Genomic DNA, 57,671 nt, shown 5'->3' on the forward strand with positions numbered 1-57,671 from the left:
TAGCAGCCGTTTGTTTTCAAATTTCGTCCGGGAGCGGACATGCCGGGCTGGAAAGTGTGCTGGCAGCGAGGCTTGGACAAGGAATTGGAGATCCATCGGGTGCCGGTTGGCATCTAAACGCCGGAATGAAGGCAGCCAGCCGGGGAACTTTGTTTTTTCAGGTCTGGCTGCAGCGGTCAGGGATGGCGCTGATGCTGTGGCTGGCAGGTATGACGCCGGTCGCATGTCTGGCTGCGTGGGGGGCTTGTCTCGTCTTAGGTCTGGAGCAGGCATGGCTGCTGGCAGGATTTACTGGCTGGGGCGGTTTTTGGGGACTGCCTGTATTTGTGGCGACGTTATTTCCACAGGTGGTGTTTTATATTCCTGTGTTCTGGCTGCTTCTTTCCTGGGCGCTTGCAAAGGAGAGGCGGATACGGACGGCTGGATTTTTAATCCTTTTATTGGTGCTGGGGATGGGAACTGCGCTGGAAGTGTGGCTGAATCCTGGTTTTGTATCATTACTGGTCTCACACTGCCTATTTTAATGGGGCTGTCCGAATAAAAATATAATTCAAAATTTACAACATATGGGGGTAAAAAAAGTGGACGCACCATATGTTGTATTTTTATGTAAATCAGTCGAAAAATGTAGGAAAAGTGGGGAAAATTATGTTTGATTTTATGGGAAAATGTAGATATAATGATACCTGCGGACGATAAAAGCCCTGTTTGTGGAGAAGAAGGTAAGTTGCAGATAGGGTGAGAAAACCTCAGGAGAATGGATGGTTCAGATGGAGAAATCGATAGGATTACCGCGGAACGATATCTGCCCTGCAGGCTGGGGGTTTGGCAGAAAATGCCGTGAATAAAAGAATGGCGGAAATGGTTACGAGAATAGATTGGGGAAGTATGAGAGGGGAAGTAGACAGATTTGAACAGTACCTGCGGGAGGTAAAACAGGCATCGGAAAATACCGTACAGTCATATCGGAGAGATCTGATGCAGATGATTACTTATCTGGAGGAGAAAGAGATCCGGGAGGCGGCGAAGGTGACAAAGACCAGCCTGCATGGATATATTCTTCATATGGAAGAGCAGGGAAAGGCGGCTACCACCATTTCACGGATGATGGCGGCGATGAAAGCGTTTTTTAATTATGAATGTATGCAGGCATGCATCCGGCGGAACCCGGCGGAAAGTCTGCATGCGCCGAAAGTGGAGAAAAAGGCGCCGGTGGTCCTGAGTGTCGATCAGGTATCAGCGCTTCTGGCACAGCCATCCGGGCAGACACCGAAGGAGATTCGGGACAAGGCGATGCTGGCTCTTTTATATGCGACCGGAATCCGGGTGTCAGAGCTTATAGGGATCCAGATGGAAGATATCAATATGAACATTGGATTTCTGGTCTGTCGCGACGGGGAGAGGGAGCGGACGATCCCATTTGGACGTTCGGCGAAAGCAGCGCTGGAGGAGTATTTGGAACATGCGAGAAACGAGCTGCTGCGTGGAAAGGGATCGGACTATTTCTTTGTCAACTGTACGGGCGGCGCGATGAGCCGGCAGGGATTCTGGAAGATTATCAAATATTACGGCGAGAAAGCCGGGATTGAGGAAGATATCACGCCGCACACGCTGCGCCATTCCTTTGCGGCGCACCTGATTGCGAGAGGTGCAGACATGCGGGCGGTTCAGACGATTCTTGGACATTCGGATATGGCGACGACGCAGATGTATGCGGCGTACCGGGAAGATTGAAAAATATCATATAAATTATAAAAATAAAGCACCTGTTTTGTGAAAGACTTGACAAAACAGGTGCTTTATTATATACTTTAGTGGTTTAAAGCGCAAACGTTTAACGCGGATGAGAAAATGTGAAGGAGAAAGACAATGGAGCAAGTACATTTAAAGTACGGAACGTCGGCGGTCGATTTTGAGATTGACGGTGCGAAGAGTGTAAAATACCTGTATGAAAATAAGATGCGGGTCATTGAAGATATAAAAGCAGAATTTCTGCATTGTGTGACGGATGGTGTGATTGGCACGAAGCCGTTAAAGGAATTGATTGCACCGACCGATCCGGTTACGATCGTGATCAGTGATATGACGCGTTTCTGGATGCGTCAGGACGTGATCTGCGAGCTTCTGGTAAAATATCTGCACGATGAGATGGGCGTGGGATATGACCAGATTGCGGTTGTGGTTGCACTGGGAACACACCGCAAGAATACGGCGGAGGATCGCAGAAAACTTGCAAGCGAGTTTGTCTATGACCATGTAGCGAGCGTGACTGACCATGACTGCGATGCGCCGGATCTGGTATATATCGGTACGACGTCCTTCGGAACGCGTGTATCGGTCAATCCGCTGGCAGTCGGCAGAAAGGTCATCTGCATCGGCGGTACGGTGCACCATCTGATGGCAGGCTACGGCGGCGGAAGAAAGAGCATCGTTCCAGGTATTGCTTCCCGTGAGACGATCCGCATGAACCATGAGCGTGCGTTGGATCCGGAGAAACCGATGACGGATGTGCGTGTCGGCAGCGGTTTGGTGGAGAACAACCCGATCAATCTGGATATGCGCGAGGCAGGTGCCATGGTGCATGTTACGTTCGGTATCAATATCGTGGTAGATACGTCTTCCCGCCACAGCGGTTTATTCTGTGGTGAGTTTGACAAGGCATGGCAGGCAAGCTGCAGTTATGTACAGAAGGGATACGGACTACCGATTGACTATCAGGCAGATGTCGTAATTGCAAGCTGCGGCGGTTTCCCGAAGGATCTGAATTTTTATCAGTCCACCAAGACGCTGTTTAACGCATCGAGAGCGGTCAAAGAGGGCGGTACACTCATTATGCTGGCGGAATGCCCGGAGGGAAGCGGTTCCAAGGATTTCTTCGACTGGATTAAGCCTCTCTCTAAGGGATGCCTGGATGAGGCACTGCGTGCGTCTTTCACCATCGGTGGCTATATTTTCTACGCAGCCTGCGAGTCCATTCGTCGTTCGAAGACGCTGCTTCTGTCTTCCATGGAGCCGGAGCTGGTTCGGGATATGGGCGTAAGATCGTTTAAAGATATGAAGGATCTGCTGGCAGAGGTAGACTTTAACGGAAAAGATGTATATGTAATTCCGTACGGCGGAAGCGTGCTCCCGCAGACAAAGGAAGCCTACGAGCGTATTTGCCGCGAGGCAGAGGAAAATGGAGGCGCGAAGTAATGAATATTCCGCTGCTAATTGTTATTTTATATGTGCTTCTGCTGTTTGGCATCAGTATCTATGTGTCTTACAGCCAGAAAAAGGATTCAGAGAACTTCCTTTTATATAAAGGGAAAAATAATGCGTTTGTCGTGGCAGCTAGTATCGCGGGTCTGGCGATCGGCGGCGCTTCGACGATCGGTATCGCGGAGAACGCTTTTACCGTGGGGCTGTCGGCAGGCTGGTATGATACAGCATGGGCGATCGGCGCGGTTGTTTCTTCTATGCTGGCAGTCCGTTACCTGCGTAGAAGCCAGTACACGACCATCAGCGGTCTTGTAAGGGACCTCTATGGCACAAAGACGAAAATAGAAGAGCCAAAAATAGAAGAGTTTAAAGTAAAAAAGAACGTCAAACCCAAGCGAAAAACTTAGAATTTGACGTTCTTTTTGCATATTTATATTCGATTCGATGCTACTCAACCGTCCCGGCGTCTTTGATATAGGAAATGAAACTCTTCTTGATCGAGGTCACGATTTCTTTGCATTGTGTATATTCTTCGCTGTCGCTGGCATACTGCTCGTCGTAGTGCGGATCCAGAATGAAGATCTTGTTGCCGCAGAAGCCTAAGATGGTGCAGCCGTTTAAATCGCGGTAATGCGTGTCCTCAAATGCGAGAATGCGGAAGAGAAGTCCGCCTCCGTTGGCTTCATAGGCTGTTTTTTCATATACCTCGTAGGAATCCCCGCTCGGAACCATGATGAGTCTCGAAAATGCCTGGGATGGAAGTTTGAATGAAAAATCGTCGGTAATTACTTTGGAGCCGGTCAGCTCGATGGAGAGGTTGTCCGGGTCCTCCTGAGAAAAACTCACAACCTGTGCGGAATAATCAGCTGCATAAGACGGCGTCACGTAGAGAGCCGCAGCCAGAGCCGCGCAGAGGAATAATTTTGATTTCATCCTGAGATCTCCTTTTAGTCTGTCTTTTTGTTCCCCTATATAGAAGATAGGCTATGGAATCCATAGCCTATCTTAAACTCCATATAAATTTATTATATCACAGACGTCTTTAAAAGTCAGCTGGAAATTTTATCCAAAATCATCCAATTCTCGAATCTTTTTTCCCTTCTGACAGGTTCTTCTGTGCGGTGGAAAGCATCAGTTTGATACGATTCAACTGATTGACTTCACTGGCACCCGGATCGTAGTCTACGGCGATGATATTCGCCTCTGGATGGCTGGCGCGCAGTTCCTTGATGACGCCTTTTCCGACGATGTGGTTCGGCAGGCAGCCGAACGGCTGGGTGCAGATGATGTTCGTCGTGCCGCTGTGAATCAGTTCCAGCATCTCGCCGGTCAGGAACCATCCCTCGCCGGTCTGATTGCCGAGGGAAACGTAATGCTTCGCCATCGACGCCAGATCCTGAATCCGTGCAGGCGGAAGGAAATGTGTGCTGCGTTCCAGTTCGCGGCGGCAGGTGCGGCGGAAATACTCCAGCAGGGAGATTCCCATGTTGCACAGGTGTGCGGTGGAACGTTTGCCGCCCAGATTGTCGGCTTTGAAGTTGCTGTTGTAGAAGCAGTAAAGCAGGAAATCAAGCAGATCCGGCATTACAGCCTCGGCACCCTCGGCTTCCAGAAGCTCTACCACGTGGTTGTTTGCTAACGGGGAGAATTTTACCAGGATCTCGCCGACAATGCCAACCCTCGGTTTTTGGACATTGCGTCTTGGAAGTTCGTCGAAGTCATGAACAATACCGCGGATGTTGCGGTTAAACTCTGCCATGGATAAAGAACGTTTCTGCAGTGATTTGATGCAGATTGCTTTCCATTTCTCATGCAGGGCGTTGGCGGAGCCGGCTTTTGCTTCGTATGGGCGGGTCGCATAGAGAACACGCATGAAGAGGTCGCCGTAGACAACCGCCTGCATTGCTTTGGTAAGAAGCGGCAGGGTGATTTTAAAGCCCGGATTCGTCTCCATGCCGTTGGCATTTAACGAGATAACCGGAATCTGCGGCATACCGGCGCGCTCTAAGGCACGGCGGATAAAGCCGATATAGTTGGAAGCACGGCAGCCGCCGCCGGTCTGGCTCATGATAACGGCTGTGTGCTCTAAGTCGTATTTGCCGGAGAGCAGCGCATCCATGATCTGACCAACCACGATCAGGGACGGGTAGCAGGCGTCGTTGTTGACGTACTTAAGTCCTGTGTCGACAGCGGTACGGTCGGAGTTCTGCAGTACCTCCAGGTTGTAACCACAGCTTCGGACTGCCGGTTCGATGAGGTCGAAATGGATCGGCGACATCTGCGGGCAGAGGATTGTGTAGTTTTTCTTCATTTCCTTCGTGAAATAAACACGGCTGTATGCGCTGGAAACGATCGGTTTATGGTAGTGGCGCATCTCGCGCACACGGATTGCGGCGATCAGGGAGCGCACACGGATACGTGCGGCGCCGAGGTTGTTGACCTCGTCGATCTTGAGCAGCGTATAAATTTTGCCGGAGCGGGTCAGAATATCATTGACCTGATCAGTAGTAACTGCGTCCAGACCGCATCCGAAGGAGTTGAGCTGGATCAGATCCAGGTTTGGCTGTGTCTTCACATAGGAAGCTGCCTCGTAGAGGCGGGAGTGGTACATCCACTGGTCGGTGACGATCAGCGGACGGTCAACGCGTCCTAAATGGGAGACGGAGTCCTCGGTCAGCACGGCAAAACCGTAGGAAGTGATGAGTTCCGGAATGCCATGGTTGATCTCCGGATCTACATGGTACGGTCTGCCTGCCAGCACGATGCCGTGGTGTCCGGTTTCTTTTAACCAGGCGATGACTTCCTCGCCCTTCTTTTCCATATCCTGACGGGAGGCGATGAGTTCCTGCCATGCCTTGTGAGCGGCGGCGCGGATCTCTTTCTCCGGGATCGACTGATCCTTGGTAAATTCTTCGACCAGACGTTTTGTCAGGATTTCCTCATTTGTAAATGCCATAAACGGATTCCGGAAATGTACCTTGTGATCCGTCAGGGATTCTACGTTGTTTTTGATGTTTTCCGCGTAGGATGTGACCATCGGGCAGTTGTAGTGATTTCCCGCTTCCGGGGTTTCGTTGCGCTCGTAAGGAACGCACGGATAGAAAATGTAGGTCAGTCCCTGGCGGATCAGCCATTCGATATGACCGTGCGCGAGTTTTGCCGGGTAGCACTCGGATTCGCTCGGGATTGATTCAATACCAAGTTCGTAGATCTGTCTCGTCGATTTCGGGGACAGAACGGTGCGGTACCCCAGTTCCCTGAAGAAGACTGCCCAGAACGGGTAGTTTTCATACATATTCAGGACACGTGGGATGCCGACGGTACCGCGCGGCGCCAGATCGGCGGTCAGCGGTTCATAATCGAACATACGGTGGTATTTATAGTCGAATAAGTTCGGAATGTCTTTTTTCTGTTTGTTGCCGCCCAGTCCGCGCTCACAGCGGTTTCCGGTCACGAACTGACGTCCGCCATCGAAACGGTTGATCGTCAGGACGCAGTGGTTTGTACAACCCTGGCAGCGTGCCATCGTCGTCTTGTAGGTCAGGCTTAAGATCTTGTCGATCGGCAGCATCGTGGTCGTCTTGGAAGCATCGTAGCGCTCACGGGCAATCAGAGCCGCGCCGTAGGCACCCATGATACCGGCAATGTCCGGGCGGACTGCCTCACAGCCGGAGATCTTCTCAAAACTGCGGAGAACCGCATCGTTATAGAAGGTACCGCCCTGTACGACCACGTGTTTTCCGAGATCGGAGGCGTTGGTAATCTTGATAACCTTAAACAGGGCGTTTTTGATGACGGAGTAAGCCAGTCCGGCAGAAATATCTGCGACGGAAGCGCCCTCTTTCTGCGCCTGTTTGACGTTAGAGTTCATGAAAACAGTACAGCGGGTACCGAGGTCGGTCGGATTTTTGGCAAAGAGTGCCTCCTTGGCAAAATCCTGTACGCTGTAATTTAAGGATTTAGCAAATGTCTCGATAAAGGAGCCGCAGCCGGACGAACAAGCTTCGTTGAGCTGTACGCTGTCTACGGTGCCGTCCTTGATCTTGATGCATTTCATATCCTGACCGCCGATATCAAGGATGCAGTCTACATCCGGCTCAAATGCCGCCGCTGCGTAGTAGTGGGAGATCGTCTCGACCTCGCCCTCATCCAGCATCAGGGCAGATTTTAAGAGCGCTTCACCGTAACCGGTGGAGCAGGAATAAGCGATCTGTGCTTTCTCAGGAAGCTGGTCGTGGATCTCCTGCATCGCGCGGATCGCCGTCGCCAGCGGGCTGCCGTTGTTGTTGCTGTAGAAGCGGTATAGAAGAGAGCCGTCCTCGCCGACAAGCGCCACCTTGGTTGTGGTGGAACCGGCGTCAATGCCGAGGTAGCAGTTGCCTTCGTAGGTCGCTAAATCACCTTTTTTGACGTCATGACTTGCATGGCGGGTTCTGAATTTTTCATAGTCAGCTTCATCAGTAAAGAGGGGTTCCATCCGCTTTACCTCGAAATCCATCTTGATGCCGTGGGACAGCCGTTCGATTAGATCGTGCAGGCTGGCAGTCGTCTTCGGATCAGAGTTCATCGCCGCGCCGATCGCCGCAAACAGATGCGAGTGATCCGGGGCAATGATCTGGTCCGTCCCCAGATTCAGGGTGCGGATAAATGCCGCGCGCAGCTCCGAGAGGAAATGAAGCGGTCCACCGAGAAACGCAACATTGCCGCGGATCGGCTTGCCGCATGCCAGACCGCTGATGGTCTGGTTGACAACCGCCTGGAAAATGGAGGCGGACAGATCCTCTTTGGTTGCGCCCTCATTGATGAGGGGCTGGATATCCGTCTTGGCGAAAACGCCGCAACGCGCCGCGATCGGATAGATTGCCTTGTAATTTTTCGCATACTCATTAAGACCGGATGCGTCCGTCTGAAGCAGCGAAGCCATCTGGTCAATAAAAGAGCCGGTACCTCCGGCGCAGATTCCGTTCATACGCTGGTCAATGCCGCCGGTAAAATAAATAATTTTCGCATCCTCGCCGCCAAGCTCGATGGCAACGTCGGTCTGCGGGGCATAATCCTTCAGGGATGTGGCAACCGCTACAACCTCCTGGACAAATGGAATGCCCAGATGCTTAGAAAGTGTTAAACCGCCGGAACCAGTGATGACCGGCTCGACGGTCAGTGCGCCAAGTTTCTCTTCACCCTCACGGAGCAGGTCCGCGAGCGTCTCCTGTATGTTTGCAAAATGACGTTTATAATCGGCGAAAAGAAGCTTACCGCCGTCTTCAATAATAGATACTTTAACCGTTGTGGAACCGATGTCGATTCCTAATTTTTTATAGGAATTCATGTACAATCGGGGCAGTGCCCCTTCCCTCCTTTGTATTACACATGTATTCGGCTATACTTTAACATAGAATAAGGAAGAAAACAATCGGTAGGGTGCGTTAAAAAGATGCTAAAAATGTGCAAAATTTGTTAATATCGCGCATAATGGGAGAAGGGCGTTCCTGTACAAGGAAAGGCATTTTCTGCGTGGAAAATACCGCTTTTTCTGAGTTGGAATGCAGCCATTACAGAGCGCAGGCGGGTACTTTTGGAACCGAATGTGTCGTAAGATAACGTGGTGGAAGCGACAATATAATTTGACAAAGAATCCGCCGCTCTCTATAATGAAAGGAAAACGGCAAAGGATGTGAATTATGAATTTTTTTAGAAAATTAGAGCGCAAATTCGGTCGGTTTGCGATCCCGAATCTGATGTACTATATCATCATGATGTATGCGGCTGGATTTGTGATGAGCCTGTTTAATCCGTATTTTTACGTGCAGTATCTGGCGCTTGATGCAGCGGCGATCCTGCGGGGACAGGTATGGAGAATCGTGACCTTTCTCGTATGCCCGCCTCAGTCGGGCGTCCTCTTTGCGCTGCTCGCGATGTATCTCTATTATTCGATTGGATCGACGCTGGAACGCGTGTGGGGAACCTTCCGATTTAATATGTTTTTCTTTATGGGCGTGCTGGGACACATCATTGCGGCATTCCTGGTGTACGGTGTGACCGGCTTTTCGGTGCCGATGTCCCCGTATTACTTAAATGAATCGCTGTTTCTGGCGTTTGCCTGCACCTTCCCGGAGATGCAGTTCCTTCTGATTTTCATTCCGATCCGGGCGAAATACCTTGGAATGATGTACGGAGCGCTTCTGGTCTACAGTTTCTTAACGGGTGGCATTATCGCGAAAATTGAGATTGTTGTTTCGATGCTCAATTTTATCATTTTCTTCCTGATGACGCGTAACTACCGGAAGATCAGCCCGAAAGAGGCGGTTCGCAAGCAGAAGTTCAAAAACGAGATGCAGAAAGCGCAGATCCAGAAAATTTCCCTGACCCGCCACAAATGCGCGGTCTGCGGACGTACCGAGAAGGACGATCCGAACCTGGAGTTCCGCTATTGTTCGAAGTGTGCGGGAAATCTGGAATATTGCATGGATCATCTGTATACGCACAAACACGTGACCGAAGAAGAATTGAAAGATTCTAAATAGAATCAGGCGGTGGATTGTTTTTTAGCAGGGGAGTAACTGTTCAGCAGGTCTGCGCATTTACTGAACAGTTACGCAGGGGATTTAAATAGGCTGGATAAAGCATACAAAAGAGCCTATAAATGATTCGCTGATGGGAAAATTCTTAAAAAAATGACAGAATATGAGGAGGAATAACGGCATGAAAAAGACAAAGATTGTCTGCACAATGGGACCAAACACCGATAACCGGGAGATTATGAAGGAGTTGGCGTTAAATGGCATGGATGTCGCACGTTTTAACTTTTCGCATGGCGATCATGCGGAGCATAAACATCGTCTGGAGATTCTGGAGAGTGTGCGCGAGGAGCTGGGGATTCCGATCGCATCGCTTCTGGATACCAAGGGACCGGAAATCCGTACCGGCAAATTAAAAGATGGAAAGAAAGTGACGCTGAAAGAGGGCGATCTGTATACGCTGACGACCGAGGAGATCGTGGGTGATGAGACACGCGGCTACATCAACTATGCGGGGCTGGCGGAGGATGTAAAGCCGGGTGACCGCATTCTGATTGACGATGGTCTGATCGAGCTGCACGTGCGTGAGGTCAATGGAACAGATATCGTCTGCCGGATTGAAAATGGCGGCGAGCTGGGCGAGAAGAAGGGTGTCAATGTACCGGGGGTACGTGTCAAGCTTCCGGCGCTGACCGATAAAGATAAGGAAGACATTCGTTTCGGCGTGGATGCAGGCTTTGATTTTGTGGCGGCTTCGTTCGTCCGCAATGCCGATGCGATCCGCGAGATCCGGGCGATTCTGGATGAAAAAGGTTCTGCTATGCAGATTATCGCGAAAATCGAGAATGAAGAAGGAATTGAAAATATTGATTCCATCATTGAGGCGAGCGACGGCATCATGGTAGCCCGGGGCGATATGGGCGTGGAGATACCGGCAGAGAAGGTTCCGCACATTCAGAAGATGATCATCCGCAAGTGTAACTTAGCGTGCAAGGTTGTTATCACGGCGACCCAGATGCTCGATTCAATGATCCGCAACCCGCGTCCGACGCGTGCCGAGGTATCGGATGTGGCGAATGCAGTGTACGAGGGAACCGATGCGGTTATGCTGTCCGGCGAGACTGCGATGGGAAGTTATCCGATCGAGGCAGTCCGCATGATGAGCCAGATCGCCGAGGAGTCGGAGAAATATCTGGATTATATGTTCTACCAGAGAAGAAAGGTATCGGCAGAAAATCTTCGAAATATATCTAATACGGTATGCTATTCATCCGTAGCGACCGCCTCCGATCTGGAAGCGCCGGTCATTGTGGCTCCGAGTGTCAGCGGATTTACGACGAGAATGCTTTCGAAATGGCGTCCGAAAGCATTGATCGCGGGACTTTCCCCGAGCATGACGGCTGTCCGCCAGATGCAGCTCTACTGGGGTGTTAAGCCGTTCCATGCAAAACGCGCTGAATCGACGGATGCACTCTTATTTGCATCGGTGGAACTGCTGAAAGAGAAAGGTATCGTCAAAGAGGGTGAAATTGTGGTTGCAACTGCGGGTGTGGTGACACGTGCCAACCGTCATGAACCGGTAGCCGATACGAATATCATGCGTGTAATTGTGGTAGAGTAGAAACTGGATTCTGCGCCTGAATCTGTGCCCGGTTCATAGATGTATCTGGAAAATGATTCAATTTGTCCGGAGTTTGTGCCCAGGCGGAGAAAACGAGAAAAAATACCGTTACTGTTCACGCATACGTGCCCAGTAACGGAATTTGCCGTGGCTTCGCATTTAAATACGGCAAATTCCTGCTGCCACCACGTTTTCTTACGGCACTTTCGGTTCCAAAAGTGCCTACCCGTGAACAGTAACAAAATACCGTCCAATTGTGGACGTTTTTTTGGAAATCAGTTGATAAAACACGGGTTTTGGTGTATAAATAGTAGCAGGACAAAGAAGTCTGGGCGTGCCGGGAGTAGTGTATGTTCCCGGTAGTCCAGACTTTTAAGTTTTATATGTAGATTTTAGTTCGGAGGATGTAAAAGTGGAGAAGAAACCATTTGTAACACGGGAGCAGCTGGAGGAGATCAAGAAAACATACCCGACACCGTTCCACCTGTATGATGAAAAGGGAATCCGCGAGAATGGCGAGCGCCTGATGCGTGCATTTTCCTGGAACAAGGGATTCAGAGAGTATTTTGCTGTAAAGGCAACACCGAACCCATTTGTAATTGATATTTTAAAGAAACTTGGATGCGGCGTGGACTGCTCTTCGCTGACAGAGCTTATGATGGCAAAGGCGATGAAGTACGATGGCGAGAAGATCATGTTCTCCTCCAACGATACACCGCCGGAGGAATTCAAGATGGCTGCCGAACTGGGCGCGATCATCAACCTTGATGATTTTACGCACATTGATTTCCTGGAGAAGACGATCGGTTATATTCCGGAGACGATCAGCTGCCGTTACAATCCGGGCGGACTGTTCAAGATCAGCAATGATATCATGGACAACCCAGGCGATGCGAAATACGGTATGACAACCGAGCAGCTATTTGAGGCATTCAAGGTGTTGAAAGCAAAAGGTGCGAAACATTTTGGTATCCATGCCTTCCTTGCAAGCAATACGGTTACAAATGAGTATTATCCGATGCTTGCGAAGGTATTGTTTGAGGTGGCGGTCAAGCTGAAAGAAGAGACCGGCGCAGATATTAAATTTATCAACCTGTCTGGCGGCGTTGGCATTCCTTACCGCCCGGATCAGGAGCCGAACGATATCTTTGCAATCGGCGAGGGCGTCCGCAAGGTTTATGAGGAAGTTCTGGTTCCGGCTGGCATGGGCGATGTAGCGCTTTATACAGAGATGGGACGTTTCATGCTGGCACCGTATGGCTGCCTTGTGACAACGGCAATCCATGAGAAACACACCTATAAAGAGTATATTGGTGTGGACGCGTGTGCAGTCAACCTGATGCGCCCGGCGATGTACGGCGCATACCATCACATCACGGTCATGGGAAAAGAGAACGAGCCGTGTGACCACAAATACGATGTAACTGGTTCCCTGTGCGAGAACAATGATAAATTTGCGATTGACCGGATGCTTCCGAAGATCGATATGGGCGATATCCTTGTCATCCATGATACCGGCGCACATGGTTTTTCGATGGGCTACAACTACAACGGAAAGCTGCGCTCGGCTGAACTGCTCCTGAAAGAGGATGGTTCCGTGGAGATGATCCGACGGGCAGAGACACCGAAGGATTATTTTGCGACCTTTGATTTCTGTGATCTGTTTAAGGATGTGAAGTAAAAAAGAGCGTTAAATTAATATAATGCAGGAAAGACGATTTTTATTGCATCGAAATGGTAAATCTTAAGAATTTCTTCATAATTTATTTAAAGAGAATACAAACATTTTGGAGATAGGCATGATATACTATAACCATAATAAATGCATGATACAAAAGATTTAATCCTTTAACCTTTTTGAAATCCGAATTCCTAACGAAAAAAAGTCCGGCGGAGCTTTTCCACCGGACTTTTTTTCTGCATATTTCTAATTTTGTAACTGTTCAGTACAGATACCTGTTTTTTATAATCCTTCAGCCATTTCATACAGCAGACGCTCGGAATCCTCCCATCCCAGACACGGGTCGGTGATGGATTTTCCGTAGATGTGTTCGCCAACTTTCTGGCTGCCTGGTTCGATGTAGCTTTCGATCATGACGCCTTTGACGAAGTTACGGATATCGTCGGAGTGACGACGGCTGTGGAGTACTTCCTTGACGATACGGATCTGCTCCCTGTATTTTTTGTTGGAGTTGGAGTGGTTTGCATCGATGATGCAGGCCGGATTCTTCAGATCACGCTCGTTGTAGAGGTCTAAGAGCAGCTTCAGGTCTTCGTAGTGGTAGTTCGGCAGGCACTGGTCATGCTTGTTGACAGCACCACGCAGGATGGTGTGGGTCAGCGGGTTGCCCTGTGTCTTTACTTCCCAGCTGCGGTAGATGAACTCATGACCGTGCTGTGCTGCGTGTACGGCGTTCAGCATGACGGAGAGTGCGCCACTGGTCGGATTCTTCATGCCGACCGGTACGTCGATGCCGCTGGCAACGAGGCGGTGCTGCTGGTTCTCAACGGAACGTGCGCCGACTGCAACATAGGACATAACGTCGGAAAGGTAGGTCAGGTTCTCCGGGTATAGCATCTCGTCTGCGGTCGAGAAGCCGGTTTCTTCGATCACACGCATATGAAGTTTGCGGATCGCGATCAGACCCTGGTATAAGTTTGGCTTACCTTCCGGATTTGGCTGGTGTAAAAGTCCCTTATAGCCGTCACCGGTTGTTCTAGGTTTGTTGGTGTAGATTCTAGGAACCAGAATCAGTTTGTCCTTCACTTTCTCCTGTACCTTGGCAAGGCGGTTTACATAATCAATAACCGCATCTTCCCGGTCAGCAGAGCACGGACCAATGATGACAAGAAACTTGTCGCTGTCGCCTGTAAAGACGTCACGGATAGCAGCGTCCTTTCGAGCTTTTTCTGCGGCCAGCTCCGGTGCCAGTGGAAACTGTGCACGAATCTCGTCCGGGGTCGGCAGCTTGCTGACATATTCAAATCCCATGAGTTTTATCCTCCTGTATTGTCTAAAAGATTTTCGCACTTTAAAGCGTATGATGTTTATTATAGTATAGAAAAATCAAATCATCAATAGGTTGAGGGAAAAGAATTTTATTTCTTTTATGCTATTTTTACGCAGCTTTTATTAAATAGACCGTAGTCTATAAAAATGGTTGACGTATTTATTAAAAAAGTGTAAAATATATTCCATATCAGCAATATTTAATTTTAGTTTGATATTGTTCCATATGAAAACGGAACCGTTCATGCCTCGATTGACTGAGAGCAAGGGCGCGGCGGTCACTGTTTTTGTACGAATCCCGCACAAGCGGGAGCAGCGTTTGTTTGTTTGGTGCTGCATATGTTTGCGTGTTTTCCGAGAAAAACAGAACATTTAGCAGAAATCTGGCACTTCATTCGTCCCTATTATCTGGGGGCGTTTTTTTATGCCTTAGGAAATTGCGTCCTATGACACAAAAACGTTCAGATGAATGCGTACAGCCGACAGAAATGTGGAAAAATGAGATACTTATTTTAGGAGGAGAGCGCAGTATGAAAGGATATAAAAAGCTGATGGATATTGTGGCGATGGTTGAGAAAACCGTGCTGGTAGTCACGATGCTCCTGATCCTTGTACTGACGGTGGGAAATGTATTTTCCCGTAAGGTGATTCACCAGTCCTGGTCCTTTACAGAGGAGCTGGTTGTTGCCATTTTCGTATTAATTACGCTGCTTGGCGCGGCGCTGTCTGCGCGTGAGGGCGGATTGGTAGGCTTAAATCTGGTAACAGAGCGTCTGCCTAAATCAGCAAAGAAGCCGGTCGTGATTCTGATTACGATCTTTTCGGTTCTCTTTATGGGAATCTTATTTTACTATGGCATGGACAAGGTACTGGCGCAGCTTGCGAACCAGAAACGTACCTTTGTGCTGAACTGGCCGGAGTGGATCTTCTGGTCCTTTGTACCGATCGGTTCGGCGTGCATGATTCTTCATTTTATCGAGTTCTGTCTCGATGAGTGTACGAAAAAGGAGGACAAATAAATGGTTAGCGCAGTTCTTTTTATTACCTTTTTCGTATTATTGGTGCTGAATGTGCCGATCTCCGTCTGTCTGGGACTTTCTTCCGCAGCGGCGATCCTGTATTCCGGTACTTCTTTAACGATTGTCGCGACGAATATTTACTCCGGCATCAGTAAATTCCTGCTGCTGGCGATTCCGTTTTTCGTATTATCCGGAAATATCATGGCGAAGGCGGGGATTTCCACGCGCCTGATCCGTTTCGTTGACACATGTGTCGGTCACAGAAAAGGCGGCATTGCGAATGTGTGTATCATCGTAGCCTGCTTCTTCGGCGCGATCTCCGGTTCCGGTCCGGCGACGGTAGCGGCTCTGGGTGCGGTCCTGATTCCGGCGATGGTAGAGCGGGGCGGTTTCTCCGCAGCCTTCTCGACGGCATTGATGGCAACTTCCAGTTCCATCGCGATCGTCATCCCGCCGAGTATCGCGTTTGTCGTATACGCGTCGATCACAGGGGTTTCCATCGGAGATATGTTTATGGCAGGCATCATCCCGGGTATCCTGATGGGTCTGGCTCTGGTAGTTGTCGTTATGCTGGAGGTACGCCGCAATCATGTCGTGCCGTCCACCGTAGAGAAAGCATCCGCAAAAGAGCGCTGGAACGCATTTAAGGATGCATTCTGGGGATTTTTGATGCCGGTCATCATTCTGGGCGGTATCTACGGAGGCATCTTTACACCGACCGAGGCGGCAGCCGTATCCGTTGTGTACGGTCTGTTTGTCGGTATGATTATTTATAAGGAAGTAAAATTTAAAGACCTGTGGGAAATTCTGATTGATTCGGCAAAGACCACCGGCGGCATCATGCTGATCGTAGCGTGTGCGTCGCTGTTCTCCTTTGTCTGCACCCGTTTCGGTATTTCGACGGCTGCTTCCGAACTGTTAGCAAGAGTGGCAGGCAACCAGTTTACTTTCTTGCTGATTTGTAACATTATTTTCCTGATCGCGGGCTGCTTTATTGATGCAAATTCTGCGATGTACATTTTCATCCCGATCATGCTGCCGGTCTGCAAGGCACTGGGCTACAACGTGATCGCATTTGGTATCATGGCAACGGTCAACCTGGCAATTGGTCAGGTAACACCTCCGGTCGGTGTCAACCTGTTTGTCGCGATCGGCATCAAATTAAGAGATGGTATCCGCGTAACGCTGCAGGAGATTTCCAGGGCAGTCGTTCCGATGGTAGCCGCTTCCATTGTTGTTTTACTGATAATTACTTATATTCCGCAGATTTCAACCTGTCTGCCGGCGGCACTGGGAAGTGCGGCAGCCATTGAAAATGGCGAGACAGCCGGAGGCGACAGCGGAACCACCCAGACAGACAATGACGATTTCAACACGATCGGCGATTACAGCGATCTGGATTGGGCGGATATGATCTGGAACTTTACGTGTTCCACAACCGAGACAAGCACCTGGGCACAGGCGGGACGCAAGTTTGGCGAGCTCATGGAGCAGGCGACCGGCGGCAAGGTCAAAGTAGATGTTTACGCAGCCGATCAGCTGACCGGTGGAAACCAGTCTGAGGGCATCCAGGCACTGAGGAACGGCGATCCGGTGCAGATTTCGATGCACAGCAACCTGATTTATTCGGCATTTGACCCGCGGTTCAATGTTGTATCACTGCCGTATCTGTTTGATTCTGTTGAGACAGCGGATGCAGTCTTAGATGGTCCGGCGGGCGACAAGCTGGTTGAGATCCTGGAAAGCTATGGCCTGCATTGTATGGGGATGGCGGAGAATGGTTTCCGTCAGCTGACCAACAGCGAACATCCGGTTCGTTCCGTGGAAGATATGAAGAACCTGAAGCTGCGTGTGGCTGGTTCGAACCTTCTGATGAAGTGCTATGAGCTGTGGGGCGCAGATGCGACCAATATGAACTGGTCCGAGACGTATACGGCGCTGCAGCAGGGCACGGTAGACGGGCAGGAGAACCCGCTTCCGGCGATTGATGCGGCGAGTGTACAGGAAGTACAGAAATATTTTTCCCTGTGGAACGCAAACTATGACTGCCTGTTCTTCTGCATCAATCAGAAGCTGTATGACAGCCTGACACCGGAGCAGCAGGCGGTTGTTGATGAGGCAGGCCGTAAGGCAGTTGCTTACGAGCGTGAGATCAACCGTGCAGGCGATGAGGAGATTCTGGATCGCTGGCAGACTAAGAACGGTGTGGAGGTGCTGAAATATGAGGATCTCGACATCGAATCCTTTAAGAAAGCAGCTGAGCCGGTAACGGAATGGTTTATCGGCGAACTGAAAACCCAGGGCTTTGATGATGCAGAGGATCTGGTAAACACCTTTACTGAAAATGCGGCTAGTGCAGCTAAGACGGCGGGCATTGAAAATTCTTCGACCTATCAGGTGGAAGATCATAGTGACCTAAACTGGCCGGAAATGACCTGGAACTTTACGTGTTCCACGACAGAAACCAGTACCTGGGCACAGGCAGGACGCAAGTTTGGCGAGCTCATGGATCAGGCAACGGGCGGCAAGGTCAAAGTAGATGTTTACGCAGCGGATCAGCTGACTGGTGGAAACCAGTCCGAGTGCATCCAGGCGCTGATGAACGGAGATCCGGTGCAGATTTCGATGCACAGCAACCTGATTTATTCGGCATTTGACCCGCGTTTCAACGTGGTATCGCTGCCGTATCTGTTTGATTCCGTGGAGGACGCCGACGCGAAGCTGGACGGCGAGGCAGGTCAGAAGATGGATGAGATTCTTTCTTCCTATGACCTGCATTGTATGGGTATGGCGGAAAATGGTTTCCGTCAGCTCACTAACGGCGTGCGCCCGGTTCGTTCCGTGGAAGATATGAAGAACCTGAAAGTGCGTGTGGCTGGTTCAAACCTTCTGATGAAGTGCTACGAGCTGTGGGGCGCAGATGCGACCAACATGAACTGGTCCGAGACTTACACGGCATTGCAGCAGGGGACGGTAGACGGACAGGAGAACCCGCTTCCGGCGAATGATGCGGCAAGCGTACAGGAAGTACAGAAATACGTTTCCATGTGGAATGCAAACTATGACTGCCTGTTCTTCTGCATCAACCAGGATATTTACGACAGCCTGACACCGGAGCAGCAGGAGGTAGTCGATGAGTGCGGCAAACTTGCCGTTCAGTACGAGCGCGAGATCAACCGTGCAGGCGACGATGAGATCCTCTCCAGATGGCAGTCCAAGAATGGCGTCGAGGTCATCCCGTATGAGGATCTGGATATCGATTCCTTCAAGGCGATTGTAGAACCGGTAACCGAGTGGTATATCGGGGAACTGAAAAAACAGGGTTATAAGGATGCGGAAGAGCTGGTTGCGGCATTCAAATAGAAAAATTAGAAGTTTGAAGTTAGAAGTTTGGTAAAATTGAATCATTGAGTTTGGTTTTCTGGCGGTTCTGGTCCTTGGGATCAGACCGCCAGATTGCGTATATGGGGAAATATTTCAATGTAAATTTTCAATCGGGCAAATATTGTGGTTGGCAGTTTGATATGATAAGATAGTTGGTATCGGTGCGCTGAAAAGCGAGATAAAAAGAAAGAAAAGGAAAAATATATGGGATGTGTACATCTGTACTGCGGCGACGGAAAAGGAAAGACGACGGCGGCGATCGGTTTGGCGGTCCGGGCGGCAGGAACGGGAAAACAGGTAGTTGCTGCCCGCTTTTTAAAAACGGACCAGTCTGGGGAGGTGGAGATTTTAAAGCGGCTCCCGGAGGTGACGTTGATTCCCTGTGAAAAAACATTTGGATTCACGTGGAAAATGACCGATGAGGTGAGGCAGGAGGCAGCGGATTATTATAAAAGTATGTTTGAGACAGCGTGCCGTGAGGCAGTGAAGCGGTGTGGGAAAACGGAGGATTCAAGAAGCAGGAAAATACAGAATAATGAAACCTGCGATGTTCTGCTAGTGTTGGACGAGGTCTGCGCTTCTCTTTCTTCGGGACTTTTGGAGCTGGTGGATATAGTGGATTTTCTGGATCACAGACCGGCGAATCTGGAAGTTGTGATGACGGGGCGGAAACCGCCGGAGGAGCTGCTTTTGCGGGCTGATTACGTGACAGAGATGGAAAAAATCAAGCATCCGTTTGACCGGAAAATCCTGGCGCGGCGGGGAATTGAATATTAGAGAGGGGACTCTGAATGGGATTTATAAAGAGAAAGCATCGTCCGGAGTACGCTACAGTGCAGCGGGAATGGGCAATGTGGGGAAAACAGATGGAAAAAACACTTCCGGGTTACGGGGAGCAGAATGAGACATTGCACTGGATGGTACGGATTCTGACGGGGGTGCGGGTTCTGTACTGCCTGTTTTATCTGATTATGACATTTGTCTATGGAATGGAGAAAACAAATGCGGTCATGACGCTTTTGGGACCGTTTATTTTTTATGGCTGGTATATGCTTATGCTGCGGGAGAGCCCGGTGCTTACGGTGTTGATGCTGATCGGGCGTGGGGCGAGTATCGTGTGGGGCGGCGTATCACTGCTTCAGATGAGCTGGTGGCTGCCATTTCCGCTGGTTTTTATGCTGGTGATGGCGGCGGCAATCGAATTTATCGAGGCGGTATTCTGCATCTATATGCTGTTTAACCCGCTGGCACGGCACACAATCCGCTTAAACCGGGCATTTGCACGTGGAATGCGCGTACAGGTGCCAGATGAGGTGCGGGAATAGATGGCGGCGTATCGGAATGAAGCGGCGATACTGTACACGGGTAGGCACTTTTGGAACCGAAAGTGCCGTAAGAAAACGTGGCGGCAGCAGGAATTTGCCGTATTTAAATGCGAAGCCACGGCGAATTCCGTTACTGGGCACGTATGCGTGAACAGTAACGAGGCGGCAGATGAAGAGGACAATGAGGAAGTCAAGTCTTGATTTTTACAGAATACTCTGATACAGTGGAGTCAAGACAGGATTCCGCCAACGGATCTTGTGGGACGTAGAAAAGGCATAGAAAAGAAAGAGGTAAAATATGGCAGATAATAAGAATATGACGCAGGAAGAGATTGACAACGGCGAGGAGATGACCGTGACTCTGACACTGGATGACGGCAGAGAGATTGAGTGTGTTGTTCTGACGATTTTCCCGGCAGGCGGTAAGGATTATATTGCCCTTCTTCCGATGGATGACATCGAGGCAGAGGACGGCGAGGTATATCTGTACCGTTACAGCGAGGATGAGAACGGACAGCCGAACCTGGAAAACATCGAGGACGACGATGAGTATGAGATCGTGGCAGATGCGTTTGACGAGCTTCTGGACGAGCAGGAATATGATGAGCTGGTCGGCGAGGACGAGCTGGATCAGTAATTAGGCAGGCAAAAGACAGGACGCCCAGGTACTTCGCAGGCAGAAACGGCGAGGCATCTGGGCGTTTTACATATTTTCAGGGGTGGTACGATGGAACTGAAACAGGAGTTAAAGCTCAAACAGACCTTGTCCCAGAAAATGATACAATCCGCAAATATTCTTCAGATGGGGCAGATAGAGCTGAAAGAGTACATAGAAGAGATGGCGCTGGAAAATCCAGTGGTGGATCTGGAAGAGCGGGAGCCGGAGAACGGACGGCTGGAAGAAAATGGAGAGCTGAACGAGAAAATCCGCAGACTTGAAGAACTTGCCAGCCTTGACCGCCAGAACCAGACTTATTATCAGGATGAGGAAGAAGAGGCGGGGCGATTAGAGCCGGGACGAAGCCAGGAGGGGCTTTTGGAATCACTTCTGGAACAGGCGTGTATGCTGCATCTGACGAAAAGAGAAGAAAAAATATTCCGCTATATGATCAAAAATCTGGATGCAAGCGGATATCTCAGCGTGAATTTTGGAGAACTCTGCGCTGGGCTGGGAATTGAGGAGACAGAAGGAGAACGGATCTGGAAAAATTTTGGCAGGCTGGAACCGTGTGGGATCGGGGCACGGTCGCTGAAGGAGTGTCTGTTGATGCAGCTGTCTTACCTGGCAGAAGACGGCGGCGCGGTGATTGATATTGTTCAGAATGGAACGATGCGAACCGAAATTCTGGCGGCACGCATCATTTCCAACCATCTGGATCTGCTGGGAAAAAACCAGATGAAGCAGCTTGCCCGTGCATGCTCCTGCAAGCTGGAGGAAGTGCTTCTGGCAGCAGCGCGGATCCGGGAGCTGAATCCCAAACCGGGAAGCGGATATGGGGATGAGAGCTATGATAAATATATTGTACCAGATATAATTATCTCACAGACGGAACACGGATTTGAAATGCAGCTTTCCGATGAGACACTGCCGCAGATTGCCATCAATCCGTATTATCTGTCATTGATGAAGCAGAAAGATACCGAGACGGAGGCGAAGGACTACATCGAGGGAAAAATCCGACAGGCTGAATGGGTCTGCCAGTGCATTGGGCAGCGCAATCAGACATTGTCGCGGCTGGCAGAAGAGATTTTGTGCGTACAGGGGGAGTTTTTTGCAAAAGGAAGTGGAAAACTGGCTCCGTGGACGCAGAAACAGGCGGCTAAATCGCTCGGGGTCAGCGAGCCGACGCTGAGCCGGACAGTGCGTGAAAAATATCTGCAATGCCGCTGGGGGATCTTTCCGCTGTCATATTTCTTTTCAAGACACCTGGCTGCGGGGGGATTCGGGATGACGGATAAGGGAAGAATGGCAGATCGGGAAGAGGCGGCGAATCAGGAAGAAACGGCGGTTCAGGCAGAAGTGGTGAATCGGATGGAAACAGGCAAAGATCCGCGGGAGGCAATCCGCCATCTGATCAAAACGGAAAATCCGAGAAAGCCGTTCAGCGACCGCGTGTTGTCAGAAAAACTGGCGGAAGCGGGGATCACGCTGTCGCGGCGGACCGTGGCGAAATACCGGGAAGAAATGGGAATCCGGGATGCATCCGGGCGGAAGTGCTTTGGTATCTGACAGAAAACATAGACAGAAAGACAGAGGGAAAACTATGTCATTGCAATTTATAATCGGTGGTTCCGGTTCGGGAAAGACACGGACATTGTATGAAAATCTGATCCGTCAGTCGATGGAAGAGCCGGACGGACGTTTTTTTGCTCTGGTGCCGGAACAGTTTACGATGCAGACGCAGAAAGAGATCGTGATGCTGCATCCGAACCATGGCGTGATGAATATCGATATTGTCAGTTTTGAGCGTCTGGCATACCGGGTGTTTGAGGAGCTGGCGATTGAAAATCTGGCGGTGCTGGATGATATGGGAAAATCGATGGTTCTGCGGCGCGTCTCATCGGGCGTCCGGGGAAATCTGCACCTGTTTGGAGGGCATCTGGACAAGGCGGGCTTTATCAGCGAGATCAAATCGATGCTGTCTGAGTTTTTCCAGTACGGCATCACGGAGGAAAAGCTGGAGACGCTGATCGGGGAGACGAAAAGCCCATTGCTGCGCCAGAAGCTTTTGGATATGCAGGTTTTATACCGGGCATTCCAGGCGTATACCGAGGAAAAAGTGATCGTAAAAGAAGAAATTTTAAGCCTTCTCTGCCGGGTGCTGCCGCAGTCACAGCTCATCCGCGACAGCGTTGTGACGCTGGATGGCTATACAGGCTTTACGCCGATCCAGTATGAGCTTCTGGAACTCTTATTCCGGTGCTGCCGGAAGGTGATCGTGACGGTCACGATGGATCCGGAGGACAACCCGTACCGCGAGAGCGTGCAGCAGAAGCTCTTTTACATGAGCCGTCATACCGTCTGCCGTCTGATTGACCGTGCTGCAGCTGCCGGATGCAGCCGGGATGAGGATATTTTGTTGAAAGAAAAACCAATGTGGAGATTTAAGGACAGCCCGGAACTGGGATTTATTGAAAATGAATTGTTCCGATATAGAGGAAAGGTGTATCATTCTGGGAGCGGGAACGAAAGCGGGGCTGCGGCTGAACACGGTCGGGAAAGCCTGCGTCTAATTGAAGCAGCAACCCCGCAGGTGGAAATCTCTTTCTTATGCGGAGAAATCCGGCGTTTGGTGGCATCGGAGGGCATCCGTTACCGGGAGATCGCGGTGATTACCGGCGACTTGGAGACATATTCGCGGGAGATTCTGAGGCAGTTTGAGAAGAATCAGATCCCGTGTTTTATTGATTATAAGAAAAATATTTTAAGTAACCCGATGGTGGAACTAATCCGGGCGGCGCTGGAGGTGCTGCAATCGGGCTTTTCCTATGAATCGGTGTTTCGATTCCTGAAAACAGGGCTGGTGATGCCGCTTGCGGGGCTTTCACCGGAAGTGATCTATCAGGCGGAAAATTATGTGATTGCGCTTGGAATCCGCGGGTTTAAGCGGTGGAACAGCACATGGGAGCGCGTGTACCGGGGGGCTGAGCTTATCAATCTGGATGAGTTAAATCAGTTCCGCGAGGCGGTTGTCACACCATTTCTGCCGCTTCGGGAGGTGTTTTCCAACCGCAAAGCAACGGTGCGCGAGCGGACGGAGGCGCTGGTCCATTTTCTCGAAGCACTTGAGATGGAGCAGAAGCTGGCGGCGATGGCGCAGCAGTTTGAAGAAGTAGGCGATATGAGTCTTGCCAAGGAGTACGGGCAGGTGTATGGGCTGGTGATGGATCTGTTTGACCGGATCGTGGCGCTTCTCGGCGAGGAGGTCATGGGACAGCGGGAGTATGCAGAGATTCTGGACGCCGGTTTTGCGGAGATCAAGGTAGGACTGATCCCCGCGGTCGTGGACCGGATAGTGGTCGGCGATATCACGCGAACCCGTCTTTCCAATATAAAAGTGTTGTTTTTTGCCGGAGTCAATGACGGGATAGTGCCGTCTGTTTCGGGACACGGCGGGATCCTTTCGGAGGCGGATCGCCGGGCGCTGCGGGAAATGCAGGTAGAATTGGCGCCGACCGCGCGGGAGGAAAGCTTTTTGCAGCGATTTTATCTCTATCTGGCGCTGACAAAGCCGTCGGACTATCTCTATCTGTCGTGTGCGGCGTCCTCTGCCGAGGGAAAAGCGATGCGTCCTTCGAGTCTGATGCTGCAGCTGCTTAAATTATTTCCGGAGAAACGTCTGGAACAGCCGGAGGAAGAGAAGGAAGCGCTCTGGTCGCCGGAGCTTGGCATGAGCTGGGTGCTTCGGGGACTGCAGGATGAAAAAAGCGGGGAAAATGACCAGTTTATATCGCTGTACCGATACTTTATTCAGGCAGAATCGTACCGGGATGAAATGCAGGCTCTCTCGGATGCTGCATTTTATACCTATCAGGATACGGGCATCGGGAAGGCGGCGGCGCGGGCGCTCTATAGCCCGATTCTGCGGGGCAGTGTGACGCGTATGGAGCTGTATGCGTCGTGTGCGTATGCACATTTTCTTTCGTATGGGCTGGAATTGTCGGAACGGCAGATGTACGAGATTGCCCCGTCGGATATCGGAAATCTGTTCCATGCGGCGATCGACATGTATTTCACGCGGATGAAAGAGGAAAATCGTCTGTTTTCCGGCATTTCGGAGGAAGACCGCCAGAAAATGGTGGCGGAGTGTGTGGCGTCGGTCACGGAGGAATACGGCAATGCGATTCTGGGAAGCTCGTACCGGAACCAGTATCTGGAACGGAAAGTATACCGGATCACGGATCGGACGATCTGGGCACTGACGGAACAGCTAAAAAAAGGTGATTTTGAGCCAGCCGGGTTTGAGGTCAGTTTTTCACCGATGGATCACCTGAGAGCGATGCGGATTCCGCTTTCAAGCGAGGAGGCGATCCATCTGCGCGGGCGGATTGACCGAATCGATCTCTGCGAGGATGGCGACCGGCTGTACCTTAAGATCATTGATTACAAGACGGGAAAAACGAAATTTGACCTGACGGATATTTATTATGGATTGCAGCTGCAGCTGGTTGTCTACATGGATGCGGCGATGGAGAAGATCGGGCGGGAATACCCGGATAAAACGGTGGTTCCAGCGGGACTTTTCTATTATCATATCGAGGATCCGATGGTGGAGCGCAAGCCGGTGGAGTCGGAGGAGGAGACGAATGCCGATATTTTGAAGGCACTGCGGATGAACGGGCTGGTAAACGGCGATCGGGAGGCACTGGCACATCTGGATAACCGGCTGGGCGAGGAGGCGACGGCGGATTCGGATGTTGTGCCGGTTTCGATTAAAAATGAGGCGATCGTTGAGCGGCGTTCGCAGGCGGCAGGGGAAGAAAAATTCCGTGTGCTGGGCGCGTATGTGAACCGGAAAATGAAGCATATGGGGCGGGAGATTCTGGATGGAAACATTGCGGCGTCGCCGTACAAAAACGGCCAGAAAACGGCGTGCGATTATTGCCCGTACCACAGTGTGTGCGGATTTGATTTGAAAACGGACGGCTACCAGTTCCGGCGTTTTGATAAGCTGAGCCCGGAGGAGATCTGGGAGAAGATGGAAGAAAAGGATAAGGAAACGGAACGGTAGATTTGTGTTTGGCTGTGACTGTGGGAATGAAAGAAGAACCAGTCATGAAAAAGGAAAGGGCGAGAAATGGCAGTAAATTGGACCAGGGAACAGAAGCAGGTAATTGAGGGGCGGGAGAAAAGCCTCCTGGTGTCGGCAGCGGCCGGAAGCGGCAAGACCGCGGTGTTGGTTGAGCGGATTATCCGGATGATCACGGAGGGGGAGAACCCGAAGGACATAGACCGCCTGCTTGTCATGACTTTTACCCGGGCGGCAGCGGCGGAGATGCGGGAGCGGATCCAGGCGGCGATTGAGAAAAAACTGGAATCGGAGCCGGAAAATGAACATCTCCAGCAGCAGGCAGTTCTGGTTCAGTTTGCCCAGATCACGACGATCGACAGCTTCTGCCTGCATATCATGCGGGAACATTTTGACCGGCTGGACATCGATCCGGCATTCCGGGTTGGCGATGAGGGCGAAATGCTTCTGATGCGCGCTGATGTGATGGATGGGCTGCTGGAAGATTATTACCGCGACGGCGGGAAAAGGTATGAGGAGTTTGTGGACGCGTATGCGACGGGCAAGGCGGACGGTGGAATTGCCGAGTATGTGACGCAGGTCTACAATTTCGCCCAGAGTAACCCGTGGCCGGATGCGTGGTATGAAAAATGCCGTGAGGAGCTGCTCTTGACCGAACAGGGAGAGCTGGAGCAGACGGAGTGGATGCAGTTCCTTTTGCGAGATATTGCATTGCAGGCGCAGGAGTGGAAAATACAGCTTCGGGAGGCGTGGGAGATCTGCCAGGAGACGGGGGGACCGATGCCGTACCTGCCGATGATCGAGGAAGATCTGCGCCATGCGGAGGCAGTCTGTGGGGCAGCCGGTTCGTTTGAAACGATCTCGGAGGCATTGGAACAATTTACGTTTTCGCGTCTGGCGGCGATCCGCGGCAAAAACGGGGAGGTCGATCCGGAGAAAAAGGCGCTTGTTTCCGACTGCCGCAGCCGGGTCAAAAAAGCAGTTGAAAAGTTAAAAGGAGAGTACCTGTTTGCCTCCCCGGAGCAGATGCTTACGGATATGGAAGCTGGAAAAGAGCGGATTTTGGAACTTTTGGAGCTGGCGCAGGAATTTGGACGGCGGTTTAGGGCGAAGAAGAAAGAGAAAAATGTGGTGGATTTTCATGATCTGGAACATTTTGCGCTGGAGATCCTGACAGAACCGGAAGCAGAATGTTCTGAGGCGGAGGAAACTTCAAGTGCAGAAGAAACCGATCAGATGCAAGGGAAAAATGCCTGGACAGTGCGCGTACCAGGCACAGTCGCGGATGAGCTCGCCGTGCAGTACGACGAAATTCTGGTGGACGAGTACCAGGACAGCAACCTGGTTCAGGAGACGCTGATCCAGTGCATCAGCGGTGAACGCTTTGACCGCCCGAATGTGTTTATGGTGGGCGATGTCAAGCAGAGTATCTATAAATTCCGCCTGGCGAGACCGGAATTATTTCTGGAAAAATACAGCACATACACGTCGGAGGAGAGCGCGCATCAGAAGATCGAGCTTCACCAGAACTTTCGAAGCCGGGATCACATACTGGAATCGATCAATGCGATTTTTTACCGTATCATGACGGAAAAGCTGGGAAATATATCCTATACGGAAGATGCGGCACTGCATCCGGGCGCAGCCTTTGAAGAGCGGGATGGCCTGGATGAGTTAAAGACGGAGCTATTGCTGGTGGATTTGTCGGCGCAGCCGCAGAAAGAGACGGAATCCCCCGAGTTAGATGATGAGGCAGCCGATTACACCGCCAGAGAGCTGGAAGCGCGCATGATCGCCGGAAAGATCCGTGAGATGACGGATAAAGAACGGGGGATCACGATCTGGGATAAGGAGCTTGGCGCTTACCGTCGGGCGCAGTACGGGGATATTGTGATTCTGCTTCGAAGCGTCAGCGGATGGGCGGAAGAATTTATCGAGGTGCTGGCGACGCAGGGGATTCCGGCGGTCGCAGAGTCTCGGACGGGATATTTTAATACGCTGGAAGTCGAGACGGTGCTGAATCTTTTGGCAGTCATCGACAATCCGATGCAGGACATTCCCCTGGCGTCGGTGCTCAAATCGCCATTTGGCGGCGTTTCTGATGAGGAGATGGCGTGGATTGTGGCGGAACATAAGGCGGGCGTTGACCGGTCGCGGGATGCAGGGCTTTACCGGGCGGTTGTGGAGTATATGAACGAGGATGGACCGGTGAAGTCGAATGACGAAAGTGACGAGTCGTCGATCGCGGATGTGTTTCGTTTTCAAAAAAATAAATTAATTCAAAAGAATAACCTGCGCCGAAAACTCCAAAAACTCTTTACTCTTCTGGATACATTCCGCCAGGAAGCTGTTTACCTGCCGATGCACGAGCTCCTCTACCGGATTTACGACAAAACGGGCTATTACCGCTATGTGTCGGCGCTTCCGGGCGGGGCGGGACGGCGCGGCAACCTGGATATGCTGGTGGAGAAAGCGGCTGCTTACGAGGCGACGAGCTACCGGGGCGTGTTCCATTTTATCCGGTATATTGAAAAATTGAAAAAATATAACACAGATTTTGGCGAGGCGCCGGTGGCGGATTCCGAGGGAACGGTGGTGCGGATCATGAGCATCCACAAGAGCAAGGGGCTGGAATTTCCGATCGTGTTTGTGGCTGGAATGGGAAAAAATTTTAACAAGCAGGATACGCGGGGGAAACTTCTGATTGACGCGGATCTGGGAATCGGAACCGACTATCTGGACAGTGAGAAGCGCATCAAGGGACCGACGCTCAAGAAAAATGTGATGAAACGCCGGATGGAACTGGAGGCGCTGGGCGAGGAACTGCGCGTTCTTTACGTGGCGCTGACGCGTGCGAAGGAAAAATTGATTCTGACGGCGTCCTCCCGGAAATTGGAGGATCGGATTGCGAAGTGGAGCGCAGTGGCAGCCGAACACGGGGCGATTCCGTATACGATTCTGACGTTGGCTTCCTCGTATCTGGATTGGATTTTGATGAGTATTCCGGAAAAAAATCCGTGGATTTCATATCAGATGGAAACGCTTTCCGACCAGATCGACCGTGAGATTGGCACGCAGATACGCCAGACGTTATCGAGAGAGTGGCTGCGGTGGCTGGCGGGGGAGGACAGCCATTTGTCGAATGACGAGAATCATTCAAACACGCAAAATCGGATCGAAAATATCAGGGAAATAGAATCGATCATCAGCAACAATTACCATTTCCAGTACCCATACCCAGACGATCTGAGTCTCAACACCAAGATGTCCGTTTCTGAACTTAAGAAAAAGGGCATGGAGGAAGAAGAGGAGGAGATGGTATTTCTGCCGACGCTGCCAGTGTTTATGGAGAAGGAGCAGGAAGAAAAAGGCGGCGCGACGCGCGGTACAGCGTACCACCGTGTGTTGCAGTTGTTGCCGTTTGAGCGGGCAATGTCGAGACAGGAGTTAAATGCATTTCCGGCGAAGCTGGCGGCTGAGGGGCGGATGGATGCCGAGGCGGCGGCGTTGGTGCGCGGCTCAGATCTGGCAAAACTGACAGCCAGTTCATTGGGAAAACGCATGCAGAGAGCGGCAGCAGCCGGGAAACTGTACCGGGAAAAACAGTTCGTCATCGGTATTCCGGCGCGCGAAATGGGCGACTGGGATTCGGATGAGCGGATTCTGATACAGGGTATCATCGACGCCTTTTTTGAGGAGGATGGCAAGCTGGTTCTGGTGGATTATAAGACAGATTATGTGGAAAATTCAGACATTCTGATCCGCCGCTATGAGGCACAGGTGCGCTACTATACCCGCGCACTAGAACAGATGACAGGAAAAAGGGTGGCGGAGCGCTACCTGTATTCGTTCCGGTTTGGGGCGATTGAAGTGTAAGGCAGTGATTCTGGATACAGATAGGCACGTTCGGAGCCGATCGTATTTCCAGTCAATACGCCGGGATATGCGGCGCAGGAGGATCTGACGGAGTACCGGAGTTTTACGGATTATACGGATCAGGGCTTTGTTTATGTCCATGCGGGCTGCCGCGGCCGATAACTTTATAGAGTGGGTCAATGCGTGCTGCGCCCAGAGGAATTAAAATAATAAAATTAGAGAAATAAGTTTTGGTTAAAGGGTATCATCCGCCATCAGAACCGCTACCTGCGTCAGAAAATTCTCAGGATTTTTGTGCTGGGGCGGTCCCTCCAGATAGAGGTGGCGGGCGGTGCCCTTTAATGGAATCTGATATTTGTTTGCATACGCACAAAGATGCTTCACAATTACAGGAAGACCTTCATAGGCACCGTGATAAAAGATACAGAGCGCTTTCTGGCAGGGCAGGGTGACGAGATGTTCACCCCGGCTTTCCGGCGGGACGGCGATGCAGCAGGTAAAATCGCCCGGATTCGAAAGGTTGTATTCGGTGAAAAACATATGCTGGGTGGTGTCAGAACCATATTGACGGATCGCCTTGATGAAGACGCCACGTAATTGCTCTTTCTTGTCTTCAAGTTCTGTCGAATGCAGATCCTGGCAGTAAACGGTCTGGGCGGGAAGTTCTATCTGTCGGATTTCAAAGTCATTGTGCCCTTTTGAATGTTCTTTTAATTTCTCAATATTCCGGCTGATCTCGTCACGCAGATCTTCCAGACGAGTGATCAGCGGCTCCAGATCCGTCGTGCCGTGATAATAGGCATAGATATCATCCAGCGACAGACCGAGATTCTGCAGAATGCGGATGCTCCGGATGCGCGAGACGGTGTCTGCTGTATAGTAACGGTTTCCATTGATACCGTCTCTCTGATCCGGCAGAATAAGACCCTTGTCTTCATAATTTAAAATCATGCGCCGGGTCACTTCCAACGCTTTGGCTGCCTCGCCGATCGAGAGCAGCCGTTTTTTATCGTGCGTCATAAAACCTCCTGTTAGATATCCATAAGATGTGCAATCATGTATATTTGTCATGTAGGATTCTGGTGCAATTTTTTACACTCATAGTTGTGTATAATTACATGAAAAATAAGTAAAAATTATATAAATTAGCTAAAAAGGGATTGTATCGTACATCAATGTACGGTATATAATCATTTTATTGAAAGCGGGATGCCGTGTCAAGTATTCCGCCGATGCAAAACACCACACAATTTGTCATACTATGCACGTTGAAAAGGAGTATCCGGGCAGGCAGGAGCGTCAGACATTGGGGAGAATGAGTATTTTATATACAGAAAGATTTGATGGCTCATCTGCAAACATCTGCCCGGAGAAACATTTCAACCAAAACGCCTTTATTGTATACCTATGATGCTGCGTTTTATCTGGAAAAATCAAGAAAGAATTGACATTTGAACGCCTTCCATATATGCTTGAACCAATATGATTTTCGATTTGACAGATGGGAAAATCAATGGAAAATCTAAGCAGATATGGGAGGCTTTTATGGATCAGGAAAATCAGACACCACACAAACGGCGTGTCAGATATAAAGGAAAATATCCAAAAAAATTTGAAGAAAAATATAAAGAGCTGCAGCCGGAGAAGTATCAGGACACGATCCAGCACGTGATTCAGAAGGGAAATACACCAGCGGGCATGCATATTTCCATTATGGTGCAGGAGATTCTGGACTTTTTGCAGATCCAGCCGGGGCAGGTCGGATTTGATGCGACGCTAGGATACGGCGGACATACGAAGGCGATGCTGGCCTGCCTGAAAGGGCAGGGACATATGTATGCGACCGATGTTGATCCGGAGGAATCCGCCAAGACGCGGAAACGCCTGGAAGAAGCGGGCTATGGCGAGGACATGCTTTCAATCCGTCTCCAGAACTTCTGTACAATCGATGAGATTGCCAAAGAAGCGGGTGGTTTTGATTTTATTTTAGCCGATCTGGGCGTGTCTTCGATGCAGATTGACAATCCGAAGCGAGGCTTTTCGTTCAAGGTAGATGGACCGCTGGACCTGCGCCTGAATCAGGAAAAAGGCATCAGCGCCGCCGAGCGCCTTGACACGATCGAGCGTGAGGAGCTGGCGGGCATGCTGTACGAAAATTCAGACGAACCGTACTGCGAGGAGCTGGCAAAAGCGATCACGGATGAGATCCGCCGTGGAAACCGGATCGATACGACCACGAAACTCCGTGAAATCATTGAAAAAACATTGGATTTCCTTCCGGAAAAGGAGAAAAAGGAGACAGTCAAGAAGACCTGTCAGCGTGTTTTCCAGGCGCTCCGGATCGATGTAAACCAGGAATTTGAAGTGCTCTATGAGTTTATGGAGAAGCTTCCGAATGCGCTTCGACCGGGCGGACGGGCAGCGATCCTGACCTTCCATTCCGGAGAGGATAAACTGGTGAAAGCGGCGCTCAAAGAGGGATATCGCGCCGGTATCTATAAAGAATATTCCAAAGATGTGGTGCGCCCGTCCGCGCAGGAGTGCGTACAGAACCCGCGTGCCCGCTCGACGAAGATGCGCTGGGCGATCCGGGCGGAGGAGTAAAAAAGAATATAAAAGAAAATATATGAAAAAACAGGGCAGCTGTTCCGAGCAATATGGGAGCGGCTGTCCTGTTTTTATTGTGAAGATCAAAGAGAGTCCATGTGAAAAAATTTCGGGCGCAGTGATGTCCGGTTCTGCAAAAATCCGATTAAAAGAGCAAAAATGTTTTTTTAGCGAGATTTCTGTTTCCGGTGCGTATACTATAAGATTACTTTTCAGAAAATAGAAAAGTAGTCACAGTTGTGAAAGAAAAAACAGCTGCGAAAAAAACAAATACGCGAGAAAGTTTCGTGAGAAAGAGAGGAAACGCATTGAAACAGGAAACACAAAATGAATTGGAACGATTTAGGGATTATTTGAGAGAACAGGAAAAAAGCAGCCATACGATCGAAAAATACTGCCGGGATGTGAGAAAGTTTTTGATGTTTGCGGGTGAAGAATGGGATAAAAACACAATTATATCGTTTAAGGAATATCTGCAAGCCCATTATAAAACATCCAGCGCCAATTCGATGCTGGCATCTCTGAACAGCTACTTTCATTTTATCGGAAGACAGGAATACTGTGTCCGCACGTTCCGGGTGCAGAAGCGGATTTTCTGCGATGAGAGACGGGAAATGACGCGCAGCGATTACCAGAAGTTAGTTAAGGCGGCACGGGGACGCGGCGATGAACGTCTCTGTGCGATATTGCAGACGATCGCGAGCACGGGCATACGAATCAGCGAGCTTTCATATATTACAGCGGAATCGCTGGCACAGGGGGAAGTAGTGATCGACTGTAAGGGAAAACAGCGGGTGATCCTGCTGCCGCAGTCGCTGATGCTGTATCTGACGCAGTACTGCCAGAAGCAGCGGATTGTGAGAGGCAGTATCTTTGTCACAAGAAGCGGGCAGGCAGTCCGCAGACAGAATGTGTGGGCGGACATGAAATCCGTCTGCGCCGAAGCAGGTGTTCTTCCGAGCAAGGTATATCCGCACAATCTGCGCCATCTGTTTGCCAAGATATTTTACGAGCGCGATCACGATCTGGTCCGTCTGGCAGACTATCTGGGTCACAGCAGCGTGGAAACGACACGCCGTTATACGATCATCAGCAGCCGTGAAGCGTGCCGCAGACAGCTGGAATTAGGTTTGTTGATTGATAGGGAAAATTGACGAAAAACATAATGGGAATTATGTCATGAAATGAAAAAAATCTGCATACATATCTAAATATATGATTTTATTATCAAGTTTATCACTTCTGAGAAAAAATTTCAACCTACAAAGACGTTAAAAAACAGTACTTGAAAGTACAGATATTTTATCCAAAATCCGACAAAAACCTTGCAAATTAAAGAAAAAACAAAACAGGTGGATATGACATAATTCCCATTATGTCAGCCGGGGAGGTGGAGTATGTGAGAGAAGATCTGACGGGGCGCCGGTATGGACGCCTGACCGTCTGCCGGGAGATAAAACAGGCAGAAAAAAGCCGCCGCCATTACTGGCTGTGCCGGTGTGACTGCGGGAAAGAAAAAACCGTGGAGGAGTCCCATCTGAAAACAGGGCATACGAAAAGCTGCGGGTGCTATCGGAAGGAACTTCCGTCCAGTCGGCGGATCGATCTGACAGGTCGTCAGTTCGGACGTTTGAAAGTGCTTGAAGAGGCGGATAATTCCAACCGGACAGGTGAATATTGGAAATGTGTCTGTAGCTGCGGACGCCTGATTGAGGCATCCAAAGAAAGCCTGTGCGCGGGAAAAACCAAGAGCTGTGGGTGCCTGCAGGCGGAGACACGAAAGAAAAACATGAAAAAAGCGATTCATTTTGTAGGCGGAACCTGCCTGGAACGAATCGCCAACCAGAAAAATACGGCAAACAATACAAGCGGCTACCGAGGCGTCTACCAGCGGGAAAATTCCCGGTGGCGGGCAGCGATCGGCTTTCAGGGAAAAGTGTACAACCTTGGAACCTTCGTAAACCTTGAGGATGCGGTGGCAGCGCGGAAAAAAGCAGAAGAGGAATTGTACGAGCCATTTTTGCGGGAACATGGCGTGAAAGCGGTACAGAATGGAGGTATTTAAATCCGCATAAGGGGACCTGTGTTGATGATAAGACGGGAGGCAAAAAGAATGAAAAAAACGAAGAAAAAGGGGAAAAGTTACAGTCAAGGCTGGTTTGGGCGTCAGTCAAGGCGTTTCATGTCAGTGCTTTTGTGCAGCAGTATGTTGAGCACAAGCGTGGCAAATACAGCCGCATTTGCAGCTGCCACATCCGAAGGAGGGGATGAAAGACAGGAATTTTCATTGGAAAAAGAAGTCCTCAGGCAGGCAATCCGGGATGCTGCTAAAAAAGGAAAGACAGTAAAAGAGGATGCATTTACGTTTTCCGGCGATGAGGCAGAAACCTACGAGGGACTGTTTGAAGAAGGAAATCTATATGAACTGCATCCAGATTTCGAGAAGAAAAACGACCGGCTTACTTTGAAAATGTATGCCCGCTTAGAGGATGAAGAGGACATGGATCAGTATACGATCAGCGGAAATGAAGAAATTATTTTCCTGATGACCAATTCTTCTTCAAAAGAGCGCACCGGACGGATTCTGGTGGATGGAAGAGCCAGCGCATGGATGACGGTTGCGCCATTTGGTGAAGTAAAAAAGCAGGTTGAGCTGGAGACAGAGGAAGCGGTTCCGGTCGAGATAGAAAATGAGGTAAAAGAACCGGAAAGTGCAGTTCCGGCAGGAAGTGAAGATATCACAGAAGAGGATACGGCTCTGGAGGACGATGTAAAAGAGCAGGAAAATGCTTCAGATGCAGGTAACAATCAAATAAAAGAAGAATCGGAAGCAGCGGATGACAAGAAAGATTTATCGGAGCCGGATTCTGAGAACGAGAATGAAAAAGCAGGCATGGATGCGTCCGAAACAGATACATCGGATTCAGAAAATGACAGCGCCCAGGACGAAGATTCAGTTCAGGTATCACGTTCGGCTCATTTTTCGATGTTTTTGACTTCAGCTGCAATGGCATCTCCGTCTGATGCAAAAGAAGAAGAGAACGAGAACGATGAAAACGAAAAAAATAAGGCGATTGTAGGCGACGAAGCAGAAGAAGACAATTTCGAACGCATTCTGGGGGATTCATATGAAACGGTAGGCATTAAGAATGCATCCGCAGCCGCATTTGTAACTTCCGCGATGGAGCTTGGTCTGACAGACGTAGCTGTTTTGTCGGCAGTGGAAGTGGAAGAAATTCCACACTGGCAGATTTCGAAGTCTAAAAAAGCTACCAATCTGGACGAAAACTTTGAATCCCAGGTAACACTTTCCCTTCCGTCAGCGGAGGAAAAACTGGAAAATGACATTGTGTTTGTGCTGGATAAATCTACCAGCGTGCAGCTGGAAAATGAGGCGTTAGAGATGCTTAAGGAGCTGCAGGCGCAAGCAAAGGAAAATGGCGCAAAAGTAAAGGTTGGAGTCGTTATTTTCAATAAAGAAGCGCACAAGTCTGACTTTATGGATTTGGAAACCCAGTATGATGCGATTGCGGCAGCGATCCGTGAGAATATTAGCAGCGGAACGAATCTTTCGGCTGGAATCCTTGCAGGCAAGAAAATGCTGGATGAGGATACGCAGGTGGCAGCAGGAAGAAAGAGCCTGGTGCTTTTAAGCGATGGCATTACCTATATTTTTGGGAAAAAACCGACGGCGGTTGCCTGGGGATTTGAGAATGATGGTTCAGAACATTCCTGGGCGGGACCGGATAACTGGATTCTTAAATATGGGAATAATAAAGCATTATCGGAGGATGAGTGGAACGAGCGCCTGGGTACAATCAAAGCGCAGATGGATGCACAGGGCGATGAATTTGACCATCCATATGAGCAAGGAGATTTAACGCCATGTACCCCACCTGGTGAAGGAAAAGAACGTGCCAATAGCGTTGATAAAGCACTCTATCTTTCCTATGAGGCATATCTGGAAGCGGCGAAGGAACAGTATCACTGCTATGCGATGCCGATTGGTTCATCTGCTGGTGAAAGCTATCCATGGGGACCGAGCTTTGTGAAATATCTGGCAGACGGAAAAACGGTAAGTTTTGAAGATATCAAAAATGACATCCTTTATGCCGTCGATCGGGACTCGACTGTGGAAGATTATATGGGTTGGGTCAAGGATGACTACAATTTTGACTTAAAGAGCATCGACCGTCTGACCGTTGGCGGCAGGGAGCTTTCTAAATGGAAAGATGGAAATACCGTTTATTTTGGAAATGAAGACGTGAATGCAGCTCAGTATCGTTTTAAGGTGGAATACGATCCGTCGGATAAGGAAGGCGGAGAACATTTCATCTGGACGATGAATGAGGCGGTAAAAAATAATGAACCGGTGCAGCTGACCTATACGGTAAAACTGGTAAATCCGAAGAACAATCCAGGAGAATCGTATGGACGGTACGATGAAGACGGAAGCGAAGAGTATGATGGACTTTATACGAACCAGAAAGCAGTGCTGCATCCGGTTGGAAGCGATCAGGAAAAAGGAAAAACGGAAGTATTTTCGAAACCGACTGTATCATATACGATTCCGGGAGGAGAACTTCCGACGATTCCAGAGGGAGGAACTTCTAAATCGAAGACAGCAGAACAGCTGGATGAAAATTTTAAGTCTCAAGTGGCTTTGTCCTTGCCGTCAGCGGAGGAGCAGCTGGTAAGTGATGTGGTGCTTGTCTTAGATAAATCAACCAGCACGGGACTGAAAGAGCAGGCATTGGAAATGCTTCAGAACCTCAAGAAAGAAGTGCAGGAAAAGGGAGCAAAGGTCAAAGTGGGAGTAGTGCTCTTTAACAAGGAAGCGCATACGGATGGATTTATGGATTTGGAGACCCAATATGAGGCGATTGAAGCAGCCATTTGTCAGGAGATTAAGAGTGGAACCAATCTTCACGCAGGTATTTTAGCGGGTAAATCGATGTTAGACCAGGATACAGGAGTGGCAGATGAACGCAAGACACTGGTAGTTGTCAGTGATGGTATTACCTATATGTTTAATGAGAATCCGACGGCGGTTGCCTGGGGATTTATGGCAGATTCTCCGAAACATTTTGCAGGACCGGATAACTGGAAATCCAAGTATGGAAATAATCAGGCACCGACGGACTGGAATGCATGGCTGACCGGCATAGGAGCCAGACTTTCAGAGCAGAAGGATACACACGACTATCCATATGGAACGGAACCGGATGCATCGCTTATTACACCGGTGGAGGAAGCAGGAAATTATGTGAATTCGATCGATAAGGCATTATATCTTTCATACGAGGCGTACGCACAGGCAGCTTCGGAAGGATATCACTGCTATGCGATGCCGATTACGCCGCCCGGAACGGCAAGTAACTATGAGTGGGGAATGAGTTTCATGCGGTACCTCGCGAATGGAAAGCAGGTTTCATTTGACAGTATAGAAAATGATATTTTGTATGCCGTTGATAAAGGTTCTGTTGTGAAAGATTATATGGGCTATGTGAAAGAGGATTATAACTTTGATTTCGATCACTTAGACCAGCTGACAGTAGGGGGAAAAGCGCTTTCTATGTATCAGGAGGGCAACACCTGGTATTTTGGAGACGGAGAACCGGGACCGCAGAATTATCGTTTTAAAGTGGTATATGACGCGGGAAATAAGGCAGAGACAGAGATGTTTACCTGGTATATAAATGAACCAGTTTCAAACTTTGCACCGGTGCAGCTGACCTATACCGTAAAACTGATAAACCCAAAGACGGCGGATGGAACCTATGGAAAATATGACCGGGACGGCAGCCAGCACTATGAAGGGCTCTATACCAATCAGGAGGCGGTCCTGTATCCGGTAGACAGCCGTGGAAATGAGTATCGGCCAGAAGAATTCCCGAAGCCGACCGTATCATATGTGGTAGAACATGGAAGCCAGGAACCGGGATCTGATCCTACCCCGACCCCGAATCCAGGCAATAACGGAGGCGGAAGCCACGGCGGTCACGGAGGCGGAAGTAGTTCTGGCAGTAAAAAGTCTTCGACTACAACCGCGTCGGGACCGGCAGCCCAGCCGACGGAACCGGTTACGCCGGTTGTACCAGAACCTCAGCCGGTTGTACCGGCAGAAGGACTTCCGAAGACCGGGGATACGGATCGGATGGATGTGCCGATGGCTCTGCTGGCAATTGGAATGATGGCAGCAGCTTATGTATTAATGACGGGCAGAAAAAAGACGGAAGAGTAAGACAAGATATAGAAAAATAAAAATTGCCCGGTTATAAGAGCAGGTTTTTAGGGCGGCGCCAGAAAAAATGGCGCTGTCCTAAAACTATGCTGTTATCTGTTTCGTTTTGTATGCAAATTAATACATCATTTATAAAAATATATAATTTGCTTAATAAATAAAGGCGCAGAACGTTTCACGGGCAAAGATGGAGGGATCGATGCAAAAGTGGACACGGAAAGCAGCGGCTGTGATAGCTGTCATCTGTTTGGCGTTTGGTACAGCGGGGGTGGCAATGCATAAATGGGATGAAATGCGTCAGGAGAAGGCGCAGGAAGAGTTGACTGCCCAGGTTGTGGGAATGTCAGAAGCAGGGACGACGGGAGAAACAATGCCGGAGAAAAAAGTGCCAGAAGTGGAAAATGAGATAGGTGAGACAAATGCAATAAAGGAGACAGAATATGTGTCAGCAATTGATTTTTCAGCGCTGGATTTCCAGAATCCGGACGTCGTTGCCTGGATTCAGATTCCGGGAACTCAGATCAATTATCCGGTGGTTCAGGGGAAGGACAATGATTATTACCTGCACCGTGACCTGAACGGACAGAAGAGCACGGCGGGCACGATTTTTCTGGACTATGCCGATCAGGCAGATTTTTCGTCCCTGCATAACGTGCTGTACGGCCATCACATGAAGAATGGAAGTATGTTTAAGGACATTTCCAGATACAAGGATCAGGGCTATTTCGATCAGCATTCAGAAATCATTCTTTATACGCCGGAGCGGGAGATTCATTTAAAAGCCCTGGCGGCTGTCTGCACATCGCCGGATGCGATCCGCCGGAAAACGGAGTTTGCATCGGGAGAAGAATTTGCGTCATATATTCAGCAGATGACAGCGGGCGCGAGCGCGTCCGCGCCGATCGAGGGGACGATCGTGCGTTTGTATTCATTTGTGACATGCAGCTATGAATTTAACAATGCCCGGACAATTCTATATGCGTATGAGGCGGCAGAATAGAATGGGAAATAGATCTATAACAGGAGGTAAGAATATGAAGAAGTTAGAGACAAAGGGGAGGAGCCGGGAACAGAGGCATCATTTGTTTCATAAAGAAATGAAGCAGATGAAGCGTCTTTTGTCTGTCTGTTTGTGCACCAGTATGATCAGTACCAGTATTGGAAGTACGACGGCGCTGGCAGCAACGGCTCCGCTGTTGGAAAAGAATGAGGCGGAAGAAGAAAATCAGAATTTTGTCCTGGATCGGGAAGAGCTGAGTGAGGCACTATTAAAAGCGGTGAAAGGAAAACCGGTCAAGGAAGATGCCCTAACCTTTGAGGGAGAAGAATCAGAAGCGTATGAGACACTGTTTCAGGAAGATGGTTCCCTCTTTGAATTGCATCCGGATGTGAAAGCACCGGACGGAAAGGTAAATTTAAAGGTCTATGCGAGACTGGATGAAAAAGAGGATCTGGATCATTATACGATCACGGGCGAGGAAGAAATTTTATTTCTGCTGTTAAATCGTTCTTCTGAGAAAGAATATGGGCAGATAGAGGTAGATGGAAAACGAAGCGGAAAAGTTTCGATTCTCTCATCTAAAGAGTTAAAGAAGCAGATCCAGGATGAAGAAATGGAAGCAAGCGAAGAAACGGGAGTTTCCATTTCGAATGGTGCGGAAGAAAAATCAAATAAAACGGCTGGAGAGTCTGAGAAGAAAGAAAATGTAAAAGAGACAGATTCGCAGGAACCAGAAAAAGAGAATCCGGTGGAAACTCCGGAAAAGGTGGACAAGTCAGAGAACCCGGCAAGTGAACCGGAAAAAGGTTCAGAGGCGGAAAATCCGGCGAATAAAGCAGAAAACGGGGCAGAAGCAGAGAACCCGGCAAACGAGCCGGAAAAGAGCCAGGAAGCAGGCTCGGGTGCGGGTGATGCGGGAAAAACAGGTATCCCAGAAGAAAAGGACAGTCAGCCGGATGCAGATTCGGGCTCAGAAAATGAAAAGAATGATTCTGCAGGCAGCGAAGCAGGGGACGTGGCGCAGGTATCGCGATCGGATCATTTTAAGATGTTTCTGACAGCGGCACCGGCGACGGCGAGCGAGATAAAGACGGAAGATGAGACATCGGAGAAAGAAACGAATACAGCCGACCAGCCGGATGCGGAGACGGAAGTCGAGATAGAAGACGGAGCAGAGCGGCTAGAGGGCGAGACATATGAGAGCGTTCTTCTTAAAAATACGGCAGCTGCTGCATTCGTGACGACCGCTGCAGAGCTGGGACTTTCCGGCAGTGTGGATGATGCGGTCTACACGGTCAATACAGATTCCGCTGTACTTACCCTGACGGTACCGGCGGGTGCGTTTGAAGAAAAAGTAAAGCTGAAAGCAGAAGAGATCAAGGACGGAAGCGAAGAACATCAGACATTGAGCGATCAGATCCATGAAGAAGGATACCGCGCGGATTCCTTTACAGCCTTTGATGTGAAATTTGTAAACGAGGCAGGAGAGGAAGTCGAGCCATCCGAAGAAGTCAAGGTCAGCATTCAGTTTAAAAAGAATGCAGTTGAAAGTGAGACAGGAGAAAATCTGGAAGAGACAAAAATCCTGCATATTCATGAGGATGTCATCACAGAACTTTCTGAGGTTGAAATCCAGGATAGCACAGAGGACAGTGAAAAGACAGCAAAACTGACCTTTGGCGTCAACGAATTTTCTATTCTGCTGGCTTTAAACGAGGCAGCTGCCGGTGTGGCAGAGGTAAATGGGACAGTGTATGATACGCTGGAAGCTGCATTCGCGGCAGCAGACGATGGGGATACGGTGAAGGTGCTGAAAAACTGTGGACTGTCAAAAGCCGTTTCAGTTGATAAAGCTCTTACACTTGATTTGAATGGAAAAGTAGTAAAAGTAAAAGTAGTTCCGGAAGCAAAAGCAAAACAGACAATCAGTGCATTTGCGGTTGCGGAATCGGTAACCTTTACGGTTTTGAATGGTCTGCTTGGCGGAAGCGGCAAGGGTGCAGATAACCGTGCGATCGAGGCAAACGGCGGAACAGTCATTCTGAGGAATACGATTCTGGCAGGTTTTCAGGCGTTATCTGGAAACGGCGGCGCTGTTTTGATGAATGGAGGTACGCTGGAAGCAGAGAAATGTAATTTCGGTTATTTTACAAGAGAAGATAATAATTACAAAGAATATAGTGGACAGGGAAATTTCGCCCAGAGCGGAGGTGCTGTCTATACTTCTCAGGCAGCGGTTAAAATGGAGAAGTGTAATTTGTTTTATAACAGCGCGATTGATATGACAGGAACGACTGGACAGTATTGGTTTGGCGGCGGTGCGCTTTTTGCAGATCGCGGAACGGTGACACTGAATGAAAATTATTTCTTCTCTAATACATCTAAGGATTATGGTGGAGCAATCCATCTGGATGCGGTGCAGACGGCAGAATTGACAGGCAACCGGATTCGAAATTCACATGCTTATAACCATCGGATTACAGAGATGGCAGCCAGAGGCGGCGATGGCGGTGCGATTTACAGCCGTATATCGAAAACAGTTACATTGAAGAACAATGTCATTACAGAAAATAGCAGCATGGGAAATGGCGCCGGGCTGTGGGTACTTGGAGCGGCTGATTGTGTTCTGACATTGGAAGGAAATACCATTGCTAAGAATGAAGCGGGTCAGCGTGGCGGCGGTATGAAGCTGAATATGGATAAGAACAGCCAGGTGAATTTAATCAGTGGTTTGATCAGTGAAAATAGATCGTCTGGCTTTGGCGGCGGAATTGATTACACGAATCACGAGAATCCAACGCTTCATCTTACGAATGTTCTGATAACAGGAAATCGGGCATCGCGTGGTGCAGGAATCTGGGCGTGCCCGACCTCTGAGACAGAGGTTTATTCAACTTTGGGCGGCGCTTTTTATGGAAATAAGGCAACTGGGAAGACAGGCGGCATTTCCTATTCTTATGAAGCATCAGGAGATGAGATCCGCTATGAAGGAACCGATACACCGGATAAGTTCTCGATTCAGAGCAACCCGCCGAGCGCAACTACCCACATTTCTGTTTCCGGTCGTTCTCTGGGCGGCGGTGTGATCAGATGGTATTCTGATGAGGCGGAAAATCGCTATCAGGCTGGAAATCCAGAAGCGGATCCGGCTATTTATACCAATACAAATAAGTCATTTGGTTTACATGGAGAGTTGAGTGAGGAGCACCAGAAATTGGCGTCTTCGGAGGCGCAGCTTGTTATCAGTGACAATGTTTCCAAGCGTGGCGGCGGTATTGCAACGAACAGTCCAGTCGTGATTGGTATGGAATATGCAGATGTGGCGGTAGAAGTAACCAAAAAATGGACCGAAGAAACTCATCCAGACCACGTGTACGTGGATCTCTACCGCGTAGGCGATACGAGCGGTGAAAAAGTGAAGCTCGACAGCCACGCAGAACTAAATGCGGAGAATAACTGGTCGGCGTCGTTTGAGGATCTTCCGTCAAAATGCGTTTCGAATGGAGAGGTGGAAGATTGTCACTATATTGTGGAAGAAGAAACGCTGGAAGGATGGAAGGGAAGTTCCAGTACAGAATATGACAAGGAAAACAAAACCTATCACATTACACTGACCAATGCACCAATCCGGTACGGCAGCCTGACGGTTTCCAAAGAGGTCACCGGAAGCGGAGACAAGGAAAAAGCGTTCACGTTTAAAGTAACCTTGCAGGGCGGCACTGCATTGAACGGAAATTATGGCGATATAGAATTTGTCGATAATGTAGCAACATTTACATTAAAGCACGGCGAGAGCAAGTCAGCAGCCGGTCTTCCGGAGGGAACTGCTTACACGGTGGAAGAGAGCGGAAATGAAGGCTATACCGTGACGAAAACAGGAGATGTAGGAACAATCGCTGGTGGAGAAACAGCAGCTGTAAAATTTGTCAATGCCATGAGCGGAGGCGATAATCCAACTCCAACACCAGATCCGACCCCGGATCATAATGGCGGTGGAGGTCATGGTGGTCACGGCGGTGGAAGTGGTTCTGGCAGTAAAAAGTCTTCGACCACAACCGCGTCTGGTCCGGCAGCAGAACCGACCGAACCGGTTACACCGGTTGAACCAGAACCTCAGCCGGTCGTACCGGAAGAGGGACTTCCGAAGACTGGAGAGGATCAGATGAATGTGCCGATGACTGCACTTACAGTTGGAATGATGGCAGCAGCCTATGTATTAATGACAGGTAGAAAAAAGACAGAGGAATAGAACGGGACATAGAAAAATAAAGACTGCACGGTCATAAAAGCAGGTTGATAGGGCGGCACCGGTAAAATGGTGCCGCCCTAAAACTATGCTGGAATGTGGCTAGCTTTAGATAAAATACTCCGCCTCACTTCTGCGTGTATAGTTCTGCTCCAGCATCGCAACGTGGGACAGAAAAGCCTCGTTGTCGAAGTATTTGGCGCCAGCCGGGCAGATCTTGATGCACGCCTGACATTTAATGCAGATACCGGTACAGGTGTCCGGTGCATCCGCCGGGATAGAGCCCATCGGACAGACGGTTGCACAGATGCCGCATCCGGTACATTTTTTTGGATCAGTAACTGGTTTGGCTTTCAGGAAGACAGCCGGTTTTCCGTCGGTGCCGAGCGGTGTGTAATATGGTCCGACCGGATCATCGCCGCGCACGGCAATCGGAGCCGGGATTTCGGTCAGGGAAGTGATCTTTTCAGCTGCTTTGATGCCGAATGCATGGATCTGTGCGAGATCATCTGCATCTGGACGTCCGGTTGCCAGCTTGTCGCTGAATACGTGCTCGGTCGGGATACCGGCACCTGCGATGGTGTGGAAGCCGTGCGCCTCTAATTCATTGCGAAGCTCGATGAGCCCATTGTCGAAGTTACGGTTTCCGAAGACAGCCACCGGAATGGCGAGCGCGCCATTTCCCTCAAAATGGGTCTGTACAAATGGGAGCATCTTGTTCGGGATGCGTCCCGCGTAGACCGGGGTGCCGATGACGAGCAGATCGTCTGCCCCGTATGTATGAACTTTTTCGCGGCTTTCCGGCAGCGTGAAATCATAGGAATCCATCGGGACGCCGAGTGTGTCAGCGATCGCCTGCGCCAGCGTGGTAACAACCTTTTTCGCGTTGCCGGTCGGGCTGAAATAGACTGCGTGTACGTGATTGATTTTCATGAAAATACCTTCTCTTCGTATGCTTAAATTTAATTCGGCGAAATACCTTATTATAGTAGGTATTTTAATGGATTTATGGTGGGCTGTCAATGAAACATGAGTTTTTGCAGAATTACCAAAATATCATTACATATGTCTTGTCACATGAAATAATATGTGCTATACTGATGCGGATGCACAAATAAAGTTTTGGATTGAAAGAGAACTCTGTTTGCGATAGGAGCATAGAGTGGCAGATAGTATTTTGCGATTTGAAGGCTGAACTATCTGCAGGATAAAAAGATAAGTGCAAACGTATGGTATAGAAAGGAAGGCAACAAAATGGTCCGGGAGGAAAATTATGATGTGGTCATCGTCGGGTGTGGCGTAGGCGGTCTGTACACCGCTTTAAACCTGCCGTCGGAAGACCGGATCTTAATGATTTGCAAGGAAGATATAGAGAGCTGTGATTCCATGCTGGCGCAGGGAGGTATCTGCGTGCTGCGGGATGAGACAGATTATGATGCGTATTTTGAGGACACGATGCGCGCGGGACACTACGAGAACCGCAAGGAGAGTGTGGATATCATGATCCGCTCCAGCCGGGATGTGATAAATAATCTGCTGAAATTAGGCGTAGGGTTTGACAAAAATCCAGATGGCAGTTTAAAATATACAAAGGAGGGCGCGCATTCGCAGCCGCGTATCTGTTTCCATGAGGACATCACGGGAAAAGAGATCACGACGACCCTGCAGACGCGTGTAAAAGAACTTCCGAATGTAGAAATCCGGGAATATACTGTTATGACGGATATTTTGGTAGAAAAGGGCATCTGCACCGGTATTCTGGCAAAGAATGCAGACGGCGATATTTTAAAGATTCATGCGAAAGACACGGTTCTGGCGACCGGCGGTATCGGTGGGCTTTACAAGCATTCGACGAACTTCCCGAGCCTGACAGGTGATGGGCTGGATGTGGCAAAGAAACACGGCGTGCGTCTGGAACATCTCGATTATGTCCAGATTCATCCGACCAGCCTGTACAGCAAGAAGCCGGGACGCAGCTTCCTGATTTCAGAATCGACCCGCGGCGAGGGAGCAGTTCTGTTAAATGGAAAGGGCGAGCGCTTTGTCGATGAGCTTCTGCCGCGTGATGTGGTGACGCAGGCGATCGAGAAGGAGATGGAAAAAGAGGGCAGCGATCATGTATGGCTGTCGTTTAAGGCAGTTCCGGAGGAGACGATCCGGAACCATTTTCCGCACATTTATGAGGAGTGCTTAAAAGAGGGCTACGATATCACGAAGGAACCGGCTCCGGTCGTACCGGCGCAGCATTATTTTATGGGCGGTATCTATGTCGATCATTTCTCCGAGACGACGATGGACCACCTGTATGCGGTTGGTGAGACGAGCTGCAACGGCGTACACGGAAAGAACCGGCTTGCCAGCAACAGTCTGCTGGAAAGCCTTGTATTTGCAGAGAGAGCGGCAGGCAAGATCGCCGGACGGGAGGACGAAGAGTATGAATCCAATTACGATGCAGCTTGTTGCGGATGAGTATATCCGCATGGCGTTAAAGGAAGATATCAACAGTGAGGACGTTTCGACGAACGCGGTCATGCCGGAATACCGCAAGGGCGAGGTACAGCTCTTAGCCAAGGCAGACGGTATTATTGCCGGTTTACAGGTGTTTGAGCGCGTGTTTAAACTTCTGGACGAGGCGACCGAGACAAAATTTGAGGTAAAAGACGGGGATACCGTCACAAAAGGGCAGTTTTTAGGCGTGATTACCGGCGACATCCGGGTGCTTCTTTCCGGCGAGCGGACGGCGCTCAACTATTTACAGCGGATGAGCGGCATTGCGACCTATACGAATCAGGTGGCGAAGCTCTTAGAAGGAACGAAGACGACGCTTTTAGATACGCGCAAGACGACCCCGTGTATGCGTATATTTGAAAAATATGCGGTCAAGGTTGGCGGCGGCAGCAACCACCGTTACAACTTATCGGACGGCGTGATGCTCAAGGATAACCATATCGACGCAGCCGGCGGAGTTAAGGCGGCGGTTGAGGCGGCGAAGGAATATGCCCCATTTGTCCGCAAGATCGAGGTGGAGACGGAAAATCTCGATATGGTGCGCGAGGCAGTGGAAGCGGGCGCTGATATTATCATGCTGGATAATATGACCCCGGACGAGATGGCGGAGGCGATCCGCATCATCGACGGACGCGCTGAGACGGAGTGTTCCGGAAATATGACGAAGGAAAATATCGCAACGATCACGAAATTAGGTGTAGATTATGTGTCCAGCGGAGCGCTGACGCACTCGGCACCAATTCTGGATCTGAGCCTCAAACATCTGCGGGCATTATAAAAATTTAAAAACTAAGAAAGGACAGGGAAAACAGGATGGAAACAACGATGACAGGAGTACAGCGGAGAAAGAAAATACTGGAAATGCTGGGACAGTCATCCACACCGCTTTCCGGCGGGGCGCTGGGGCGGGCAGTCGGCGTGAGCCGTCAGGTGGTGGTGCAGGATATCGCGCTTCTGCGTACTGAGGGACACCCTGTCCTTTCGACTGCCCGCGGTTATGTGCTGGAGGTGCCGCACCAGACGGAACGCCTCTTTAAAATGTGCCATACGACCGAGCAGACGCGCGAAGAGCTGAATACGATTGTTGATCTGGGTGGCGAGGTGCTGGATGTCATGGTCAACCACCGCATCTATGGAAAGGTATCGGCGCCGTTAAATATCCGCAGCCGCCGCGATGTTGAGGCATTTGTGGAAAATATCCGGACTGGGCGTTCCACGCCGCTTTTAAACGTGACATCGGGCTATCATTTCCATCACGTGGCTGCCGATCAGGAGGAGATTCTCGACGAGATCGAGGCAGCGCTGCGAGAAAAGGGATTTCTGGCGGACTTCCTGTCATACGAGCAGGAAGAGGTGGAAAAATAGGGGGAAAGTCAAAAGAAATGAATTTTTGAAATTATTTTAAAAAATATGAAATTTCCTGTTGACATTCTTTTTCAAATGTTATATACTATCTTTGCTGTCGATGAGACAGACAAGCAGTTGGCTGAAAGGTCAGGTGCGGGAAAGGTTACAGTGCCGGATAAAACGGTCGGAATCGCAAAATGAATATGAGTCTGTAGCTCAGCTGGATAGAGCAACGGCCTTCTAAGCCGTGGGTCGGGGGTTCGAATCCCTTCAGGCTCGTCGAATCTGTTTCGACAGATTCCTATGGTGGATATAGCGCAGTTGGTTAGCGCGCCAGATTGTGGCTCTGGAGGCCTAGGGTTCGAATCCCTATATCCACCTTCCTTTTAAAAGGATCTTTTGCTGATGGGCTATCGCCAAGCGGTAAGGCACAGGACTTTGACTCCTGCATTCGTTGGTCCGAATCCAACTAGCCCAGTTAAATATGGGGTATTAGCTCAGTCGGTAGAGCACTTGACTTTTAATCAAGTTGTCCGGGGTTCGAATCCCCGATGCCTCATTACGAAGACACATTGCAGACGCGATGTGTCTTTTTGTGTAATGGGAAATCCCTTGGAAGTCTCTATTACACAAAAAGGCGCTAACGTGCCAATGATGCGCGCTCGCGCGAAATTGTAATATGAGGAGGTTTTAAGTTATGGCAAAAAAGTCCATGCGCGTAATCGGGGAGTACACAATGATCACAGCGGCGACCTTTGTCGTGGCGGCAGCCGTCTATTTCTTTCTGATTCCGAGCGGTGTATCGGTGGGAAGTATTTCCGGTCTGGCGATGCTTTTGGGAAATGTGATACCGCTGCCGATTTCAGTGCTGACCTTTATTTTAAATGCGGCGCTTCTGGTGGTGGGCTTTCTCTTTATCGGACGCGAGTTCGGCGTCAAGACGGTGTATACGTCACTGATTCTGCCGGTTTTTCTGTGGGTGTTTGAGCAGGTTTTTCCGGATTTTGTGTCGATCAACCAGGATGCGATGATGGATACGGTCTGCTATATCTTTGTTGTCAGCGTTGGTCTGGCTCTTTTGTTCTGGATGAATGCCTCGTCGGGCGGTCTGGACATCGTGGCAAAGCTCTTAAACAAATATTTCCATATGGAGCTGGGAAAAGCGATGGCGCTTCCAGGCATGTGTGTGGCGCTCTCATCCGTGTTTTTTAGCGATAAAAAACTGGTGGTGCTGGGCATTCTGGGCACATACTTAAACGGAATTGTGCTGGATCATTTTATTTTCGGTCTGAATCTGAAAAAGAGAGTTTGCATTATCTCGGAAAAAGAAGAAGAGATACGCCAGTTTATCCTGCATACGCTTCACAGCGGCGCGACGATCTATCAGGGATTCGGCGCGTTTGACAATGAGCCGAAGACGGAAATTATCACGATCGTAGATAAAAACGAATATGCACAGCTCATGCCGTATATATTAAAAACAGATCCGAAGGCATTTGTGACGGTGTATGCGGTGAATGAGATTATTTATCGTCCCAAAAGATAGAAAATGATGTTACTGATAAAAAAACTCAGTAAGCAAAAATGAACAAAATTTGCTTGACGTGGTAAGTGATTCATGATATAGTCTCATTGAAGTTAGATGAGGCTAACCTGCGAAAAGGAAAATAGAAGGCAGAAAAAGCCTTTTATTTTTTAAAAGATAGTTAGCCATATCTAACTAAAGGTAGATATGGCTAACTAAGAGAAGCAGTTAGGAGGCAGAAAGATGGAACGGTTGTTTGAAGAAGTATTCGTAGAGGTGTGTGCGCCGACTCTTCGTGGTATCAAACCGTCGAACTTGTTCCGCTATCAGCCGCAGAACCGTGATAAACTCCTGGAAGCGCTTGATTTCTGGAACCGGGAACTGGAACCGTCGGGGCTTCAGGTGCGGGCGCTTAAAGAGTGCAGCCGGACGGGCGCGTTTCTGATTCTGGTGTACCGCGAGGAATGGCTTCGCTTCATTCTGGGTAAAATATCTGTACAGCACTTTTTAAAAAAGTCTGGTTACCAGATGAAGAAGACGGTCGATGGATTTTTGAGGCAGCTTTCCAACCGGCTTTGTCTGGAACATGATTTTCCACATGAGATTGGCATTTTCCTGGGGTATCCGCTTGAGGATGTTGTTGGATTCATTGAAAATCAGGGAAAAAATTATACCTGCAGCGGTTACTGGAAGACGTATGGCGACCCGCAGGAAGCAAAACGGCGGTTTGATTCATACCGGGAATGCACGGAAGTGTGCCGGGAGAAATACCGTCAGGGGACACCGATTATTCAGCTTGTAAAAGCCGCATAATAAATCTAAGTAAGTAAATTATTCACAAGGAGGAAATAAAAATGAGCAAGGTAGCAATTGTATACTGGAGCGGAACAGGAAACACAGAGGCTATGGCAAATTACGTAGCAGAGGGCGTTAAGAAAGCGGGCGGCGAGGCTGATTTATTTACTTCCGCAGAGTTTGGCGCTGACAAAGCTGGCGAGTATGACAGAATCGCATTTGGCTGCCCGTCTATGGGGGCTGAACAGTTAGAGGAGTCTGAGTTCCAGCCGATGTTCGACGAGGTTAGCCCGGTTCTCTCTGGCAAAAAGATTGCATTATTCGGTTCTTACGGATGGGGCGACGGCGAGTGGATGCGTACCTGGGAGAGCGACTGCATGACTCTGGGCGTAACCATGGCTTGCGAGCCGGTAATCTGCAACGCAACGCCGGACGAGGCAGCAGGTGCTGAGTGCGAGGCACTGGGCGAGGCTCTTGCAAACGCATAAGTAAAATCGCATAAAAACACATATATAATAAGAAGAAGTACAATTACCTGCGAACGCAGGACATCTTAAATTGCCATAATAAAGATGCTTAAAAATTGAAAATCAGAAAAGGAAGTGTCCTCCCGCGGCGCTTCCTTTTTTGTGGGCAAATATCCCCTTTTCGAAAACTCCAAAATGTGATATGATAAAAAATAAAACTGTTTGATTTGACTCAAACAACAGTATCAATTTACGAAAAGAAACAACGGAGGGAATGTATATGGAAGAAAATAAAAAACCATTGGCAGAGGGAGAGGAGAAGGAAGAGGCTGTCTCCAAGAACTTTATCGAGCGCGAGATTGACAAAGATCTGGCAGAAGGCGTTTACGATCATGTCCAGACGAGATTTCCTCCGGAACCGAACGGATATCTTCATATTGGACACGCTAAATCGATTATTCTGAACTCTGGACTGGCAAAAGAATACAACGGAAAATTCAATCTCCGTTTTGATGACACCAACCCGACGAAGGAGAAGACAGAGTTTGTTGAGTCGATCATCGAGGATGTAAAATGGCTGGGCGCTGATTTTGAGGATCGCCTGTTTTTTGCATCCAACTATTTCCAGCAGATGTATGAGTGTGCAGTTCTTCTTATTAAAAAGGGAAAAGCATTCGTCTGCGATCTGACAGCTGATCAGATCCGTGAGTACCGCGGTGATTTTAACAATCCTGGTAAGGAAAGCCCGTACCGCAACCGCAGCATCGAGGAGAACTTACAGCTCTTTGAGGAGATGAAAGAAGGCAAATATGCGGATGGCGAAAAGGTACTGCGTGCGAAAATTGATATGGCATCCCCGAACATCAATATGCGTGATCCGGTTATTTATCGTGTAGCCCATATGCATCATCACAACACCGGGGACAAATGGTGCATTTACCCGATGTACGATTTCGCTCATCCGATTGAGGATGCGATTGAGCACATCACGCATTCGATTTGTACGCTGGAATTTGAGGATCACAGACCGCTCTATGACTGGGTCGTAAAAGAGTGCGAGTTTGAGAACCCACCGCGCCAGATTGAGTTTGCGAAGATGTATCTGACCAACGTCATTACCGGAAAACGTTATATCAAGAAACTGGTAGAAGATAAGATTGTAGATGGCTGGGATGACCCGCGTCTGGTAACCATCGCAGCGCTGCGCCGCAGAGGTTACACGCCGGAATCCATCCGCCGCTTTGTAGAGCTGGCAGGTGTCTCCAAAGCAGATAATTCCATCGACAGTGCAATGTTAGAGTACTGCCTGCGCGAGGATCTGAAATTAAAGAAGTCCCGTGTGATGGCAATTCTTGACCCGGTCAAGCTTGTTATCGACAACTATCCGGAAGGACAGATCGAGGAGCTGGATGCACCAAACAATATGGAGAACGAGGAACTTGGTTCCAGAAAGATTCCATTCGGCAGAGAACTTTACATCGAACGCGAGGACTTTATGGAAGAACCACCGAAGAAATACTTCCGCCTCTTCCCGGGCAATGAGGTCCGCCTGATGAACGCGTACTTTGTTACCTGCACCGGATGCGAGAAAGATGCAGACGGCAATGTAACGGTTGTTCACTGTACCTACGATCCGGAGACGAAGAGTGGTTCCGGCTTCAATGCAAGAAAGGTAAAAGGTACGATTCACTGGGTAGCAGCACAGACTGCGCTGAAAGCAGAAGTACGTCTCTATGAGAACCTGGTAGACGAGGAAAAGGGCAAACTCAATGCAGATGGAACGCTGAACTTAAATCCGAATTCCCTGCGCGTTCTGAAAGAGTGTTACTTAGAGCCGGGTCTGAAAGAGGCAAAAGCATTTGAGAGCTTTCAGTTCGTCCGCAATGGATACTTCTGCGTGGACTGCCGCGACAGCGAGCCGGGCAAACCGGTTTTCAACCGGATTGTTTCGCTGAAGAGCTCTTTCAAGCTTCCGAAATAAATCGAGAACAACTCTTGAAAATGTATAAAAAAATACAGAAAAAAGCGGCTTTGTTCTGATGAAAAAAGGAGAGAACGGGACTTTCAGAATACATTTTAGAATATGAGCAAAATGCTTGAGAGGTCTTGGCGATTCTTCCGGGGGTTATTAAGAAAAATGTAGAAAAATGTAGTAATAACCTATAAAAAGCAGGTTGTTTTTGCTAATAAAACACCCTGCTTTTTGTGCATAATTTATGAAAGGCTTGGTTGACAATCAGGGGGGTTACTGTTATAATTTAAGTAAAGTGAGCTGATCATGTCAATCTGTGGCTTCACTTGTTACAGTTAAGGGGAAAAGCCCCTTATAAATTGCTTTCAAAAATGGAATGCATTCCACAATACGGAATCTTACTGGTGGAATTTTATAAGTATAATTTTTCACAAAGAAAGCAGAACCTAAAATAAATAAGGAGGTGCAATGCACAATGTGGACTGAACCAACTATGCCTTTCGGGCAGTCAGTTATCGTTTCTCTGCTGGGTCTTTCGGTAGTTTTCCTGGCTTTGATCTGTCTGGCTCTGGCAATTATGGTAATTTCCAAGATTCTCCGCTCCGTTGTTTCTGATGGTGCTAAGGCCCCGGCCGCAGCACAGAAAGCAGCACCGGCTGTGTCGGATGAAGCTGATAAGGAATTACTTGCCGTGCTGATGGCAACGATCGGGGATGACCTCGGATTGCCGACAGACAAGTTTAAGATCTTGAGCGTGACAGAAGTTAAGTAATGAGAAACAGGAATGAAAGGAAATCGAAAGGAAGGTTAGAGCAGTTATGAAGTATACGGCTACCCTCAATGGAAAACAGTACGAAGTAGAACTTGAAAGAATCGATGCATACGAGCCAATGCCGCGTTACGGCGAGGCTCCGGCAGCAGCACCGGCTCCAGTAGCAGCACCGGCAGCACCGGCAGCACCGGCAGCTCCAGCACCGGCGCCTGCACCAGCAGCACCGGCTCCTGCACCAGCAGCAGCTCCGGCGGCAGCACCGGCAGCAGGTGCAACTACCGTAGAGGCTCCGATGCCAGGTAAAATCCTGAACATCAAAGTATCTGCAGGACAGGCAGTTAAGTTTGGTGAGACCGTCATCGTGATGGAAGCTATGAAGATGGAAACTGAAATCGTTGCTCCGGCAGACGGTACAGTAGCACAGATTCTTGTCAAAGCAGGCGACGCCGTTGACACAGGTGCAGCACTGGTTACCCTGAACTAATAGACGATACTATGATAAATAGCAACTGTTTACAAAAAGGAATTTTCGGAACTGAAAATTCTGTATGATACAGTTCAGGCAACAGATTTTGCCGATTTGGAATACAAAGCATCGGCAAAATCCCATTACTGGGCACACATGTGTGAACAGTAATGATAAACATTCGAAAGGACGTAAAGAATTATGAAATATGTTGCTACGATCAATGGAAAGAAATACGAAGTTGAAGTAGAAAAATTAGAAGCTTACAAATCTCTGGATCGTAATGGTGTAGCAGCTCCGGCAGCTCCGGTTCTTCCGGCATCCGCACCGGTACAGAGACCGGCAGCACCGGCTCCGGCTCCAGTTGCAGCAGCACCAGCTCCAGCTCCGGCACCGGCAGCAGCTCCGGCTCCGAAGGCAGCAGCTCCGGCGGGCGCAACTACCGTAGAAGCTCCAATGCCAGGTAAAATCCTGAACATCAAGGTATCTGAAGGACAGGCAGTTAAATTTGGCGAAGTAGTAGTTATTATGGAAGCCATGAAAATGGAGACTGAGATCGTTGCTCCGGCAGACGGTACAGTCAGCAAGATCCTTGTTAAGGCTGGCGATTCTGTTGATACAGGAGCTGCTCTGGTTGCTCTGAACTAGGAGGTTAGGTAATGAACTTTTTTGAAATATTAAAAGAGCTTCTTGCACAGTCGGGTTTCGCAGCATTGACCTGGAGAAGCTGTGTAATGATTCTCATTGCTTTTGTATTATTATACCTGGCAATTAAAAAGCAGTTCGAGCCGCTTCTTCTGCTTCCGATTGCATTTGGTATGTTCCTGGCAAACCTGCCGTTAGCTGACCTGATGAAGGAAGGCGAGCCGTGGTATACCGCAGGTGTTCTGCGTATCATCTACGGCGGTGTTAAGTCCAGTTTGTTCCCGTGTCTGATCTTCATGGCAGTAGGTGCCATGACAGACTTTGGTCCGCTGATTGCTAACCCGATCAGCTTGCTGCTTGGTGCAGCTGCCCAGTTTGGTATTTATATCGCATTCATGCTGGCAAATGCAACTGGCTTATTCACAGTAGGCGAGGCTGCCGCTATCGGTATCATCGGCGGTGCAGACGGTCCGACCGCTATCTATGTAGCTAACAACCTGGCACCGGATCTGGTTGCTCCGATCGCCGTTGCCGCTTATTCCTACATGGCGCTGATTCCGCTGATTCAGCCGCCGATCATGAAGCTTCTTACTACTAAGAAAGAGCGTTCCATCGTTATGAAGCAGCTCCGTAAGGTAAGCAAGGTAGAGAAGATTGTATTCCCGGTATTCGTAGTACTGTTCTGTTCCCTGCTTCTTCCGTCCGTAGCTCCGCTGCTTGGTATGCTGATGCTTGGTAACCTGCTTCGTGAGTCTGGTGTTACAGAGCGTCTTTCTGACACAGCTCAGAACGCACTGTGCAACATCGTAACTATCATGCTTGGTACTACCGTAGGTGCGACCGCGAACGGCGAGATCTTCCTGCGTATTCAGACCATCGCTATTATCTGCATGGGTCTGCTTGCATTCGCATTCGCTACCATCGGAGGTGTTCTCCTTGGTAAGGTGCTTTGCGCTGTAACCGGCGGCAAGATCAACCCGTTAATCGGTTCCGCAGGTGTATCTGCTGTACCGATGGCTGCTCGTGTTGCTCAGACAGTTGGTGCGAAAGAGAATCCGACCAACTTCCTTCTGATGCACGCTATGGGACCAAACGTAGCAGGTGTTATCGGTTCTGCCGTAGCAGCAGGTTTCTTCATGCTGATTTTCGGTTAATCGAATATTGATTTTTGGCTGTTGCAGCCGGGATCTGGCTGCATCTGGCCTGCGAAAGACCGCAGCGCCGGAAGTACCGGATCCCGTTTTTACTTATTTATATAGGTAGTTATAGAAAATTTTTTTAAAGGAGGCTTTATTGTGGCTAATAAAGTAATGTCTTTACACGATGCCGTAGAAAAGTATGTATGTGACAACGATGTACTTTGTCTCGGCGGATTTACAACAAACCGTAAACCGTATGCAGCAGTTTACGAGATCCTTCGTCAGGGTAAAACTGGTTTTGTAGGCTGGTCTGGCCCGGCAGGTGGTGACTGGGATGCGTTAATCGGTGAGGGCCGTGTGAGAGCCTACATCAACTGCTATACTGCAAACTCTGGTTACACCAACGTAGCTCGTCGTTTCCGTGCAGCTATCGAGAAGGGTGAGCTTACATATGAGGATTATTCTCAGGACGTTCTGATGCTTCAGCTTCATGCTGCATCTCTGGGTCTTCCGTACCTGCCGGTACGTATGATGCAGGGCTCCGGACTTGTTAAGTTCTGGGGTATCAGCGAAGAGAAGAGAAGAACCATGGAAGGTGTTGACAACCTGAAATGCGTAGAGATCGAGAACCCGCTTGAGCCAGGCGAGAAGCTGCTGGCTGTTCCGGTTCCGAAGCTTGACTGCGCTATCATCCATGTTCAGCAGGCATCTCCGGATGGAACCTGTATCATCGATGGTGATGAGTTCCATGACGTAGATATCGCTGTAGCTGCAAAACGTTGTATCGTTACCTGCGAGGAGATCGTAAGTGATGAGTATATCCGTCGTGACCCAACCAAGACAAGAATCTTTGGTGAGTGTGTAGACGCCGTTGTTCGTGCACCGTACGGTGCTTGGCCGGCACAGTGCTACGGCTATTATGATGATGATGATAAGGGCTTGAAAGAGTACGACAAGGCTTCCAAGTACCTTGACGCTGAGGATGCTAAGGCACAGCTTCAGAAGGCTGCAGACAAAGCTGCTAAGGCTGCTGCTGCTAAGCCGGAAGATGAGAAGCTTGCAAAAGCTGCAGAAGTTGCTGCACAGGCTGCAAAAGATGCTGCTGACGGCACCAAGATTCCGGAGACCTTCAAGGATTACCTTCAGAAGTATGTATATGGATGCAAGGATCAGGATGATCTGCTCAACGTACTGGGCGGCGCTCGCCTCATGAACCTTAAGAATGAGCCGCATCTTGGCTATTCTACCAGACATTAATTGAGGGAGGGAAAATCTAAAATGGCTGATTATACAAAGTATACAAAGCAGGAAATGCAGGCTTACGCCATCGCAAAAAATATTAAAGAAAATCAGATCGTTATCGTTGGTACCGGTCTTCCGTTAATCGGTGCATCCCTGGCAAAACGTGTTGTTTGCCCGAGCTGCCATCCGATCGTAGAGAGTGGTCTTATGGATTGTTCTCCGATCGAGGTTCCGCGTTCTGTAGGTGACAACCGTTTCATGGCTCACTGTGCAGTACAGTGGCCAAACGTTCGTTTCGTAGGTTTCGAGGCTAATGAGTGGTTACATGATGCTGATCGTATGATCGCATTCATCGGTGGCGCTCAGATCGACCCGTACGGAAACGTTAACTCTACCTGTATCTTTGGTAAGGGTGATTATGTTAAACCTACCACACGTTTCACCGGTTCTGGCGGTGCAAACGGAATCGCTACCTTCTGCAACACCATCATCATGATGCAGCATCAGAAGAGAAGATTCATGGAGCATGTTGACTACATCACAAGCTGTGGCTGGATGGACGGCCCTGGCGGACGTGAGAGAGCAGGTCTTCCGGGCAACCGTGGACCGCAGATGGTAGTTACCGATCTTGGTATCATGAAATTCGACGAAGAGACCAAGAGAATGTACCTGGCTTACTACTATCCATTCTCCTCTCCGGAAATGGTTCAGGAGAACACTGGTTTCGAGATCGATACCTCCAGAGCTCAGCTGATGGAAGGTCCGGATCCGGAGATCATCCGCGTTATTCGTGAAGAGATCGACCCAGGTCAGGCATTCATCAAAGTTCCGAAGGAGACTAAGTAATTAGCCTTCCATAGGGAATCAAGACAGATATCATTTCTGTCGATTAATTAGTTACTGATTGCAGGCGGGACAGGAGACGAACTGTCCCGCAAGCAATTCATTTATAACCATTTTTATTTTTTATTTTATAAGGAGAAAAGAAGACA

The 57,671-nt window shown here is 49.4% G+C and carries 40 protein-coding genes and 4 tRNA genes (2 of these 44 running past the window's edge); 39 read left to right on the plus strand and 5 right to left on the minus strand.

Annotation, left to right across the window (positions count from 1 at the left end):
- From DXB70_RS02835 to DXB70_RS02850, 4 genes are all read left to right on the plus strand, one after another.
- Positions 1-524, plus strand: partial view of a hypothetical protein gene (locus DXB70_RS02835; RefSeq protein ID WP_147354034.1) — the 3' portion only. 85 nt of this gene lie to the left of the window's left edge; only the last 524 of its 609 coding nucleotides appear in the window; the start codon falls outside the window, past its left edge; it ends in the stop codon at positions 522-524.
- A gap of 364 nt (positions 525-888) precedes the next feature.
- A complete protein-coding gene (gene xerA, locus DXB70_RS02840; protein ID WP_118468091.1) occupies positions 889-1,734 on the plus strand; it encodes a site-specific tyrosine recombinase/integron integrase in 846 nt (281 codons plus the stop codon).
- A 135-nt stretch (positions 1,735-1,869) separates the two neighbouring features.
- Positions 1,870-3,195, plus strand: a complete 1,326-nt coding sequence (gene larA / locus DXB70_RS02845) for a nickel-dependent lactate racemase (protein ID WP_118570070.1) — start codon at positions 1,870-1,872, stop codon at positions 3,193-3,195.
- On the plus strand, positions 3,195-3,608 hold the full coding sequence (locus DXB70_RS02850; RefSeq protein WP_233430181.1) for a hypothetical protein: 414 nt from the start codon (positions 3,195-3,197) through the stop codon (positions 3,606-3,608). The genes larA and DXB70_RS02850 overlap by 1 nt, the downstream gene beginning before the upstream one ends.
- Before the next feature lie 40 nt (positions 3,609-3,648).
- Here DXB70_RS02850 and DXB70_RS02855 read toward each other — a convergent pair whose 3' ends face one another.
- Both DXB70_RS02855 and DXB70_RS02860 read right to left on the minus strand, forming a co-directional pair.
- The gene (locus tag DXB70_RS02855; protein WP_107000334.1) at positions 3,649-4,134 is read right to left on the minus strand and encodes a hypothetical protein; all 486 of its coding nucleotides are present in this window, start codon (positions 4,132-4,134) and stop codon (positions 3,649-3,651) included.
- Positions 4,135-4,273: 139 nt separating this feature from the next.
- Positions 4,274-8,530, minus strand: a complete 4,257-nt coding sequence (locus DXB70_RS02860; RefSeq protein WP_118672616.1) for a 2-hydroxyacyl-CoA dehydratase — start codon at positions 8,528-8,530, stop codon at positions 4,274-4,276.
- A 352-nt stretch (positions 8,531-8,882) separates the two neighbouring features.
- Between DXB70_RS02860 and DXB70_RS02865 the strand changes: the two genes are divergently transcribed.
- The 3 genes from DXB70_RS02865 (at position 8,883) to DXB70_RS02875 (ending at position 13,021) form a co-directional block, all read left to right on the plus strand.
- Entirely contained in the window at positions 8,883-9,725 is an 843-nt protein-coding gene (locus DXB70_RS02865) for a hypothetical protein (protein WP_107000332.1), read from the plus strand.
- Between the two features lie 160 nt (positions 9,726-9,885).
- A complete protein-coding gene (gene pyk, locus DXB70_RS02870; RefSeq protein WP_279221245.1) occupies positions 9,886-11,340 on the plus strand; it encodes a pyruvate kinase in 1,455 nt (484 codons plus the stop codon).
- 412 nt (positions 11,341-11,752) lie between these two features.
- A complete protein-coding gene (locus tag DXB70_RS02875) occupies positions 11,753-13,021 on the plus strand; it encodes a diaminopimelate decarboxylase (RefSeq protein ID WP_118672618.1) in 1,269 nt (422 codons plus the stop codon).
- 282 nt (positions 13,022-13,303) lie between these two features.
- Here DXB70_RS02875 and DXB70_RS02880 read toward each other — a convergent pair whose 3' ends face one another.
- Positions 13,304-14,332, minus strand: a complete 1,029-nt coding sequence (locus DXB70_RS02880; protein WP_118672619.1) for a 3-deoxy-7-phosphoheptulonate synthase — start codon at positions 14,330-14,332, stop codon at positions 13,304-13,306.
- 548 nt (positions 14,333-14,880) lie between these two features.
- Here DXB70_RS02880 and DXB70_RS02885 point away from each other — a divergent pair.
- The 8 genes from DXB70_RS02885 to addA all read left to right on the plus strand — a co-directional run bounded on the left by DXB70_RS02885 (position 14,881) and on the right by addA (position 29,704).
- Positions 14,881-15,369 carry a TRAP transporter small permease gene (locus tag DXB70_RS02885; protein WP_118468093.1) on the plus strand — a complete coding sequence of 163 codons (489 nt, stop codon included), beginning with the start codon at positions 14,881-14,883 and terminating at the stop codon, positions 15,367-15,369.
- Positions 15,370-18,732, plus strand: a complete 3,363-nt coding sequence (locus tag DXB70_RS02890; protein ID WP_118672620.1) for a TRAP transporter large permease subunit — start codon at positions 15,370-15,372, stop codon at positions 18,730-18,732. It begins immediately after the preceding gene.
- Positions 18,733-18,957: 225 nt separating this feature from the next.
- Complete coding sequence (locus DXB70_RS02895; RefSeq protein ID WP_118672621.1) at positions 18,958-19,530, plus strand: cob(I)yrinic acid a,c-diamide adenosyltransferase; 573 nt, start codon at positions 18,958-18,960, stop codon at positions 19,528-19,530.
- A gap of 14 nt (positions 19,531-19,544) precedes the next feature.
- Positions 19,545-20,078 carry a hypothetical protein gene (locus tag DXB70_RS02900; RefSeq protein WP_118672622.1) on the plus strand — a complete coding sequence of 178 codons (534 nt, stop codon included), beginning with the start codon at positions 19,545-19,547 and terminating at the stop codon, positions 20,076-20,078.
- Positions 20,079-20,376: 298 nt separating this feature from the next.
- The gene (locus tag DXB70_RS02910; protein WP_022358993.1) at positions 20,377-20,715 is read left to right on the plus strand and encodes a DUF1292 domain-containing protein; all 339 of its coding nucleotides are present in this window, start codon (positions 20,377-20,379) and stop codon (positions 20,713-20,715) included.
- 90 nt (positions 20,716-20,805) lie between these two features.
- The gene (gene rpoN, locus DXB70_RS02915; protein WP_118672623.1) at positions 20,806-22,308 is read left to right on the plus strand and encodes an RNA polymerase factor sigma-54; all 1,503 of its coding nucleotides are present in this window, start codon (positions 20,806-20,808) and stop codon (positions 22,306-22,308) included.
- A gap of 34 nt (positions 22,309-22,342) precedes the next feature.
- The gene (gene addB / locus DXB70_RS02920) at positions 22,343-25,810 is read left to right on the plus strand and encodes a helicase-exonuclease AddAB subunit AddB (protein WP_118672624.1); all 3,468 of its coding nucleotides are present in this window, start codon (positions 22,343-22,345) and stop codon (positions 25,808-25,810) included.
- Between the two features lie 66 nt (positions 25,811-25,876).
- Positions 25,877-29,704: a helicase-exonuclease AddAB subunit AddA gene (gene addA, locus DXB70_RS02925; RefSeq protein WP_118672625.1), complete on the plus strand. Its 3,828-nt coding sequence runs from the start codon at positions 25,877-25,879 to the stop codon at positions 29,702-29,704.
- A gap of 234 nt (positions 29,705-29,938) precedes the next feature.
- On the opposite strand, the gene DXB70_RS02930 is transcribed toward addA, so the two are convergent.
- On the minus strand, positions 29,939-30,724 hold the full coding sequence (locus DXB70_RS02930) for a MerR family transcriptional regulator (RefSeq protein ID WP_181357168.1): 786 nt from the start codon (positions 30,722-30,724) through the stop codon (positions 29,939-29,941).
- A gap of 525 nt (positions 30,725-31,249) precedes the next feature.
- On the opposite strand from DXB70_RS02930, the gene rsmH reads away from it, so the two are divergent.
- From rsmH to DXB70_RS02965, 6 genes are all read left to right on the plus strand, one after another.
- Positions 31,250-32,308 carry a 16S rRNA (cytosine(1402)-N(4))-methyltransferase RsmH gene (gene rsmH, locus DXB70_RS02935; protein WP_117796375.1) on the plus strand — a complete coding sequence of 353 codons (1,059 nt, stop codon included), beginning with the start codon at positions 31,250-31,252 and terminating at the stop codon, positions 32,306-32,308.
- A gap of 311 nt (positions 32,309-32,619) precedes the next feature.
- Entirely contained in the window at positions 32,620-33,465 is an 846-nt protein-coding gene (locus DXB70_RS02945) for a tyrosine-type recombinase/integrase (protein ID WP_243099893.1), read from the plus strand.
- Between the two features lie 245 nt (positions 33,466-33,710).
- Entirely contained in the window at positions 33,711-34,376 is a 666-nt protein-coding gene (locus tag DXB70_RS02950) for a hypothetical protein (protein ID WP_118524622.1), read from the plus strand.
- 48 nt (positions 34,377-34,424) lie between these two features.
- Positions 34,425-38,555, plus strand: coding sequence for a VWA domain-containing protein (locus DXB70_RS02955; RefSeq protein WP_182448405.1), 4,131 nt, complete (start codon positions 34,425-34,427; stop codon positions 38,553-38,555).
- 199 nt (positions 38,556-38,754) lie between these two features.
- Positions 38,755-39,555 (plus strand): class B sortase, encoded by an 801-nt coding sequence (gene srtB / locus DXB70_RS02960; protein WP_182448406.1) that lies wholly within the window; start codon positions 38,755-38,757, stop codon positions 39,553-39,555.
- A 34-nt stretch (positions 39,556-39,589) separates the two neighbouring features.
- Entirely contained in the window at positions 39,590-43,804 is a 4,215-nt protein-coding gene (locus DXB70_RS02965; RefSeq protein ID WP_182448407.1) for a Cna B-type domain-containing protein, read from the plus strand.
- A gap of 105 nt (positions 43,805-43,909) precedes the next feature.
- On the opposite strand, the gene DXB70_RS02970 is transcribed toward DXB70_RS02965, so the two are convergent.
- Complete coding sequence (locus DXB70_RS02970; protein ID WP_118672629.1) at positions 43,910-44,734, minus strand: EFR1 family ferrodoxin; 825 nt, start codon at positions 44,732-44,734, stop codon at positions 43,910-43,912.
- Positions 44,735-45,055: 321 nt separating this feature from the next.
- Here DXB70_RS02970 and DXB70_RS02975 point away from each other — a divergent pair, with 321 nt between their 5' ends.
- From DXB70_RS02975 to DXB70_RS03060, 18 genes are all read left to right on the plus strand, one after another.
- Positions 45,056-46,270, plus strand: a complete 1,215-nt coding sequence (locus DXB70_RS02975) for an L-aspartate oxidase (protein ID WP_118672630.1) — start codon at positions 45,056-45,058, stop codon at positions 46,268-46,270.
- Positions 46,236-47,087, plus strand: coding sequence for a carboxylating nicotinate-nucleotide diphosphorylase (gene nadC / locus DXB70_RS02980; RefSeq protein ID WP_022359784.1), 852 nt, complete (start codon positions 46,236-46,238; stop codon positions 47,085-47,087). The genes DXB70_RS02975 and nadC overlap by 35 nt, the downstream gene beginning before the upstream one ends.
- Before the next feature lie 47 nt (positions 47,088-47,134).
- A complete protein-coding gene (locus tag DXB70_RS02985; RefSeq protein ID WP_347559579.1) occupies positions 47,135-47,674 on the plus strand; it encodes a transcription repressor NadR in 540 nt (179 codons plus the stop codon).
- A gap of 187 nt (positions 47,675-47,861) precedes the next feature.
- Positions 47,862-47,935, plus strand: a tRNA-Arg gene (locus tag DXB70_RS02990).
- A gap of 27 nt (positions 47,936-47,962) precedes the next feature.
- A tRNA-His gene (locus DXB70_RS02995) sits at positions 47,963-48,036 on the plus strand.
- A gap of 26 nt (positions 48,037-48,062) precedes the next feature.
- Positions 48,063-48,134 (plus strand) — tRNA-Gln (locus DXB70_RS03000).
- Positions 48,135-48,142: 8 nt separating this feature from the next.
- Positions 48,143-48,215: transfer RNA gene (locus tag DXB70_RS03005), tRNA-Lys, on the plus strand.
- Positions 48,216-48,353: 138 nt separating this feature from the next.
- Positions 48,354-49,202, plus strand: a complete 849-nt coding sequence (locus DXB70_RS03010) for a YitT family protein (RefSeq protein ID WP_118628646.1) — start codon at positions 48,354-48,356, stop codon at positions 49,200-49,202.
- A 222-nt stretch (positions 49,203-49,424) separates the two neighbouring features.
- Positions 49,425-49,994, plus strand: a complete 570-nt coding sequence (locus tag DXB70_RS03015) for a DUF3793 family protein (RefSeq protein WP_022359958.1) — start codon at positions 49,425-49,427, stop codon at positions 49,992-49,994.
- Positions 49,995-50,035: 41 nt separating this feature from the next.
- Positions 50,036-50,464, plus strand: coding sequence for a flavodoxin (locus DXB70_RS03020; protein ID WP_022359957.1), 429 nt, complete (start codon positions 50,036-50,038; stop codon positions 50,462-50,464).
- A gap of 259 nt (positions 50,465-50,723) precedes the next feature.
- Positions 50,724-52,424, plus strand: a complete 1,701-nt coding sequence (locus DXB70_RS03025; protein ID WP_118672632.1) for a glutamine--tRNA ligase/YqeY domain fusion protein — start codon at positions 50,724-50,726, stop codon at positions 52,422-52,424.
- A gap of 466 nt (positions 52,425-52,890) precedes the next feature.
- Positions 52,891-53,187, plus strand: a complete 297-nt coding sequence (locus DXB70_RS03030) for an OadG family protein (RefSeq protein ID WP_022359955.1) — start codon at positions 52,891-52,893, stop codon at positions 53,185-53,187.
- A gap of 46 nt (positions 53,188-53,233) precedes the next feature.
- The gene (locus DXB70_RS03035) at positions 53,234-53,671 is read left to right on the plus strand and encodes an acetyl-CoA carboxylase biotin carboxyl carrier protein subunit (RefSeq protein WP_118672633.1); all 438 of its coding nucleotides are present in this window, start codon (positions 53,234-53,236) and stop codon (positions 53,669-53,671) included.
- 183 nt (positions 53,672-53,854) lie between these two features.
- Positions 53,855-54,301, plus strand: coding sequence for a biotin/lipoyl-containing protein (locus DXB70_RS03040; RefSeq protein WP_117796387.1), 447 nt, complete (start codon positions 53,855-53,857; stop codon positions 54,299-54,301).
- Between the two features lie 11 nt (positions 54,302-54,312).
- Positions 54,313-55,452 (plus strand): sodium ion-translocating decarboxylase subunit beta, encoded by a 1,140-nt coding sequence (locus DXB70_RS03045; protein ID WP_118672634.1) that lies wholly within the window; start codon positions 54,313-54,315, stop codon positions 55,450-55,452.
- Positions 55,453-55,593: 141 nt separating this feature from the next.
- Positions 55,594-56,694 (plus strand): CoA-transferase, encoded by a 1,101-nt coding sequence (locus DXB70_RS03050; RefSeq protein WP_022359951.1) that lies wholly within the window; start codon positions 55,594-55,596, stop codon positions 56,692-56,694.
- Between the two features lie 21 nt (positions 56,695-56,715).
- Positions 56,716-57,525: a glutaconate CoA-transferase subunit B gene (gene gctB / locus DXB70_RS03055; RefSeq protein ID WP_107000305.1), complete on the plus strand. Its 810-nt coding sequence runs from the start codon at positions 56,716-56,718 to the stop codon at positions 57,523-57,525.
- A gap of 145 nt (positions 57,526-57,670) precedes the next feature.
- Position 57,671, plus strand: a 1-nt sliver of a protein-coding gene (locus DXB70_RS03060) for a carboxyl transferase domain-containing protein (RefSeq protein ID WP_107000304.1). The gene runs 1,766 nt beyond the window's last position; a 1-nt sliver of its 1,767-nt coding sequence is all that appears in the window; only part of the start codon is in view: it crosses the right edge, with 1 base visible at position 57,671; the stop codon falls past the right edge of the window.

Origin of the sequence: Clostridium sp. OM05-5BH (assembly GCF_003481505.1) — a bacterium.
Taxonomy (GTDB): Bacteria; Bacillota; Clostridia; order Lachnospirales; family Lachnospiraceae; genus Otoolea; species Otoolea fessa.

Excerpts from the sequence above, each read along its gene's own strand:
- srtB (WP_182448406.1), top strand. The coding sequence starts at position 38,755 with ATGCAAAAGTGGACACGGAAAGCAGCGGCTGTGATAGCTGTCATCTGT.
- addB (WP_118672624.1), top strand. The coding sequence starts at position 22,343 with ATGTCATTGCAATTTATAATCGGTGGTTCCGGTTCGGGAAAGACACGG.
- gctB (WP_107000305.1), top strand. The coding sequence starts at position 56,716 with ATGGCTGATTATACAAAGTATACAAAGCAGGAAATGCAGGCTTACGCC.
- addA (WP_118672625.1), top strand. The coding sequence starts at position 25,877 with ATGGCAGTAAATTGGACCAGGGAACAGAAGCAGGTAATTGAGGGGCGG.
- DXB70_RS02975 (WP_118672630.1), top strand. The coding sequence starts at position 45,056 with ATGGTCCGGGAGGAAAATTATGATGTGGTCATCGTCGGGTGTGGCGTA.
- DXB70_RS03035 (WP_118672633.1), top strand. The coding sequence starts at position 53,234 with ATGAAGTATACGGCTACCCTCAATGGAAAACAGTACGAAGTAGAACTT.
- DXB70_RS02900 (WP_118672622.1), top strand. The coding sequence starts at position 19,545 with ATGGGATTTATAAAGAGAAAGCATCGTCCGGAGTACGCTACAGTGCAG.
- DXB70_RS02930 (WP_181357168.1), bottom strand. The coding sequence starts at position 30,724 with ATGACGCACGATAAAAAACGGCTGCTCTCGATCGGCGAGGCAGCCAAA.
- DXB70_RS03040 (WP_117796387.1), top strand. The coding sequence starts at position 53,855 with ATGAAATATGTTGCTACGATCAATGGAAAGAAATACGAAGTTGAAGTA.
- DXB70_RS03020 (WP_022359957.1), top strand. The coding sequence starts at position 50,036 with ATGAGCAAGGTAGCAATTGTATACTGGAGCGGAACAGGAAACACAGAG.
- DXB70_RS02910 (WP_022358993.1), top strand. The coding sequence starts at position 20,377 with ATGGCAGATAATAAGAATATGACGCAGGAAGAGATTGACAACGGCGAG.
- rsmH (WP_117796375.1), top strand. The coding sequence starts at position 31,250 with ATGGATCAGGAAAATCAGACACCACACAAACGGCGTGTCAGATATAAA.
- DXB70_RS02855 (WP_107000334.1), bottom strand. The coding sequence starts at position 4,134 with ATGAAATCAAAATTATTCCTCTGCGCGGCTCTGGCTGCGGCTCTCTAC.
- DXB70_RS02890 (WP_118672620.1), top strand. The coding sequence starts at position 15,370 with ATGGTTAGCGCAGTTCTTTTTATTACCTTTTTCGTATTATTGGTGCTG.
- DXB70_RS02880 (WP_118672619.1), bottom strand. The coding sequence starts at position 14,332 with ATGGGATTTGAATATGTCAGCAAGCTGCCGACCCCGGACGAGATTCGT.
- larA (WP_118570070.1), top strand. The coding sequence starts at position 1,870 with ATGGAGCAAGTACATTTAAAGTACGGAACGTCGGCGGTCGATTTTGAG.
- DXB70_RS02860 (WP_118672616.1), bottom strand. The coding sequence starts at position 8,530 with ATGAATTCCTATAAAAAATTAGGAATCGACATCGGTTCCACAACGGTT.
- DXB70_RS02985 (WP_347559579.1), top strand. The coding sequence starts at position 47,135 with ATGACAGGAGTACAGCGGAGAAAGAAAATACTGGAAATGCTGGGACAG.
- DXB70_RS03010 (WP_118628646.1), top strand. The coding sequence starts at position 48,354 with ATGGCAAAAAAGTCCATGCGCGTAATCGGGGAGTACACAATGATCACA.
- DXB70_RS03030 (WP_022359955.1), top strand. The coding sequence starts at position 52,891 with ATGTGGACTGAACCAACTATGCCTTTCGGGCAGTCAGTTATCGTTTCT.
- DXB70_RS02850 (WP_233430181.1), top strand. The coding sequence starts at position 3,195 with ATGAATATTCCGCTGCTAATTGTTATTTTATATGTGCTTCTGCTGTTT.
- DXB70_RS02895 (WP_118672621.1), top strand. The coding sequence starts at position 18,958 with ATGGGATGTGTACATCTGTACTGCGGCGACGGAAAAGGAAAGACGACG.
- DXB70_RS02885 (WP_118468093.1), top strand. The coding sequence starts at position 14,881 with ATGAAAGGATATAAAAAGCTGATGGATATTGTGGCGATGGTTGAGAAA.
- DXB70_RS02970 (WP_118672629.1), bottom strand. The coding sequence starts at position 44,734 with ATGAAAATCAATCACGTACACGCAGTCTATTTCAGCCCGACCGGCAAC.
- pyk (WP_279221245.1), top strand. The coding sequence starts at position 9,886 with ATGAGGAGGAATAACGGCATGAAAAAGACAAAGATTGTCTGCACAATG.
- DXB70_RS02865 (WP_107000332.1), top strand. The coding sequence starts at position 8,883 with ATGAATTTTTTTAGAAAATTAGAGCGCAAATTCGGTCGGTTTGCGATC.
- xerA (WP_118468091.1), top strand. The coding sequence starts at position 889 with ATGAGAGGGGAAGTAGACAGATTTGAACAGTACCTGCGGGAGGTAAAA.
- DXB70_RS02955 (WP_182448405.1), top strand. The coding sequence starts at position 34,425 with ATGAAAAAAACGAAGAAAAAGGGGAAAAGTTACAGTCAAGGCTGGTTT.
- rpoN (WP_118672623.1), top strand. The coding sequence starts at position 20,806 with ATGGAACTGAAACAGGAGTTAAAGCTCAAACAGACCTTGTCCCAGAAA.
- DXB70_RS03025 (WP_118672632.1), top strand. The coding sequence starts at position 50,724 with ATGGAAGAAAATAAAAAACCATTGGCAGAGGGAGAGGAGAAGGAAGAG.
- DXB70_RS02965 (WP_182448407.1), top strand. The coding sequence starts at position 39,590 with ATGAAGAAGTTAGAGACAAAGGGGAGGAGCCGGGAACAGAGGCATCAT.
- DXB70_RS03045 (WP_118672634.1), top strand. The coding sequence starts at position 54,313 with ATGAACTTTTTTGAAATATTAAAAGAGCTTCTTGCACAGTCGGGTTTC.
- DXB70_RS03015 (WP_022359958.1), top strand. The coding sequence starts at position 49,425 with ATGGAACGGTTGTTTGAAGAAGTATTCGTAGAGGTGTGTGCGCCGACT.
- nadC (WP_022359784.1), top strand. The coding sequence starts at position 46,236 with ATGAATCCAATTACGATGCAGCTTGTTGCGGATGAGTATATCCGCATG.